This is a genomic window from Flavobacterium erciyesense (assembly GCF_018069925.1).
Lineage (GTDB): Bacteria > Bacteroidota > Bacteroidia > Flavobacteriales > Flavobacteriaceae > Flavobacterium > Flavobacterium erciyesense.
Genome location: NZ_JAGPXB010000002.1, coordinates 230,686 through 288,356, shown reverse-complemented (window position 1 = coordinate 288,356; position 57,671 = coordinate 230,686). Strand labels below are relative to the sequence as shown.

The window sequence follows — 57,671 nt, the reverse complement described above, 5'->3', positions numbered from 1 at the left end:
ATCACTCTTTTTCCGTTTATCATTTTTAACGATAAAAGTGAGAAACATGATTTTGTGTTGGTACAGCATGAAAAAATACATCTGCGACAGCAATTAGAGCTTTTAATTATTCCTTTTTTTTTGTGGTACGCTATTGAATTTTGTTGGCATTTAATCAAACTGAAAAAATGGCAACTCGCTTACCGCGCTATTAGTTTTGAGCGTGAGGCGTATTCACACGAGCGCGACTTCTTGTTTTTAGAAAAGCGACCTCTTTTTAATTTCTTCCGTTTTTTAAGTTAGTGTAGTTCTATTTATTGGTAAAATCAACTTAAATAAAAGTCTTTTTAAGAAAAATGAAATAATTGTTTTCAATAGCAAATTCGATTGTTTCAAGTTTTTTCTTTTTTAAATTGTAATTTATAAGAAAAAGAATATATTTTAATATAAACAATGTATTTAATCGATTTTTTATACTTTTTATCGGTTTTTTTAATCTTTTCTAACTGTTTTTTTTTGTAGCTTTGTCACGTTGCAGAACAGAAAGATTTAATTCAAATCAATGCAACTAATTTAAGAGGAACTAGAGTCATAAATTAATTGTAGCAATTATGAAAGCAAAATTACTCAAGAGAGCGGCCGTTTTAGTGATGGTTCTTTTTCAATTTCAAGTTTATGCGCAAATGTATGTGAGTCCAAATAGTTTTGTGTTTGCCAAAAATCAAGTGGTTTTTGTAAAACAACAAGTCGAGCTTAACGCAGCAACAAGTAATCTGTACTTACGAGATAATGCGCATTTGGTGCAAGGAAGTACTGCCGGAAGTGCTAATAAAGGCTTGGGTAGTTTATCTGTTTTTCAAGAAGGGACAACAAATAACTTTCAATTCAATTATTGGTGTTCACCAGTTGGAGGAGCAAGTGCAACTGCTGGAAATTCACCTTTTGGTATTTCACAATTAAAAGATGTGACGGGTTTGATTAGTTCTACTGATGCTGTCATTTTACCTATGAATAATTACAATGGCCAAGCAAATCCGTTATCAATTGCTCCCTATTGGATTTACAAATTAGCTGGGACATCCAATTATGCAAATTGGGTTTCAGTTGGTGCAGCATCAAACATCAATGCAGGTGAAGGCTTTACGATGAAGGGAACTGCGGGAACCAATACAACAACTGTATATGGAGTTCCTAACAATTCAGGAAGCAAACAGCGATATGATTTTAGAGGAAAGCCAAATGATGGAACTATTCAAATTCCAGTAGCAGCTTTGCAATTTACCTTAACAGGAAATCCTTATCCTTCTGCGATTGATTTGTCAGCTTTTTTGACACAACAACTAAATACTACTGGTATTGCCTATTTTTGGGAGCATGATAAAACAGTATCTTCTCATTACATTGCTGATTACAAAGGCGGTTACGGAGCTTTTTCGCCTGCAGGTGGTGTTGGTGCAGGAGTTTATGTGCCAGCTACTTTTTATTCGTATGATGGCTCAGGTAACCCAAGCACAGTTGGTACTACAGGTGGATTGTTTGAAAGACGATTTTCGCCAGTTGGGCAAGGTTTTATGATCAGAGGTGCGGCAAGTGGTACGGTTGAAATGAAAAATAGTTATCGAGTTTATGTAAAAGAAGGTGCGGCAAACAACTCTCAATTTGAAAGAGTTCAATCTAAAAAAGATAAATCTGTTGATCCAAATATTGCATTTTTATCACGAGTACAGTCTGTTTCTGGTTTTGATTATAAGACAGTAAGTGTAGCAGTAACACCTCAAATTAGAATCAACGCTTTGTTAAATAATCAAGGAATCCGCCAACTGGCATTGGCTTTTATGCCTGAAGCTACAGACGGTGTTGATCGCGCTATGGATGCCTTGTCTTCCAGTGATAGCGCAGCTGCCGATATGTTTATCGCACTTAATAATGCAGAATATATTATAAATGTTACCAATTTTGACATTGATAAAAAAATTGCTGTTGGTTTTAAAAATGATAAGCCCGCGAATTACAAAATTACCGTAAAAGATATTATGAATTTAGATGCAGTTAACGCTGTTTACTTACACGATAAGGTAAGTGATGTTTATTACGATATCAAAAATAACTTTCATGAGTTAGATCTACCGGCAGGAAAAAACACAACGCAATTTGAAATTACGTTCCGTAAAAATACCACATTAGGAATTGATGAATTGAAGGCTGAAAACTTTATTGTTTATCACAATAACAACTCAAAAAGCGTGGTAATCGAAAATCCAGAATCACTAGATTTGAGCTATTGCGGCATTTATGATATAGCTGGAAAATTATTGTTTTCTAAAAAAGATATTGGTTCAAATGTAAAATATGAGTTCCCTACAAATGGTTTGGCAGATGGGATATATATCGTTAAGTTGAACTCAGCAGATAACAAAACAGTTGGAAAAAAAATTATTGTAAAAAATTAAGTTAGTGGATTTGGTTACTTAAAAGGTGCAACTCGCGAGGGTTGCACTTTTTATTGTTTAATAGTTTTACCTTTGTCGTAAATTTAGAACATTGAATCAAATCTTGCCGCAGCTTTTTTCTAATAATTGTACTATTGCCATTAAGCGAGAGGACTTATTGCATCCTTTTGTTTCAGGCAATAAATTCAGGAAACTAAAATACAATTTGCAGCAAGCTAAAAAAGAGCAGCACCATACATTACTCACTTTTGGAGGTGCTTTTTCAAATCATATTGCCGCAATAGCGTATGCAGGTAAAGCGAATGGATTTAAGACTATTGGTGTGATTCGTGGTGAAGAACTCATTGATAAAATATCCGATAATCCTACCTTGCTTTTTGCACAAGAGTGTGGCATGCAATTTCACTTTGTGACTCGTTCACAATATCGAGAAAAGGAAAATCCTGCATTTTTAGAGGATTTACAATCGCAATTTGGTTGGTTTTATACCATACCAGAAGGAGGAACAAATGCACTAGCAATTAAAGGATGTCAAGAAGTTTTAACCCAAGATGATGTCGAGTACGATTTTATATGCTGTGCTGTAGGTACTGGTGGTACAATATCTGGAATCATTGCTAGTACGAAACCTTCTCAAAAAGTTTTAGGATTTCCTGCTTTAAAAGGTGATTTTTTAAGCAATGAAATTCGTAATTTTGTAAATCAAGACAATTGGGAGTTGATTACAGAGTACCATTTTGGGGGCTATGGTAAAGTGAATTTAGAGCTTGTGAAATTCATCAATGAGTTTTATTCAAAATTTAAAATTCCGCTAGATCCAATTTACACAGGAAAAACCGTGTATGGGGTTTTTGACTTGATTGAAAAGAATTACTTTCCTGAAAATTCTAAAATATTGATTGTGCACAGTGGCGGTTTACAAGGTATTGCAGGCATGAATTTAAAATTAAAAAACAAACAGTTACCAACGATAGATGTCCATGTTTAAAAAAATAATACTTCTTTTTGTCTTAATATTATTGGGTTCTTGTAACAGTACAAAGCCCATTATTACGACAAAAAAACCGGTTTCAAATACAAAAGCAACTCCTACTAGGATGATTAAAAAAAATCCTGTTTCGACCGTTGCCAAAACGAAGCCAATTCCGAAAAAAGTAACCTCTACAAGTACTAAAAAAACCCAAACAGAAACAATTGTTTCTACCTCAAAAACGGTGGTTACCTCTGATGTGATTGTACTGTACGTGGCAAAATTTAAGGATATCGCCATGAATAACATGAAATCTTATGGTATTCCTGCCAGCATTATTTTGGCGCAAGGAATACTAGAATCAGGCGCCGGAAAAGGAGATTTGGCCTTCAATGCCAATAATCATTTTGGTATAAAATGCCATGTAGGATGGACCGGTGACAGTGTTAAACACGATGATGATGCTTCGCAAGAATGTTTTCGCAAATACGAAAGCCCATCAGAATCGTTTCGAGATCATGCTTTATTTTTAACAACTAGAAATCGGTATGCCAAGTTGTTCTTATTGCCAAAAGGCGATTACAAAGCGTGGGCACATGGATTGCGGGCTGCGGGTTATGCCACTGATCCTAAATACCCAGACAAACTTATTTCGTATATAGACCGATACCAATTGCATCAATACGACAATCAAGTATTAGATATTAATTACATACCATCAAAAGAAACGGTGGTGCTAGCGCAAAATAATGAGCTAAATGAGGCCGAATATGTGGTGCAAAAAGGAGATACTTTGTATTCGATTTCTAAAAAATTTGCATTAAAAGTAGAAGAATTGAAAGAAAAAAATAAGTTATCAGACAATAGCCTTTCTATAGGACAACGTCTGGTTGTGAAATAAATCACTAATACTAATTCTCAAAATAATACAATGTTATATCAAAGAAGTAGTCAGCTTTTTGCTGAAGCAGAAAAAGTAATTCCTGGAGGAGTAAACTCGCCAGTTCGTGCCTTTAGGGCAGTAGGAGGAACTCCTATTTTTGTAAAAAGTGCCAAGGGAGCCTATTTGTATGATGAAGATGGTAATCGTTTAATTGATTACATCAATTCTTGGGGTCCGATGATTTTGGGTCATGCCTATGAACCAGTTGTACAAGCAGTAATTGAAAAAGCAAAGTTGGGTACCTCATTCGGAATGCCCACTGCTTTAGAGACTGAGATTGCAGCATTAGCCGTTAAAATGGTGCCTAATATTGATAAAATTCGATTTGTCAATTCAGGTACTGAGGCGTGTATGAGTGCAATTCGTTTAGCTCGAGGATTTACTAAAAAAGACAAAATAGTAAAATTTGCAGGTTGTTATCACGGTCATTCTGACTCGTTTTTAATTCAAGCGGGTAGTGGAGCAATTACTTTTGGTTCGCCAAATAGTCCAGGTGTTACCGCGGGTACTGCGAAAGATACCTTACTAGCCAAATACAATGATTTAGAGAATGTAAAAGCATTAATCGAGGCAAATAAGGGCGAAATTGCCGCTATTATTGTAGAGCCTGTAGCAGGAAACATGGGATGTATCCCGCCTCAAAAAGGATTTCTTGAAGGTTTGCGTAGCCTTTGTACAGAAAACGGAATTCTATTAATTTTTGATGAGGTTATGACCGGTTTTCGTTTGGCAGCAGGCGGTGTTCAAGAATTAGTGCAAGTAAATGCAGACATTGTTTGTTTTGGGAAAGTAATTGGTGGAGGTTTACCAGTAGGTGCTTTTGCAGCACGTGAGGAAATCATGAATTATTTAGCACCACTTGGTCCTGTTTATCAAGCAGGAACCTTGTCTGGAAATCCTTTGGCAATGGCAGCAGGATTGGCTATGTTGCAAGCATTAGATCAAGATAGAAGCATCTTTACCAGATTAGCAGAGAAAACGGCTTATTTGGCTGCTGGAATAGCACGTGTGCTCGAGGCGAACCAAGTAACGTTTACAATTAATACTATTGGTTCAATGATATCGGTTCATTTTGATGCTGAACCAGTTGTTGATTTTCAAACGGCTGCTAAAGGAGATAATGAAACGTTCAAGAAATTCTTTCACGGTTTGTTACAAGAAGGGATTTATATTGCGCCTTCAGCCTATGAAACGTGGTTTATCACTGATGCTTTAACGTATGAGGATTTAGATTTTACAATTGAAGCCATAGATAGAGTGTCTAAAACTTTTTAGTTCCTTATCATTTAAAAGTAAAAGCCCAAAATGAAATTTCATTTTGGGCTTTTTTATTTTTTAATACCAATTTTATTTATTGGTATTAGTTTTACTTGCTTTGCGTTTTTTGTGCATGGCAAGGCGGTCATGCATGCGATCGGTTTTATTTTCTTTCATAGTTTCCCACTTTTTAAACTGCTCATTAGAAAGTATTTTTTTCATTCGTGCTTTCATTGCAATTTGATCGTCTAGCATTTGATTTTTTATTGCAAAACGTTCATCAGCAGTTAGTTTTTTAGCATTTTCTGCTTGTTTTTCTTTTCGGTTAGCCAATGTAACCTCTCTTTTGTTGCTCTGCTCGTTTAGAACAGTTCGAATTTCTTTTTGTTGCGCTGTTGACAAATCAAGGTCTAAAGTCATTTTTTTTAAATGCAACTCTTGTCTTTGTTCTTTTGTTAATGGATTCTCTCTCAAATTTCTCCGGCCTTCCATTTTTTCTTGTGCATTACCCGCAATTCCTAATAGTAATACCACCGCAATTAGTACTTTTTTCATTGTGTTTTGTTTTTTGGATTAATACTATTAAGATGGCTTTGAAAGCTAATAGTTTAATCCTTAACATAAGTTTATCGTTTAGTACACAAGTTTTTGTGTTTTGCATCAAGTGTTTTTTGTACAATAATTTATGTTATAACAATTTGATTTACAAGAATAAAATACTTTATGTTTTAAAATTTACAGCTTGTTATTTATACAAGGGGCTAGTGATTTCAAGTCCCAAAAAAAGTATTTCAACATTTTTTTTGTAAATGAAATAGGAACGGGAAAAGCCAGCAAAATAGGGTCTTTTTGATTTTTAGAACTGAAAATCATCATGTTTTTTAATTTTTTTTCATAGGAATAGGAAACCGGATTTAAAAATCTTTCGTACATCCATGTATAACTAAATAAACAAACAATGAAAAACAATCAACAAAACTTAGGTTTAGCTTCCATATTTGGACTAGCTATTTTATCACTTTTTACGGTTTCATGTAATGATGATGACGTAAAGGAAATGGAAACTCCTGTTACACCACCTGTTGTGGTAGCACCGGATGTTAATTTTACTGCTTTGGCTAGTAACAATACTATCTTAACGTACAATGCACGTAATTTAAATACTGCAACGTCAACCACAGCTATTATTGGTCTGCCAATGTCAGAAAATATTGTGAGTATTGATTACAGACCAGCAACTGGTCAATTATACGGTTTAGGTTCTTCAAGCAGACTGTATGTGATTAATGAAAAAAGTGGACAAGCAACTGCGCTTGGAGCTGCAGCTTTCTCTCCGCTATTAGCAGGAGGAAACGCATCAATTGATTTTAACCCAACGGTTGATAGAATTCGTTTAGTAACTGATTCAGGTCAAAATTTAAGATTACACCCTGAATTGGGAACAGTTGCAGCAACTGATGGTACCATAAATGGTGGTGGTTCTGCTAAAATTGGGGCTGTTGGATATACAAATAGTATGGCAGGAGCATCTTCTACTTTATTGTATGATATTGACTTCGAACAAGATAAATTATATATTCAAAATCCACCAAATAACGGAGCTTTGCAATTAGTGGGTGACCTAGGCGTGAATTTTGAAGGAACTGGTGATATGGATATTTTGGCAGATAATTCTACTGCATTAGCGGTAACAAATAGTAACAATGTATCTACATTATTTACAGTTAGCCTTTTGACTGGTAAAGCAGAGAATGTTGGTAAATTTACTGCATCAGTAATTAGTATTGCATTCAAAACGAATCCAATAGCCTATGCGACAACAGCAGGAAATATGTTAGTTCGTTTCAATCCAACAAACGGTACTAACAATAACGTTGCACTTACAGGACTTGCTTCAGGCGAAAGTGTAGTAGGAATCGATTTTAGACCTGCAACAGGTGCATTGTTTGCTATTACAAACCAAAGTAGATTATTTACAATCAATACAGCAAGTGGTGCTATGACTGTCGTTGGTACAGGGTTAGCGACTCCATTGTCTGGTACTTCTTTTGGATTTGATTTTAATCCAACGGTAGATAGAATTCGTCTAGTGAGTAACACGGGTCAAAACTTGCGTTTACACCCAGACTTAGGAACCATAGTATTTACAGATGGTAACTTGAATCCAGGAACTCCATTTGTGAATGCTGCAGCATACACTAATAATTTTGCAGGCGCTACAACAACGGTATTATTTGTACTTGATTCTCAAACTGATACGATGTTCCGTCAAGATCCACCAAATAATGGAACATTAGTTTCTATTGGAAGTTTAGGTGTTAATATTGATGCGGATAGCGGATTTGATATTGGAGGAACAAGCGGAAGTGCTTTTGCTCTACTAAAAGTTAACGGTGTAACAGGTATTTACAGTTTGAACACTACTACAGGAGCTGCAACAAAAGTAGCAGATCTTAATATACAAGCTACTGCAATGGCCGTAGGTTTAGGGTTTTAATAGTTAGATTGTTTTTTGCTTTAGCAAGCCAATTCTGGGAAGGATTGGCTTGCTTGTTTTTGAAGATTGAAGCTAAAACGCAATTTTCTTACGTTTAAGTTAACAAAAAAATGCCCCAAATAGTTTTGCTATTCGGGGCATTTTGTTATTCAAAAACCAGATTTTTCTATTCTTCTCAAATCAGCTTATTCTTTCAATCGACAAGCTTTCACATCGCCATCAACTACAACTTCGGTCATTCCTAATGACGACAGGTTTTTCATGGCTTTATCCCATTTTTTACCGCTAAGTCCTGCATTGTTCTTTAATAAACCAAACTCCATTTGATTGTTATTTGCTTGCAAAAGTGTTACAATTAACTTTTCGTCTTCTTCAAGTTCAATTTTAACTTGTTTTTTCTCAGGACGCATTTGCGGAAACAACAGTACCTCTTGAATTGATGAATTATTAGTTAAAAACATCATCAAACGGTCCATTCCAATTCCCAATCCAGAGGTAGGTGGCATACCATATTCCAAAGCTCTCAAGAAATCTTCATCTATTGTACCGTTCGCTTCGTCATCACCTTTTTCTGCCAAACGCATTTGATCTTCAAAACGTTCTCTTTGATCAATTGGGTCATTCAATTCTGAGTAGGCATTGGCTACTTCTTTTCCGCAAACCATTAATTCAAAACGTTCTGTAAGTTCTGGATTGTCGCGATGTTGCTTGCAAAGTGGCGACATTTCCTTTGGGTAATCCGTAATAAAAGTTGGCTGAATGTAATTTCCTTCGCATTTAGCGCCAAAAATTTCATCAATAAGTTTCCCTTTCCCCATCGTTTTATCAACGTCAATTCCCATGCCTCTCGCTGCTTCAAACAATTCTGCTTCTGTTTTACCAGAAATATCAAAACCAGTAAAGTGTTTGATAGAATCCGTCATCGTAACGCGTGCATAAGGCGCTTTAAAATTGACTTTATGTTCTCCAAAAGTAGCTTCGCTAGTACCATTTACACTTACAGCGCAATGTTCTAGTAAGTTTTCGGTAAATTTCATCATCCAGTTGTAGTCTTTGTAGGCTACATATATTTCCATAGCGGTAAATTCTGGGTTGTGCGTGCGGTCCATTCCTTCATTTCTAAAGTTTTTAGAAAACTCATACACCCCATCAAATCCACCAACAATTAATCTTTTTAAGTACAATTCGTTCGCAATTCGCATGTATAACGGAATGTCTAATGAATTGTGATGCGTAATAAATGGCCTTGCAGCGGCTCCTCCAGGAATTGGTTGCAAAACTGGAGTTTCAACTTCAAGATATCCTGCATTATTAAAAAAAGAACGCATGGCGTTAAACAACTTGGTACGTTTGATAAACGTTTCTTTAACGTGATCGTTTACCGTTAAATCAACATAACGACGGCGGTATCTTTGCTCAGGATCGGCAAATGCATCGTAGGTTTTACCATCGGCATCTGTTTTTACAACAGGAAGTGGCTTCAACGCTTTAGCAAGCACCGTTAATCCGTAAACATGAACAGATATTTCACCAACTTGAGTCTTGAAAACCGTTCCGCGTACACCTATAAAATCACCAATGTCCAAGAGTTTTTTGAACACTACATTGTACATTGTTTTTTCCTCGTCGTTCGACACATCATCTCTCGAAATATATACTTGAATACGGCCTTCGGCGTCTTTCAATTCAGCAAATGAGGCCTTTCCCATGATACGTTTTCCCATCAAACGTCCTGCTAAAACCACTTCTTTTCCTTCATACTTTTCGAAATCGGCAAGGATTTCGCTAGAATATGCGGTGGTGATAAATTCGGCTGCTGGGTAAGGCTCAATGCCTAAATTACGTAATTCGGTTAGTGCTTCTCTGCGTAATATTTCTTGTTCGGATAATGCCATTTTATGCTGATTTTAAGAGCGCAAAGATACTATATAAGTTTTTAAATCTAAAGCTTAAAATACAAGGTTTTTTGAAGCACATTTTTTCGTTTTTTATAAACGTTTTTTCCCGCTTTCCACTATATCTTTTTTAATTGTTTAAAAAAAACAAGTAAAAAAGGATGCCGCTACAAACGAAGTTCACTGAACTCCGATTAAAATAAATGTATAGTGAAGTAATCGGGGCTATGGTAGTCGTTTTATTTTTTCAGTAGCTAATTTTTTAAATATAAAATTCGTACTTTTGAATTCTTGTTCTAAAATGAAATTATGAAGTATCCAATCTTGGCTTTATTGCTATGCTTTTGCTGTCTAAGTTGTCAGGTAAGCGAAACCTTAACTGTAGATGAAAAGGGTCAAGGTTCAATTACCGTCACCGAGCTTCGAGATGAGCAAAGTTACATGCAGCTTGTAGGCGAGGAGTATACAAAAGAAACTTTTTTTAAAGATGAAACTTATCTTTTTCAAGATGTGATTGTTAAACATCAAGAAACATTTGCGCGACTTCCTGATTTTGAAAAAGCAATTTTTCAAAAGTACGCAGCGGTTACAGTGCACGAATTTAAGAGTGCAATCGAGAAAATTTTTCGAACCACAATAAAACACTCTTTTAATGCAGTAGAAGAAATTCCTGATTTGTATAAAACAGAGGATTACGCAGATGATATTGTAAACAATTATGCATTAGTAGCCGAGGAGCATTATTACGTGGTTAGCTTTTGTTTAAGAGACAATGTTTTTTCTCGAAAAGTGAAAATTACGAATCCAACCGAATTAAAAAAGCAGCAAGATGAAATTAGCAATTTAAAAAAGCGATACGATGCATTTAACCTCAAACAAAATCTATTGCTAGACTATCATTTTGCTCGAAAAATTAAATCGGTTTCCAATCCATTAGCTCAAATTAGTGAAGATCGTAAATCATTGCAACTAAAATTGCTACTTTCTGATTGTTTATCTGATCCTGAGAGCACAAATTTAGAGGTGTTTTTTTAGTAAGGAACAAAACTTATAACAGCTTTTCTTCACTTTAAACTTTGTACCTTTGCATTCATTATATATATAGGTTGTGCACTATGTACTGCATAATCTCCAAAAATTGCATCTAGGCATGAACAAAACCATTCAATTACAGGATTTAGGATTACAAGATTATAAGCAAACTTGGGAGCTTCAAGAGGAACTATTTAAAGGAATTGTTGATTTAAAAATTCGAAATCGCAGAGAAGAGCTCGACTTGGCTACGCCCAATTTTTTTCTTTTTGTAGAGCATCCTCATGTGTATACACTTGGTAAAAGTGGTGACTTAGATAACTTGCTGTTATCCGAAAAACAATTGGAAGCAAAAGGCGCTACTTTTTATAAAATCAACCGAGGTGGTGATATTACTTATCACGGACCGGGACAAATTGTAGGTTACCCTATTTTAGACCTTGAAAATTTTTTTACAGATATTCATAAATATTTACGTTTTTTAGAAGAAGCCATCATTCTTACTCTTCAAGAATATGGTCTTAGCTGCGGCCGAAGCGAAGGCGAAACAGGTGTTTGGCTAGGTGTAGGAACACCATTTGCTCGAAAAATATGTGCCATGGGAGTGCGTGCCTCTCGTTGGGTTACTATGCATGGCTTTGCTTTAAATGTAAATGCTGATTTGGGATATTTTGATAATATCATTCCGTGTGGTATTCGTGGTAAAGCAGTTACTTCTTTACAGGTAGAGTTGGGAGTTGAAAAAGTAAATGAAGCCGAGGTGAAACATAAAATAATTAAACACCTTACAATTTTATTTGAAGCTCAATTCGAAGAGACGTTTATTAAAGAGTAAATTTTTATAACTCTAATTCATATTGTTCTGGTAAAAGTCGAAAGGACATGCGGTGGTATTTAGTAACTCCGTATTTACGTATAGCTTCACGATGTTCTTTAGTCGGGTAGCCTTTATTTTTTTTCCAGTTATACATTGGGAATTCTTCGTGTATTTTATCCATGTACGCATCGCGATAGGTTTTTGCCAAAATAGAGGCAGCGGCAATACTCCTATATATAGAGTCACCTTTGATAATACTCGTATTTTTAATGTTGTTTAGGGTTTCTATTTCATGTGTGGTGAATAATCTGCCGACTCTTTGTTTAATACCGCCTTTTGGTATAAAAGGGCTGTTACCATCAACTATTATAGATTTAGGTTGAACAGTAAGGCCAATAATACATTCTTGCATTGCTCTAATAGATGCGTTTAAAATGTTTAACTCATCTACAGCGGGAGCGTCTAAATGAACTACTGAAAAAGCTACTGCTGCGCTTTCTAGAATAGGTTGAAGTTTTAATCTAGTTTTCTCCGATAGTTGTTTGCTGTCGTTTAAAAGTTCATGTTTGAAATTTGGTGGTAAAATAATAGCTGCAGCTGTGACGGGGCCTGCCAAGCAACCGCGGCCTGCTTCGTCAGTACCCGCTTCTAATGCAGCTTCTAAAAAGTAAGATTTTAACATTTTGTATTTTTTGTGTAAAAGTAGATAAATTCTTTAAATTTTGAGTTATATCGAGGGGAAGTGCTGCTATTGTTGTGATGTTAGTTTTTTTTATGTAAATCTTTTAAGGATTATATTTTGTTAAAAAAAAACAAACGCTTGTTTATTTAAGATTTAATTGTGATTTTTGCGATATAACTAATTCAATTTATTAAATATGAGATCAAAGTACAAATGGATTATGACGCTACTTGTGGCGTTTTCAATGCACTTATCGTTTGCTCAGGAGAAAACGATAACTGGGGTGGTAACAGATGTTACTGGTCCTCTTCCTGGAGTTAATGTTGGAGTAAAGGGTTCTAAGACTGGTGTGCAAACAGATTTAGACGGTAAGTATTCTATTAAAGCTAAAACGGGTGATGTTTTAGTGTTTTCATTTGTAGGTATGACGGAAACAACTAAGACTGTTGGTGCCTCAAACACAGTTAATGTTAAAATGCAAGAAGGTGTTAGTTTGAATGAAGTAGTAGTACAGACCAATTTAGGATACTACTCTAGAGATTCAAGAAAATTGTCTTCTTCTGTGTCAACTGTTTCTGCTGATGAGATTGCAAAACAATCTCCGGTATTAACAGTGCAAAATGCATTACAAGGACAAGCTGCCGGTGTACAAGTTACACAACAAAACGGTAAACCAGGTGGTGCTGCATACGTAACAGTTCGTGGAGCTGTAAGTATTACTGGAGGTACTGCAGAAGCGGTTTATGTAGTAGACGGAGCTTTTGTAAGTGGTACTGAAGCTAGTGCATTAAGTGCAAATGATGTTGAATCTGTAAACATCTTAAAAGACGGAGCAGCTGCAGCTATTTATGGTGTTCGTGGTGGAAATGGAGTTGTAGTTATTACCACTAAGAAAGGTAAAAATGCAAAAGCTAAATTTTCATTCAACAACACTTTAGGTTTTTCTCAAAAAGTAAAAGACCCATTCAGAATGATGAATGCTGCTGAGAAAATCAGATACGAAGGTTTAATTGGAGCGGGTAGTACTGTTGCCGCAACTCCAGCTCAAAAGGCTTTATTACAATCGTATGACCACGATTGGCAAGATGACTTGTTAAGAAAAGGTTTTATTCAAAACAACAACTTCTCTTACTCTGGTGGTAACGAGCAGTTTACAAACTTCATGTCTTTGGGTTATTCTGAGGATACGGGAATCATTGACAAGTTGAAAGGTTTTACAAGAATTACAGGTAGATACAATAGTGAGTATACTGCTAACAAAAACGTGAAAATCGGTTTCAATATTGGTGGATCTTATGAGAAATTCAATGACTCTAGAGACCGTAACAATGCTCAAAGTCCAATTAGAGCAATGTATGACTACAATCCTTATGAGCCTTTCTTCGCGAGAGATGCAAATGGTAACATTGTAAAAGATGCTTTAGGAAATAATGTATTTAATACAAATCTTTTGGCAGGTTTCCCTATTCAAGAAGCAATCATTAACAATACGGAGCAACGTCGTTTCTTCAGATTGTATGGTCGTCCTTATATTGAATTAGGACTTATTAAAGATTTGAGCTTCAAAACTCAAATTAACATGAACTATGAAAGATACCAAAGAGAAACGTTTACAAAACCATTTTCATTTTTGGATTTAATTGTAGGAGATCCTGCAGCTAGAGGACAAAAAACGGATAACGGTTGGGACTCTTTAGAGTACCAATTAACAAACAGTTTGAACTACAAGTTCAGTATTAATGACAAACATAACTTTGCTGCAACGGCATTATACGAGTATTTCAAATCTAACTTTAGATCTTATACTTTAACAAGAAAAGGATATGTTAATGGTGATTTACCTACAGCAGGTACTGCAGTAGTAGGAGTTCCTGCTACAGGTAGAAGTGAAAACGCAACAATAAGTATCTTTGGAAGTGTAGATTACGATTTCAACAACAAATACCTTATCTCTTTGTATGGTAGACAAGATGGGAATTCAGTTTTGGGGATTAATGACAAATATTCTTTTGCAAAAGGTATTTCTTTAGGATGGAACGTTACTGAAGAGGATTTCATGAAAGATTTAACTTGGATTAATAACTTAAAAATCCGTGGTTCTTATGGAGAATTAAACTCTTCAAATGGTATTGGTAGTTATACTGCTCAAAACTTGTTCAGCACAACTCCTTATGGTGGAGGTATTGGTACAATATTGACCGGAAATACTATTGGAAACCCTAATTTACAATTTGAGGTTGCTGAAAAGACAGAGATTGGTTTAGAGGCTTCTTTATTTAAAAACTGGGTTTCTTTCTCGGGATCTGTGTTCAATGATAAAAGAAACGGATTTATTTATGGTGACAACACTACTAATGGTACTGCTTTCGGAACATTGATTAATGCAGGAGATTGGACATCTAAAGGGGTTGAATTAGAGTTGAAAGTTTTTGCTATTAAAAACGCTAACACTACCTTGTCATTCTATGTAAATGCAGCAACTTTTGATAGAAAAATCAATGAGTTAAACCGTCCTGGTGATCCAAATAACCAATTATTCCGTGGTTTGACTGTAAACAAAGTTGGTCAGCAACCAGATGATTTCTTCTTAGTACCTTACGCTGGTGTTAACGCTACAACTGGTCGTGCTATGTATAGAAAACTAGATGGATCTTTAACTGATGTATACAGTGCAGGTGATAGACAGTTTACAGGTAAAACTCCTTATGCTAAGCACGAAGGTGGATTTGGTATGCAGTTCACATACAAAGGATTTGACTTGTCTACTGACTTTGTTTTCAAATCAGGAAACTATACATATAATTACATGAGACAAAATATGGTTGCTGATGGTGCTGCACCAACTAGAAACCAAGCTGTTGATGCATTTGATTTCTGGACTCCAACCAATACAGACGCATCTTTACCAGCACCACAACAATTATCTGGTGTGAACTCAAATTTAGAATCTACTCGTTTCTTAGAAGACGCTAGTTATATTCGTTTAAGAAACTTAAATTTTGGATATAAATTCACTAAAAAAGCGTTTCCAGGTTTACCAATTGATGAATTTAGAGTGTTTACTCAAATGCAAAACTTGTTGACTTGGTCTAAGTTTAACGGAGATCCAGAAGTAGGTATCGGAAGTGCAGAAAGTCAAACAGGTTTATTAGTTCCTGGACAATTCGCTCTTTATTCTTATCCTACAGTTCAATCATTCCTTTTTGGAGTTTCAATTAATTTATAATTAAAATAATTATGAAAAAAATAGTTTATCTTTTTGCCTTATCTGTAGCACTTAATTCTTGTACAGAGGAAGACATTACCTTTGCGCCTTACAACTCAGTAAGTGAGGCGATTGTAATACGTAATTTAGGAGACCTTGAGAATGCCCTTACCGGTGCATACTCTTATATGATCAAAAATGGTGGAGCTGGAGGTTATGGAACTGAGTTCGTAATCGATACTGAAATCATGACTGATAACTTAATCTTGAAGGTAGAGGGTCGTCAATCTAATGCAAATGGTTTCAGATTACAGTCTGTTCCAAACAGTTCTCATTTTGATTACTACAGTAGTGCTTATCGTACTGCTGAGGCTGCAACTAGAGTGCTTGATAATTTAGATGCTGCTCCTCAAAGTCCAGCTAGAGACAATGTTGAAGGTCAAGCTCGTTTCTTAAGAGCTTTGAACAATTTTGACTTAGTACGTATATATGGGAAAATTCCAACGCAGTCGGCTGATGCTAATGCCTCTTTAGGTATGTATTATTTAGATGTTGTTGACCCTTTTTCAAAACCATCTAGACCTACTGTAGCGGATAGTTATAAAAAAATACTTGACGATTTATTGCTTGCCAAAGATTTAGTTGGTACTACTAACACGCTAGCTTCTGGTAAAGCTTCGAAAGCAGCTGTTTATGCACTTTTGTCTAGAGTTTACTTATATTTGGGTGATTATCCTAAAGTAATTGAATTTGGTAACTTAGCAGTTGCTGGTACTCCTGTTTGTCCAAGAGCTAGCTTTACAGGTCTTTGGGATGATGTAAACTCAGCTGGTGTTTTATTCAAATTAAGAATAGAGCAAGTAGATGGTGTTACGCCAGGGGTTGTTTACAATCAAACAGTAACAGCAGGTATTCGTTCAGAGTATGTTGTTCCTAAGAGTTTCGCTGATTTGTTTTCTGCAACTGATATCAGAAAGACAGCTTACATGAGAACTAGTCCTTACCAAGGTATCAATTACAATCACATTATTAAATTTGATGGTAGGTTAACTGGTAACCCTGCTATTGTTGATATTAAAGTATTGAGAGTTGAAGAAGTGTATTTAAACATGGCTGAAGCACAATACAGAATTAATGGTGGTGGTTTAGCTTTCCTTGATGCCGTTAGAGCTCAAAGATATTCAGCTTTTGTTAGCGGAAATGAGACAGGTACTGCTCTTTTGAATGCAATTATGCTTGAAAGAAGATTAGAGTTAGCATTTGAAATGGATCGTTTCTTCACATTAAAGCGTTTAGGTTTACCAATGGTAAGAAATGCTGTGGAAGGTGACCGTGCTGATGGAACAGGAACTAAAGTAGAAGCTGTTGCTTTGACTATTCCTGCTGGGGATTTTAAATGGCAATTGCCAATACCTCAATTCCAAAGAGATTTGAACAGTAATTTACAACAAAATCCTGGTTACTAGTATTGGTGATTTTGCAAATAGTAAAGGCCTCCCTAAATCATATTAGGGAGGTTTTTATTTTAGCAAGACATTTAGGGTTGTAATTTTAAATAACAATTTTAAAAATGAAAAAAATATTATTTTTTGCTTTCTTGTGCCAGTTTTCTTATGGTCAAAATGCTGCCGAACGCATTGCTATAAAGAGCACTTACGATCAGGCTAAGGTTTCAAATCTTTTCAAAGCAATTGGCGAAAGACAGTCAATTCAAGAGAATTTAATTGCAGGGTTTAAAAGCAAATTTAGAGTTAAAGAATCTGAAACCAATTCCCTTCAAAGAATTTATGATGGATTACCTATTTATTATACGATTTATAATGATGAATCTGTAACTACTATTAAAGGGAGTTCCTTGCAGCCAGGTGGTGATCTAGGTTTAAATCTTACTGGATTTGGAATTACAGCCGGTGTTTGGGATGGTGGTAAGGTTCGCGATACGCATCAAGAGTTAAATGGTTCGAAAATTACGTTTGGTGATGGATCAAATTCCTTCAGTGCGCATTCAACTCATGTTACAGGTACCATTGTAGGTAAAGGAACAGTGCCAAGAGCTCGTGGTTTTGCATATCAAGCCAATGCTAAAACGCATTTTTGGGATAACGATGTGTCGGAGATGGCTAGTTTTGGTTCAGAAGGTTTTTTAGTTTCTAATCATTCCTACGGTTATGGTATAAATGATTCTTTTCCTGTGTCAAGATTTGGGTACTATGATCAAACTTCTGCTGATTTTGATAAAATTGCTGAAGTTTTTCCATATTATCAAATAGTTGTGGCTGCTGGAAATTCTAGAAATAGCGCTCATCCACAAATTGTAGCTAAAGGTGGTTTTGATATGTTGACAGGTAGTGCAGTTTCTAAGAATATTATGGTGGTTGCCGCTGTTAATTCTGTTTTGGAATATACCGGACCAAGTAGTGTGCGTATGAGTTCTTTTAGTAATTATGGGCCAACTGATGATGGTCGCATCAAACCTGATATTAGTGCAAAAGGAGTTGGGGTGTATTCCTGTAATTTCTTAACTGATACAACTTATGAAACTTTGAGCGGAACATCTATGGCCGCTCCTGCAATATCTGGACTAATTGTCCTGTTGCAGCAACATTATAAAAATTTAAACACGCAGTTTATGAAAGCTGCTACTGTGAGAGGCTTAATTTGCCATTCTGCGGATGAAGCAGGTACTGGTGCTGGACCTGATTATGAATATGGTTGGGGATTAGCAAACGGTAAAACAGCAGCAAATCTTATTTCTGGTAATGGTAAAACTTCAATTGTAACTGAAAACACACTGAATAATAAAGTTGTATTTACCAAAGACGTTTATGTTTCTGCTTCACGTCCTTTAAGTGCGACTATTTGTTGGACAGATCCCGTTCCTTTTGGGGCTGTAGTGACACCGATTGTTGCAGATCAAAGGACTCCTGCAGTTGTTAACAATTTAGATATTAAAATCATTGATGAGAAAGGTACTATTTACTATCCTTGGAAATTAGATCCTAGCGCTTTGTTTAATTCGGCTACTCAAAATTCAGACAACGAGGTTGATAATGTAGAAAAAGTGTATATAGCGAATGCTCCAGTAGGAAAATATACAATTCAAGTGTCACACAAAGGTGATTTACTTGGAGGTTCACAAGAATTTTCACTTGTAGCTGAAGGATTTGATTCTTTAACTTTAGGTACTTCTGATGTTGATAAAGTTGAAGAGATTGCCCTTTATCCAAACCCAACACAGGATCAATTGTTATTTAACATAGATTCTTTCACTAATTTGGAGAAAATTTTAATTTTAGACAGCACAGGTAAGCTAGTTAAATCTATTGACAAAAATATTTCAAACAGTTTAAATGTAGGAGATTTATCTGCTGGTTTGTATTTTGTTAAATTCATTTTTAGCGATGGTCAAATATCAAAAAAGTTTATCAAAGAATAATTTTATAATGATTTAAAGGTCATTTTTTAAAAACTGCAAGCCATTAGCTTGCAGTTTTTTATTTTGTGAAAACTGTGCTTAATCATTCTTTAATGCGATCTGTAGCGCTTTTTATTTTCTTCATTTTGTGTTTGGCTAAGCGCCATTTTTTTTTTAAATCATAAATTCTAGTTAGTACGTGTTGAGTTTTTTTCTAATAGACTCTTGTTTTAAAGGATTAGATTTATCTTTACACTTTAATTTATGATATTTCGAATATGAGAATCGTTTTTCTACTTTCCTTTATTTTGTTTTCTGTGTTTGTAAGCGCACAGGATGAACAACAAAACGCAAACAAAGTCCAATATAATTCAAGCATGGTCAACGCGCAAAAGAAAAGTATAGACAAAGTTGCTACTTTAGATTTATACCGTTTCATTAGTTTAGATAACGACACTACCTATATAGATACTTCGCTTACCATTCAAAAAGAGTACAGCCATAATTACTTGCGTAAAGACATTTTTGGTCTTTTACCATTTGCAAATGATGGGCAAACTTATAATACCTTGCAATTTGGTTTAAATGGGTATTCTCCACTGCCGGAGATGGGGTTCAAAGCAAAACATTTTAATTTTCTTGAGGCCAATCAAATTCGTTATAATTCAGTAGCTACACCTATAACTGAACTTTATTTTAAAAGCACTATTGGTCGTGGACAGTCTGTTGATTCTTTCCTTAGTTTAAATACTTCAGAAAATTTGAATTTTAGTATCGCCTATAAAGGACTTCGTTCAGAGGGTAAGTATTTGAACCAACTGTCCAGTACCGGTAATTTTAGGTTTACGGTTAATTTTAATTCTAAAAACAAAAGGTATTTTGCCAAAGCACATTACACCTACCAAGACATTTTAAATGAGGAAAATGGTGGGATTACGACTATTGCTGATTTTGAAAGTGAAAACCCAAATTTTAATAACCGCCAGCGTTTTGAGGTTTTTCTAACTGATGCAAAGTCGTTTTTAAAAGGACGAAGAATTTTTTTAGACCAAAATTTCAGAATCAATCCAAAAAAAGGCAGTAATAATCTTTCGGTTGTACATCAAATTAATTACGAAAATAAATTTTTTGAATACAACCAACTAACAGTACCCTCAAATGTGGGCCGTACAGAGGTAAATCGTTTTGGAGCCTCATTTACAGATACTGGTATCAATGACCAAACCCGTTACAACCGCATGTATAACAAAGCGGGTCTTGTATACGAAAATACCGCGTTGGGTGTATTTGAATTTTTTGTTAATGATTTTCGTTCTAACTATTACTACAACCGTGTGTTGTTTTTTGATAATCAGGCACCTATTCCAAATACGTTTAATCAAAATATTAATTCAGCAGGTGGCCAATACACCTATAAAAAAGACAATGTTCAAGGTAAATTTTTGTATTCGCGAAGCATTACCAATCAGTCTTTGTCAAATCTTGATGCGCAAGTCGCTTATGACTTGAACGATGATTATCAGTTTACTTTTCAATATCAAAATTTGAATAAATTACCTAATAATAACTACAATTTATACCAAAGTAGTTACATAGAATATAATTGGTCTAATGATTTTAAAAACGAAAAAATCAATGTCATCAAAGGGACAGCTACAACTCCCTTCTTGAATGCAGAACTTCATTTATCAGTTCTCAACGATCATCTCTATTTTGCAGATGTATCAACCGCTGAGCAAAAAAGTGAGCGTACACAAATCATAGCACCTGCACAGTACAACGGAACAATTAAGTATCTTTCTTTAAAATTGGGTCGAGAATTTCAGTTTGGTAAATTCGCTCTTGACAACACGGTATTGTATCAAAAAACAGAACAAAATGATGCTATTTTAAATGTTCCAGAAATAGTAACTCGTAATACCATTTATTACTCTGATTACTTGTTCAAAAATGCGCTTTTCTTGCAAACGGGTATCTCTTTAAATTATTTTTCTAAGTATTTAGCAAATGAGTACAATCCTGTAATTGGTGAATTTTTTGTACAGAATGAAAAAGAAATTGGGAATCATCCTAATTTAGATTTCTTCATCAATGCCAAAATTCAGCGCACAAGAATTTATTTCAAGGCAGAACATTTCAACTCGCCTTTCACGGGTAATAATTTCTACGCTTCGCCCAACAATCCATCACGTGATTTCACCATTCGTTTTGGTCTTATCTGGAATTTTTTCAATTAATTTCGGGGCGTTTTTTCGCGCTATCCGCTTTATCTTTCCTTGCTTAAAAAAGCAAGCAAAGGATGCCGCTCCTATCACGAACGCAATCTGTCTTGAACATAATTAATTTGTAACAAAACACTATCTTTGCGATCGTTTTTGTAACAGATCTTAATTTTAAATACACTTTTTTATGCATTACGCAGAAAATATATTAGGTACTATTGGTAATACTCCACTAGTAAAACTAAACAAAGTTACCGCCGAAGTAGATGCCTTGGTACTAGCAAAAGTTGAAACCTTCAATCCGGGAAATTCTGTTAAGGATAGAATGGCCATGAAAATGATTCAGGATGCAGAGGCTGATGGCCGTTTACAACCTGGCGGAACTATTATTGAAGGCACTTCTGGTAACACCGGAATGGGATTGGCTTTGGTTGCCATCATAAAAGGATACAAGTTAATCTGTGTGATTTCGGATAAACAATCCAAAGAAAAAATGGATATTCTTCGCGCCGTAGGTGCTAAAGTTGTAGTTTGCCCAACTGATGTTGAGCCTACTGATCCACGTTCTTACTATTCTGTTTCTAAACGTTTGGCTGAGGAGACGCCTAATTCTTGGTACGTAAATCAATACGATAATCCTTCGAATGCAATTGCACATTACGAGCAAACAGGTCCGGAAATTTGGAAACAAACCGATGGTAAAATAACTCATTTTGTAGTAGGAGTAGGAACAGGCGGTACCATTTCTGGTACAGCGAAATATTTAAAAGAGCAAAATCCTAACATTAAAATTTGGGGAATTGATACCTATGGGTCGGTTTTTAAGAAATACCACGAAACCGGAATTTTTGATGAAAATGAAATTTATTCGTACATCACCGAAGGAATTGGAGAAGATATTTTACCTAAAAATGTTGACTTTTCTTTAATCGATGGTTTTACAAAAGTGACTGATAAAGATGCCGCAGTTTACACTAGAAAAATTGCTTTAGAAGAGGGTATATTTGTTGGAAATTCTGCCGGTGCAGCCATCAAAGGTTTGTTACAATTGAAAGAACATTTTACACCTGAGGATGTTGTTGTGGTACTTTTTCACGATTCAGGAAGTCGTTATGTGGGTAAAATGTTTAATGATGATTGGATGAGAGAAAGAGGCTTTCTTGAAGATGAGATTGCAAAAGCAGCTGATGTTATCAAAGATCATATTGATAAACCGCTTGTAGTTGTTCGTACCGAGGAATTGGTTTCGCATGCCATAGAGCGTATGCGTAAATACAAAATATCACAAATTCCAGTAATTGATATCAATGGTTTTGTTGGCTCAGTTGACGAAAGTGATTTGTTTCAAAGCTATGTCGCAAACAAAGACGTTGCTGATAAACCTATTAAAGATGTTATGGGCAAACCATTTCCAGTTGTAAGCGAGAGCACTCCAATTGATGAAGTGTCTCGTTTGTTTACCAAAGAAAATGCTGCTGTTTTAGTAGAATTGGCTAATGGAAAACACCATATTATTACGAAGTACGACATTATTGGTTCAATAAAATAATATAATAATTTCAACCGCAGTACAGCAAAATCTAACTAGATACGTTTTGATTTGCTGTACTGCGGTTTTTTTTATGTCCTTAACCCAACTTTACTATTAGTTTAAATTTTATAATTCACACGCAATGACCTTTACTGCTATTGATTTTGAAACTGCTATTTCTTTTCATCCTTGTTCAGTAGGTATCGTGACCGTTCAAGACGGAATAATTGTAGATGAATACGTAAGTTTAATTCAGCCGCCCAATAATAGTTACAGCCCTTACACTATCGCGGTACATGGAATCACACCAGCTGATACACGTTATGCTCCGACTTTTCTGGATGTTTTTCCTGAGATTAAAAAACGCTTGAAAGGACAAATTGTAGTCGCACACAATGAGAGTTTTGATCGGTCTGTATTTCAAAAATCGATGGCTTTACATGACATGAACTATCAAGATTTACAATTAGCGGAAAAGTGGGAATGTACGGTGAAATTGTACAGAGCAAAAGGTCTAAAGCCTACAACTCTTAAAGATTGTTGCCGTGTCATGAATATTAAATTGCAACATCATGAGGCATTGTCTGATGCGCGTGCTTGCGCTAAGCTGTATATAGCTCATCTTAAAGGTGTGTAATTGATTGATTATCTGTTAGTAGTTGCTTTTAAATCTTTATTTTCTTATTAAATTATAATCTTTTTTTGTACATTAGGTCTGTTTAAATTAAGATCTATGAAGGAAGATTTTTTACATTACATCTGGAAATTTAAAAAATTCAGTAGTTTCGAAATGACAACTACAAGCGGCGAGGCTGTAACGGTGATTGCTGCTGGACAATATTTAGAATTAGCAGGTCCAGACTTTTTTAATGCTCAAGTCACAATTGGGGATCAAAAATGGGCTGGAAATGTTGAAATTCATGTAAAATCATCTGATTGGTACCTTCATCATCATGAGCAAGACCCAGCTTATGAAAATGTGATCCTTCATGTTGTTTGGGAACATGACACCGAGATTTTTAGAAAAAACAACAGCACCATTCCTGTTTTAGAATTAAAAAATTACGTTGATGCACAAACAGTGCAAAATTATACTTCCTTGTTGCAACCTAAGTCTTGGATTTTTTGCGAAAAGCAACTTTCAAGCATCCCTCATTTTATCATTGATAATTGGAAAGAGCGTTTGTTTTTTGAAAGATTAGATCGTAAAGCAACGCCTATTTTTGCGTTTTTAGACCAATCACAAAACGACTGGGAGGCTACTTTGTTTTGGCTTTTGGCTAAGAATTTTGGGTTAAATACCAATGGAGATATTTTTTTAAGGATGGCGCAATCTATTCCTTTTTCAATTATTCGCAAAGAACGTTTAGAGCTTGCTAATTTAGAAGCTTTGTTTTTTGGTTTGTTAGGCTTGTTGGAGCCAGAGCATGAAGATGCGTACTTCAAGGATTTAAAATTTAGATTTTTGTATTTGGTCCACAAGTACAATTTGGACCCACGAGTTGAAGGTACAGTGCAGTTTTTTAAACACCGTCCTGATAATTTTCCAACTGTTAGATTGTCACAACTAGCACAATTATACCATCAAAATGCCAATTTATTCGAACTTTTGATGCAAGTACAAACTATTGAAAAATGGTATCAGTTGTTTGAAATTTCAGCATCTTCTTTTTGGGATTTGCACTATCAATTTGATAAAAACAGTATTAAAAGGACCAAAAAGTTATCTAAGTCTTTTATTGATTTGCTCCTGATTAATACCATAATCCCCATGCAATTTGCTTACGAAAAGAGTAGAGGAGGCGAAGCTTCAGATAATTTATTGACAATAATGGAAGGAATTGCTGCAGAAAAAAACGCTATAATTACTAAGTTTTCTAGTTTTAGGATTGATGCCTGTAATGCATTTGATTCGCAAGCTTTATTACAGCTCAAAAATGAATATTGTAATAAAAGTAAATGCTTAGAGTGTGCAATTGGAGTCGATTTAATAAAAGGCAGCCTTTAATTTTACTCGAGTTAATTCCACCTGTTTTTTTTTGTAGTTTTGTTTCAGCAATTAAAATAGTATGTCAGTAATAATAAAACTCAAGTTTTTTTTCGAAAAACACGGATTTCATGTGTCTTCACGATTGGCCGATACTTTAGGAATGCGTGCTAGTAGCGTACGACTGTTTTTTATTTACTTATCGTTTGTCACTGCTGGGTTGTGGTTTGCAGTGTATCTAACGTTGGCTTTTTGGATAAAGTTAAAAGATCTTATCCGTGCTAAACGTACTTCTGTTTTTGATTTATAGTATAAAAAAAGGCTCCTAAATTTTAGGAGCCTTTTTTGTTTTATTTATTCTTCTGGGTTATTCAGTTTAGAATTTCTTTTTCCGTAAAGGAAGTAAATCACCATACCAATTGCTAGCCATCCTAATGAGAATAATTGAGCATCTTTACTCAAGTTTACCATCAAGTAAGTATTGATAGCAATTCCGCAAACTGCAATTACTGGTAAAGCAGGAACTTTAAAACTACGTTCTAAAGTAGGTTGTTTTACTCTCAAAATCCAAACGGCGATACATACCATTGTAAAGGCAAATAAGGTACCAAAACTAGTCATTTCAGCAAGCTTACTAATTGGTGTGAATGCAGCAACGGTAGCGATAAAAGCACCTAAAATCATTAAGTTGGTTCTTGGAGTTCCAGACAGCGGGTTGATTTTAGAGAATACAGCTGGAATTAATCCATCTTTTGACATTCCCAAAAAGATACGTGATTGTCCCATGATCATTACCATCAATACAGAAATTAAACCTACCGTAGCAGCGATCGTGATGATGTATCCAGCCCAAGCTTGTCCAGCAATATCAAATGCATAAGCTACTGGTGCTTTGATTGCTTCAGGATATTTTCCTAGTGGGTTAAAATCTTGGTAACTAATCATTCCAGTTAATACTAATGAAACCAAAATGTACAATAATGTACAAACTAATAAAGAGGCAATAATAGCAAAAGGAACGTCTTTCTTAGGGTTAATTGCTTCTCCAGCTTGTGTTGACACTGCATCAAAACCTACATAAGCAAAGAAGATAGCAGCTGCTCCAGAAATAATTCCAGCTACGCCATAAGCTTCATGGGGTTTATCATCAACAATAATAGTTTGTGCTTCTGGGATAAAAGGAGACCAATTGTCTACATCAATGAAAAAAGCTCCAGCAATGATTACGAAAATTACAGCAGATACTTTTAAAATTACAATAAAGTTGTTCGCGCTTGCTGCTTTTTCTGTTCCTTTAATCAATAACGATATAACTAGTAATACAATTAAGAAAGCTGGCAGGTTCATACTAAACCCTTCTCCAGTGTAACTTCCTGGATCTGCGGTTAGGTATTCGGGTAAGGTTATGCCAAACATCTTGAGCATTTTGTTGAAATATCCTGACCACGATACGGCGACCGTCATCGAGCCCATTGCGTATTCTAAAATCAACCCCCAGCCAATAATCCAGGCAAATATTTCTCCGATAGTTCCGTAAGCGTAAGCGTATGCAGATCCTTCTACAGGTAAAATTGAGGCGAATTCAGAGTAGCATAATGCTGCAAATACACAGGCGATACCTGCAATTACGAAGGATAGAGCAAGAGCTGGACCCGCGTGATTATAAGCTCCAGTTCCTGTTAATACAAAAATTCCTCCTCCTATAATGGCTCCAATACCAATAGCGGTAAGGCTCCACTTACCTAAAACTCTTTTTAGTTGACTTTTTTTCATATCGGCCTCAAAAGCCGATACTGGTTTAACTCTCCAGATTGACATGGTTGTTTAATGTTTTAAGTTATTAAGCACCAAATGTATTCTTTTTTACAAAAAATAAAAACAATTATTGAATTTTAAGTTGTAAAAAATGTCTCAAACTCTTTTTTATTATTGATTTGTCATAATTACCGCAATATGATAAAAGTTGGTTGTGTGTTGAGAATCAATTTTTTTAAAGTAATTCGTAATGAGTTTCGTATTTATTTCTTATTTTTAAAACTAATCTAGTGTGGTGCGAATTTTTAAGCCTATGAGAGTATTAAAAACCATTGTTTCCTATTTTAATTATACCAAACAACAACGTGTGGGTGTTTTAATACTGCTAGTTTTTATCGTTGTATTACAAAGCTTGGTGTTTTTTTGTGATTGGTCTGTAATTGAAAAAAAAGATCCTAAGGAGCAAACGTGGTTGGCTCTACAAAGTACTATCGACACACTTAGTCATAATGCTAAAAAAGTATCGAACAAAACATATAAATTTAATCCTAATTTTATTTCTGACTACAAAGGATATAAATTAGGAATGTCAGTAGCAGAGATTGACCGCCTATTTGCTTTTCGAAAACAAAATAAATATGTCAATTCTGCAGCTGAGTTTCAAATGGTGACTCAAATTTCAGATTCTCTTTTAAAAGAAATTACTCCAATGTTTCAGTTTCCGACTTGGGTATCAACGAAACCAAAAGGTGACTACACTAAAAAATCGTATGATTATAAAAAGGCTGCAGGAGCTAAAGAAAAAATCATTGTCAAAGATATCAATCTCGCAAACCAAGATGATCTTATGAAAATTTATGGTGTTGGTGAGGCATTGTCTACCAGAATTATCAAGCAGCGTTCCATTCTTGGTGGATTTGTAAGTATGGAGCAATTGACTGAAGTTTGGGGCTTATCACCTGAGGTTGTTTTAGAATTGAATACACATTTTCATGTTAGTGCGTTGCCAGCTATTTTAAAGTTAGATATTAATAACGCCTCTCTCAGGGAATTAAGTCAGTTTTATTATTTTAAGGGCGGATTGTCTCGTGATATAATTACCTATCGTAGTATGAAAGGAGATTTTGCTAAAATTGAGGATTTAACAAAAATTAAAGGATTTCCTGTTGATAAAGCAAAAATAATTGCCTTATATTTGGACTTTCGTTAGAAGTTGCTGGTTTTGGGAGCATTGTAGGTTTTTTATCGCGTTTAGTTTGAGTGAACTATTAGAGTAAAGCGCCTTTCTTTAGATTAGTTGATGTATTGTTGCATTTAATAATTGTAAGCCTCAGTCCAACAATGACGACCTTAATTTACATTTTTAAAAGAAAAAAATAATAGAATATGAATTCAGTTTACTTCACAGAAGAGCATCAGGCCTTCAGAGAAAGTTTAAAAGATTTTTTACAAAAAGAAGTGGTTCCTCACATTGAAAAATGGGAAAAAACAGGTACGATAGAGCGTTTTATCTGGAAAAAATTTGGCGATATGGGTTACTTTGGGATTAATTACCCAGAGGCCTACGGCGGGATGAATCTTGATTTGTTTTACACAGTTGTTTTTTTAGAAGAACTACAAAAGATAAAATCATCAGGTTTTGCTGCAGCAATGTGGGCTCATGCGTATTTAGCTATGACGCATTTAAATGCAGAAGGCGATGATAGAATCAAGCAAGATTATCTTGCGCCGAGTATTGCAGGTGAAAAAATTGGAGCATTGTGTATATCAGAACCTTTTGGAGGAAGTGATGTTGCGGGAATGCGCACCACCGCAGTTAGAAAAGGCGACAAATATATCATAAACGGATCGAAAACCTTTATCACTAATGGTGTTTACGCTGATTATTATATTGTGGCGGCCAAAACAAATCCGGAGTTGGGTAACAAAGGAATTAGTATCTTTTTGATGGATACCGGTCTAAAAGGAATATCAGCATCTAAACTTGATAAATTGGGATGGAGAGCATCGGATACGGCAGAGATCGCATTTGATAATGTGGAGCTTCCTGCTGAAAATCTTATGGGTGAAGAAGGGAAAGGATTTCCATATATCATGCAGCATTTTGCATTTGAACGCTTAATAATGGCAATTAATGCACATGCTAGAGGGGAATATGCAATTGATTATACTATCGATTATATGTCTCAACGTGAAGCTTTTGGAAAAAAGATAAGTAAATTTCAAGCCTTGCGTCACACCCTTGTAGAGCACGCCACTGAAGTAGAGCACTGTAAAATTTTTAATTATGCTGCTGTTGCTCGATTAGATAAAGGAGAATATGTAGTAAAAGAGGCTACAATGGCTAAGTTGAAATCAACCAAAGTTGCTGATGAGGCTATTTACAGTTGTTTGCAGATGCTAGGTGGTTATGGTTACATGGAAGAGTATCCTTTGGCGCGTTTGTTTAGAGACAGTCGCTTAGGGCCAATTGGAGGTGGTACTTCAGAGATTTTAAAAGAAATTTTAGGAAAAATGATTATTGATGATCAAAGTTACGAACCAGCTGTGAAATAGTTTTGACTATTCATTATAAGTTGTAAGTAAATATCATTGTGAGGAATTCCAATGAATAAAATCAAGGAGTGAGCAGTTTGTTCGCTCCTTTTTTTGTGTGAAGGATAGTAGTGGAAATCCTTTTATGAAGCGTAGCGAAATAAAAGATTGCAATGAATAGCCTGACGGCACCGAAGCTTGATTGATAATGTAATGGATGCGCTTTGTGCCGGCACACCAAAATAAATTGAAGAACAGTAGGGATTAAACGAAAAATAATAACTACTTTTGCACACTTAAAGAAAGGGGGTGTCTATATTATGTTAATTATACCAATTAAAGACGGAGAAAATATCGATAGAGCGTTAAAACGTTACAAAAGAAAATTTGATAAAACAGGAACTGTTCGTCAACTAAGAGCACGTACTGCTTTTATTAAGCCTTCAGTAACAAACAGAATCAAAATTCAAAAAGCGGCTTATATCCAAAATATGAAAGATAACTTAGAAAGTTAGTCGATTCTACATTAATTATAAAAATAGCAATAGAGTTTTTTAACTTTATTGCTATTTTTTTTGTAAAAAATTTTGTTTTTTAAAATAAATCTTACATTTGTTTTGTTATCTGCTAAAAGGAAAATTATGAAAATTACGGTGCAGTGTATATTGATGGTGAATGGTCTGGGTCAAGACTTATTCAAAAAGAATAAAACATCTTATTAATTTGTAAAACACTATTAACCATGAAAAAAATCTTAATTTTTACAGCTATTTTAATCTTTTCAACGCTTGCCTATTCGCAAAAAGAAAGTGATTTATCGAGAAATTTATTTAAAGTCAATATTTTAGCACCAGGCTTGACCTATGAGCGGGTTTTAGGTGATAAGACAACTTTTAATGTTGATGTTAATTTGTCATTTGGAGGCACGAGTAAGGGAGGTGGGCAATTAAAACTGTTGGCATCTCCATTCGGCAGAGCTCAATATCGTTATTATTATAATTTAGAAAAACGCTTGGCTAAAAATAAATCAATTAGAGGTAATTCAGCTGCTTATATTGCTCCTTCTATTAGTTATTATATGAAGCCCATAAATGATGGTTCTTGTTTAAGTGATTATGACGGCCTTACAACAGGGGCTGTGTGGGGATTTCAAAAAACGTATAAATCAGGGATTAATCTTGGTGCGAATACAGGATTGGGATATAATTTTAGTAGTAATTTGGTTCATCAAGTTGTTACTATTTTAAATTTTACTGTTGCATGGGTTATTCTAAAATAAGTAAAGTTTTATTTGTAGCAATTTTCAATATTTTTTGTGTCAGTGCACAAAAAGTATTGCCTTTTTTGGGTGCGGGGCAAAATATCAATACATCTTTTGAAAATAATGGTTACCTAAATATTTCTACAGGAGTTCAATATAATCTACAGGATTTTATTAAGCCAGAGATTGAATTCCGATTCTTTTTCGGCGCTTTGCAAAACAATACTACTTATGACTCTGCAAATTCTTTTACGCGGATAAAAGATGTTTTTACAACTTTTCAGGCTTTAAATTGGAGTGTTACTCCCAATTTGTTTATTCCTTTGGATCAAAATAAACATTGGTACCTAGCAGTAAAGCCAAAATATAATTATGCCGAAATAAAAGCTTCAGATGCGATTTTTGTTTATCAAGAGACTAAAACAATTTATACAAAAGAAGCCCGTAAAGGAGTTAGTCGTTCTTTTGGTTTAAACATGGGGGTTTTGGGTAAATTGTGGTCAGAATCCTATGATGCGGTTTTGTTGTCTGTTTTTGTAGATAATATCAACTTTAACAAAGTGATTAAAAGAACGCCCAATACAGATTTAGATACCAATTATGACTTAGGTTTTGAAGTTGCTTACTACTTTAGTTTTAAAAAGAAAAAATAAAGAGAATTCGCAATCAAAGAGCACGTAGTGCTTTTGTTATGCCGTTAGTAACAAACAGAATCAAAATTCAAAAAATGGCTTATATCCAAAATATGAAAGTTAAATAGAAAGTTAGTCGATTCTACAGAAAATAGGAACTGTTAGTCATCAAAATTATTTAACTTTGATGCTAACGGTTTTTTTTATGGTTAAAAGTATAGAAGCATTCGGGCAATACCTCCGCTTGGAGAAAAAGTATTCCAATCACACCATTACGGCTTACAATAACGACTTAGTTTCTTTTAGAGACTTTGTATTTTTGAGATATCAGCAAGCTACAATTGATGATGTGCTGTATGTTCAAATAAGAGCTTGGATAGTAGAGTTAGTCGATCAGTCACTTTCAAACACTACAATAAATAGAAAAGTAGCGTCTCTTAAAGCTTTTTACAAATTTTTACTCCGAAGCAAGCAAATTAAAGCCAGTCCTTTGGCGACTCACAAGGCCTTAAAAACTCCCAAAATAATTCAGATTCCGTTTTCGGAACAAGAGATGGTGCAGGTTGCGGAGGTTTTTCCAAAAGGAACTGATTTTGAATCAGTACGTAATCAATTGATTGTAGAACTGTTTTATGCAACAGGGATGCGAAGGGCGGAGCTTATTGGGTTGGAGTTTAAAAATGTAGATTTAGCATCAGGTATTATTAAAGTATTAGGGAAGCGCCAAAAAGAGCGTTTGTTGCCGTTGTTGCCGTTTTTATTAGATTCAATCAAGAGATACCTTGCTGCTAGGGCTGATTTAGAGACACTTGAAGATTCAGATTATTTTTTTCTCACGAAAAAAGGAACAAAATTAAACGAAAGTCTTGTGTATCGGTTAATAAATTCATACTTTAGTAGAGTGTCGCACAAGCTAAAAAAAAGTCCTCACATTCTTCGTCACACTTTTGCTACTCATTTACTTAATAATGGTGCAGATTTAAATTCAGTCAAAGAATTATTGGGGCATGCTAGTCTAGCTTCTACGCAGGTGTATACACATAGTAGTCTATCGGTTCTTCAAGAAGTGCATAAAAAAGCACATCCAAGGGGCTGATGAAAAAAAAATATTTAATAATTTTTAATAACGATGATTATGAAGGTAAGTGTTCACGCAGTTAACTTTACTGTTGACAGAAAGTTGGTTGATTTTGTTCAAGAACGAATGGATAAACTTGAAAAGTACTACGATAAGGTCGTCTCGTCTGATGTGTATTTGAAAGTTGAAAAAACGAGTGAGAAAGAAAATAAAATTGTCGAAGTAAAAATTAATGTACCCGGTGATGAGTTATTGGTTAAAAAACAATGTAAATCATTTGAAGAAGCAACCGAGTTAGCCGCAGAATCTTTAGAGCGAATGCTGTTAAAACGAAAAGAAAAGATTAGTTCGCACATTTAATATAAAATTTTTTCAAAAAATGTTTTGATTGCTAGATAAAATCTATACATTTGCAGTCCGTTAGAAATAGCGGACTTTTTTTATCAATTTGCCAGCGTAGCTCAGTTGGCTAGAGCAGCTGATTTGTAATCATCAGGTCGTGGGTTCGAGTCCCTCCGCCGGCTCCAAGTTAACATATTGAAAGATAAAGAAAGTGAGGGGAGATACTCAAGCGGCCAACGAGGGCAGACTGTAAATCTGCTGTGTGAACTTCGCAGGTTCGAATCCTGCTCTCCCCACTAGAATGAAACTTAGTTGCTTTAGAAAAGTGTAGAACTTGTCTTTTAGAAACTAAGCTCTTTGATAAGAGGTTCTGCCGACTTAGCTCAGAGGTAGAGTGCTTCCTTGGTAAGGAAGAGGTCACGGGTTCAATTCCCGTAGTTGGCTCAAGTAAGTAGGAAATAAAAATTAATATATAACAAGATTAAAATTAAGTAAAATGGCAAAAGAAACCTTTAACCGTTCGAAACCACACTTAAATATTGGTACGATCGGACACGTAGATCACGGTAAAACTACTTTAACAGCAGCAATCACAAAAGTATTATCTGATGCTGGTTACTGTCAAGCAAAATCATTTGATCAAATTGATAATGCTCCTGAAGAAAAAGAAAGAGGTATTACTATCAATACATCACACGTTGAGTACGAAACTGCTAACCGTCACTACGCACACGTTGACTGTCCAGGTCACGCGGATTACGTAAAGAACATGGTTACTGGTGCTGCTCAAATGGATGGAGCTATCCTTGTTGTAGCTGCAACTGATGGACCAATGCCACAAACACGTGAGCACATCCTTTTAGGTCGCCAAGTAGGTATTCCTAGAATGGTTGTTTTCATGAACAAAGTTGACATGGTGGATGACGCTGAGTTGTTAGAGCTTGTTGAAATGGAAATTAGAGATTTATTATCTTTCTACGAATATGATGGTGACAACTGTCCAGTAATCCAAGGTTCTGCTTTAGGAGGATTGAACAATGACGCTGCATGGGTTCCTAAAATTTTAGAATTGATGGAAGCTGTTGATAACTGGATCGAAGAGCCATTACGTGATACTGACAAACCATTCTTGATGCCAGTTGAGGATGTATTTACAATTACTGGTCGTGGAACTGTTGCTACAGGTCGTATCGAAACAGGTATTGCAAACACTGGAGATCCAGTAGAAATTATTGGTATGGGAGCTGAGAAATTGACTTCTACTATCACTGGAGTTGAGATGTTCCGTAAAATCCTTGATAGAGGAGAAGCTGGAGATAACGTAGGTTTATTGTTGAGAGGTATTGATAAAGAATCTATCAAAAGAGGAATGGTTATCATTAAGCCAGGATCTGTTAAGCCACACGCAACTTTCAAAGCTGAGGTTTATATCTTGAAAAAAGAAGAAGGTGGACGTCACACTCCATTCCATAATAACTACCGTCCACAGTTCTACGTACGTACAACTGACGTAACAGGAGTTATTACTTTACCAGAAGGAGTAGAGATGGTAATGCCAGGTGATAACTTAACTATCAATGTATCTTTGTTAAGCCCAATCGCAATGAGCGTTGGTTTACGTTTCGCTATCCGTGAAGGTGGTAGAACAGTAGGTGCTGGACAAGTAACTGAAATCGTAGGTTAATCCACGAAATATACAATCAAAAAATAGTGTCGTTTAACGATGACACTATTTTTTATTCTACGGGCGTAGTTCAAGGGTAGAATAGCGGTCTCCAAAACCGTTGATGGGGGTTCGAATCCCTCCGCCCGTGCAAAAAAAATAAATCACAATGACAAAAGTTGTAAATTACATATCAGAGGCATTTGAGGAATTAAAATCAAATGTAACTTGGCCAGAATGGTCTGAAGTACAGCGTCTAACCATTGTTGTAGCTGTATTTTCTGTTTTATTTGCCTTGGGGACTTGGGGAGTAGATGAGATTTTTGCAAAAGCTTTAGCTGGATTTTTTAATTGGATAAAAGCTTAATTTTTGTTATGGCAGATAATAATGTGAAGAAGTGGTATGTCGTTAGAGCGGTTAGCGGGCAGGAAAACAAAGTAAAAGCATATATCGAAACCGAAATCGCAAGATTAGGAATGGAAGATTATGTTTCACAAGTTCTTGTTCCAACCGAAAAAGTCGTTACTGTTAAGGAAGGAAAAAAATTAGTTAAAGACAAAGTTTATTTTCCAGGTTATGTAATGATCGAAGCGAATCTTGTTGGTGAAATACCGCATATCATTAAGTCTATAACAAGTGTTATTGGTTTTCTAGGAGAAGTTAAAGGTGGAGAGCCTGTTCCGTTAAGAATGTCGGAAGTTAACAGGATGCTAGGAAAAGTTGATGAGTTGGCTGTTAATACAGATACACGTGCTATTCCATTCAATATGGGTGAAACTGTAAAAGTAATTGATGGGCCATTTAATGGATTCAACGGAACGGTTGAAAAAATTAATGAAGAAAAGCGTAAACTTGAAGTAATGGTGAAAATCTTCGGAAGAAAAACACCTTTAGAGTTGAGTTTTATGCAAGTTGAAAAAGTATAATTTTTGTTACATCTATAATAATCATTGTTTCCGCTTCCATTGGTAGCAATGTTAAATTTTTTAAAAATGGCTAAAGAAATTAGTAAGGTAGTTAAACTACAAGTTAAGGGAGGTGCTGCGAACCCGTCGCCACCGGTTGGACCTGCTTTAGGAGCTGCTGGGGTAAACATCATGGAATTCTGTAAGCAATTTAATGCTAGAACTCAAGATAAACCCGGCAAAATATGCCCAGTACAAATTACTGTGTATAAAGACAAATCATTTGATTTTGTTGTTAAGACTCCTCCAGCGGCTGTCCAATTATTGGAAGCTGCAAAGCTAAAGTCAGGATCTGGTGAACCAAATCGTAAAAAAGTAGCTAGCGTTACTTGGGATGTTATCAAAGCAATTGCTGAAGATAAAATGGTAGATTTAAATGCATTCACAATCGAATCTGCTATGAGCATGATTGCTGGAACTGCTAGATCTATGGGTATAACTATATCAGGAGATTCTCCTTTTTAATTAAGAGATAGACATGGCAAAATTGACAAAAAAGCAAAAAGAGGCTGCTTCAAAAATTGAAAAGAACAAATTATATTCTTTGAAAGATGCTGCGGCATTAATCAAAGTTATTGCTTCTGCAAAATTTGATGAGTCTGTTGATATCGCAGTTCGTTTGGGTGTAGATCCAAGAAAAGCGAATCAAATGGTAAGAGGTGTTGTTACATTACCGCATGGTACTGGTAAAGATGTTAAAGTATTAGCATTAGTGACTCCAGATAAAGAAGCGGAAGCTTTGGCAGCTGGTGCAGACTATGTTGGTCTTGATGATTACCTTCAAAAAATTAAAGATGGTTGGACAGATGTTGATGTTATCATCACTATGCCAGCTGTTATGGGTAAATTAGGTCCATTAGGTCGTATTTTAGGACCAAGAGGTTTAATGCCAAACCCAAAAACAGGTACTGTAACTATGGATGTTGCAAAAGCTGTTCAAGAGGTTAAAGCTGGTAAAATCGATTTTAAAGTTGATAAAACTGGTATTGTACATGCAGGAATTGGTAAAGTATCATTTGGTGCTGAGCAAATTTATGACAATGCACACGAAATTATTCAAACATTAATCAAACTTAAGCCAACTGCTGCTAAAGGTACCTACATTAAAGGTATTCACCTTACAAGCACAATGAGTCCAGCTATTGCATTGGATCCAAAAGCAGTATAATTGGTAGTTAATAATTTTTAGTATGACTAGAGAAGAAAAATCAATCGCGATTGAAGATTTAACTGCACAGTTAGCTGGTACAAATATCATTTACATATCTGATATTTCAGGACTTAATGCAGAGACTACTTCAAGCTTGAGAAGAGCTTGCTTTAAAGCAGGTATAAAATTAGAGGTTGTAAAAAACACTTTGCTTGCAAAAGCAATGGAAGCATCTGATAATGATTATGGAGATTTGCCATCAGTTTTAACTGGTAACAGTGCAATCTTTATTTCAGATGTTGCAAATGCACCTGGTAAAATTATCAAAGATTTCAGAAAAAAATCAGCAAAGCCTGTATTAAAAGGAGCTTACATTAATTCTGAAGTTTACATCGGAGACGATCAATTAGATGCATTAGCAACTATCAAATCTAAAGAAGAGCTTATTGGCGAAATCATTGGATTATTACAATCTCCTGCACAAAGAGTTATCTCAGCTCTTCAAAACCAATTCGCTAATAGCGAAGAGGCAACTGAGGAAGCAGAGGCATAATAACTATATTTTAAACTATAGTTATTTAAATTAGCGCACAATAAATAAATTATATTTTTACAAATCATTTTAAAACGATAGAAAAAATGGCAGATTTGAAACAATTCGCAGAACAATTAGTTAACCTTACTGTAAAAGAAGTTAACGAATTAGCAACAATATTAAAAGATGAGTACGGAATCGAACCAGCTGCTGCAGCTGTAGTAGTTTCAGGTGGTGGTGAAGCTGCTGCTGAAGAAGTTCAAACTGAGTTTACAGTTGTATTGAAAGAGGCTGGTGCTTCTAAATTAGCAGTTGTGAAATTGGTTAAAGAACTTACAGGTTTAGGTTTGAAAGAAGCTAAAGATGTAGTTGATAGTGCTCCAAGTACTGTTAAAGAAGGTGTAACTAAAGAAGAGGCTGAAGGTCTTAAAAAATCTTTAGAAGAAGCTGGAGCTGTAGTTGAGCTTAAATAGTTAAACTAAGTTTATAAAATAAGGTTTAGGTCTTGAGTTTAGTCACTCAATGACCTAAACCATTTTTCGTATAACAAAAGTCTAGCTTGTATTACAACAAACTAGCACGTTGAATACCCTATTTATTCCCAGTACGAGGAAAAAAAATTAATAGATAATAAGAAAGTAGTTATCCCAATAATTAATTTTTAAAGATGTACCGGTTATAAAATGTGTTTTTAGAACTCTAAAATTCACAAAACAAATTACTTTTTTAATCAAAATTTTGTCCATTGATGCTAACAAATCAGACTGAAAGATTGAATTTTGCCTCAACAAAAAATATCCCTGACTATCCAGATTTTCTAGATGTTCAGGTTAAGTCGTTTAAAGATTTTTTTCAATTAGAAACTAAATCAGACGAAAGAGGTGACGAAGGGCTTTACAATACCTTCATGGAAAATTTTCCAATAACTGATACAAGAAACAACTTCGTATTAGAGTTCCTTGATTATTTTGTAGATCCTCCACGTTATACAATTCAAGAATGTATAGAAAGAGGTCTTACATACAGCGTGCCATTAAAGGCTAGACTTAAACTGTATTGTACTGACCCAGAACACGAAGATTTTGAAACTATTGTTCAAGATGTTTATCTTGGTACAATTCCTTATATGACGCCTAGTGGTACCTTTGTTATCAATGGTGCTGAGCGTGTAGTTGTATCTCAATTGCACCGCTCTCCGGGTGTTTTCTTTGGTCAATCATTCCATGCAAATGGTACAAAATTGTATTCGGCGAGAGTAATTCCGTTTAAAGGTTCTTGGATTGAATTTTCTACTGATATCAATAGTGTAATGTATGCTTACATTGATAGAAAGAAAAAGTTACCAGTAACCACTCTTTTCAGAGCTATCGGTTTTGAAAGAGATAAAGATATTCTTGAAATTTTTGACCTTGCTGAAGAAATTAAGGTTTCTAAAACTGGTCTTAAAAAATATATTGGTAGAAAACTTGCTGCACGTGTATTGAACACTTGGCACGAGGATTTCGTAGACGAAGATACTGGTGAAGTTGTATCTATCGAACGTAACGAAATAATCCTTGATAGAGATACTATTATCGACAAAGATAATGTGGAAGAAATTATTGATTCTAACGTTAAGTCTATCTTATTGCATAAAGAGGATGCTAATCAAGGTGATTATGCTATCATTCACAATACGTTACAAAAGGATCCAACAAACTCTGAGAAAGAGGCTGTTGAGCACATCTATAGACAATTGCGTAACGCAGAACCGCCTGATGAAGAAACAGCACGTGGTATCATTGATAAATTATTCTTCTCTGATCAACGTTATAACTTAGGTGAAGTAGGTCGTTACAGAATTAATAAAAAGTTAGGTTTAGATACGCCAATGGAAAAGCAAGTCTTGACCAAAGAGGATATCATAACCATCGTAAAATATTTGATTGAATTAATCAACTCTAAAGCGGAGATTGATGATATTGATCACTTATCTAACCGAAGAGTTAGAACTGTTGGTGAACAACTTTCTCAACAATTTGGTGTTGGTCTTGCTCGTATGGCAAGAACTATTCGCGAAAGAATGAACGTAAGAGATAATGAGGTGTTTACACCTATTGATTTGATCAATGCTAAAACATTATCTTCTGTAATTAACTCATTCTTTGGTACCAACCAATTGTCTCAATTTATGGACCAAACCAATCCATTGGCTGAAATCACGCACAAGCGAAGATTATCTGCACTTGGACCAGGTGGACTATCTAGAGAAAGAGCAGGATTTGAGGTTCGTGACGTTCACTATACGCACTACGGGCGTTTATGTCCAATCGAAACTCCTGAGGGACCAAACATTGGATTGATCTCTTCACTTGGTGTTTATGCTAAAGTGAATGGAATGGGATTCATCGAAACTCCTTACCGCAAAGTAACTAATGGTGTTGTAGATTTAGAATCTACTCCAGTATACCTTAGTGCCGAGGAAGAGGAAGGAATGTTAATTGCACAAGCCAACATTCAAATGGACAATTCTGGTAAAATTACTGCCGAAGACGTAATTGCGCGTCAAGAAGGTGATTTCCCTGTTATTGATCCTTCAAATGTTGATTATACTGACGTTGCTCCAAACCAAATTGCCTCTATTTCTGCATCGTTGATTCCTTTCTTGGAACATGATGATGCGAACAGAGCTTTGATGGGATCGAACATGATGCGTCAGGCCGTACCATTGATACGCCCTGAAGCTCCAATTGTAGGTACCGGTTTAGAGCGTCAAGTAGCTTCTGATTCTAGAGTATTGATTAATGCTGAAGGTCATGGAGTTATTGAGTATGTTGACGCAAACATCATCACTATCAAATACGATCGTTCTGAAGAAGAAAGAATGGTAAGTTTTGAGCCTGATGAAAAAACATACAACTTAATTAAGTTTAGAAAAACTAACCAAGGAACAAGTATTAACTTGAAACCTATCGTAAGAAAAGGGGATAGAGTTGTTCCAGGTCAAGTTTTATCTGAAGGATATGCTACTCAAAATGGAGAATTAGCATTGGGTCGTAACTTGAAAGTGGCGTTTATGCCATGGAAAGGTTATAACTTTGAGGATGCGATTGTAATTTCTGAGAAAGTAGTTCGTGATGACATCTTTACTTCAATCCACGTAGATGATTACTCATTAGAAGTAAGAGATACGAAATTGGGTAACGAAGAATTAACGAATGATATTCCTAACGTTTCTGAAGAGGCTACAAAAGACTTGGATGAAAACGGTATGATTAGAATTGGAGCCGAGGTGAAGCCTGGTGACATTCTTATCGGAAAGATTACTCCAAAAGGGGAATCAGATCCAACTCCAGAGGAGAAATTATTGCGTGCCATCTTTGGTGATAAAGCAGGTGATGTAAAAGATGCTTCTTTGAAAGCTTCTCCTTCTTTACATGGTGTTGTTTTAGATAAAAAATTGTTCGCAAGAGCGGTAAAAGATAAGCGTAAACGTACCCAAGACAAGGATGCATTAGGTGCACTTGAAATGGAGTTTGAAGTGAAGTTTGTTGAGTTAAAAGACAAACTAGTTGAAAAACTTTTCTTGATCGTTAACGGAAAAACATCTCAAGGGGTAATGAATGATTTGGGTGAAGAGGTTTTACCAAAAGGTAAAAAATACACTCAAAAAATGCTTTATGCAGTAGAGGATTTTGCTCACTTAAGTAAAGGTCAATGGGTAGCTGATGATGCTACGAATACTATGGTTAATGATTTAATTCATAACTATAAAATTAAATTGAACGACTTACAAGGTGCATTACGTAGAGAGAAATTCACGATTACTGTCGGAGATGAATTGCCAGCAGGAATTTTGAAATTAGCTAAAGTATACATCGCTAAAAAACGTAAGTTAAAAGTGGGTGATAAGATGGCGGGTCGTCACGGTAACAAAGGTATTGTTGCTCGTATCGTACGTCATGAAGATATGCCTTTCCTTGAAGATGGAACACCAGTTGATATCGTATTGAACCCACTTGGGGTACCTTCTCGTATGAACATTGGTCAGATTTATGAAACAGTATTAGGATGGGCTGGTATGAACTTGGGCAGAAAATTTGCTACACCAATTTTTGACGGAGCATCTTTAGACGAAATCAATGCTTTAACGGATGAAGCTGGAGTACCTCGTTTTGGTCATACGCATTTGTATGATGGTGGTACTGGAGAGCGTTTCCACCAAGCTGCAACTGTAGGTGTAATTTACATGTTGAAATTAGGTCACATGGTTGATGACAAGATGCACGCACGTTCTATCGGACCGTACTCTTTAATCACTCAGCAGCCACTTGGAGGTAAAGCACAATTTGGAGGTCAGCGTTTTGGAGAGATGGAAGTTTGGGCATTAGAGGCTTATGGAGCTTCTAGTACACTTCGTGAAATCTTGACAGTGAAATCGGATGACGTAATTGGTAGAGCTAAAACGTACGAGGCAATCGTTAAAGGAGAATCTATGCCAGAGCCAGGATTACCTGAATCATTCAATGTATTGATGCATGAATTGAAAGGTCTTGGTTTAGATATCAGATTAGAAGAATAATATTCAGTAAAAAGTGGTCAGTGTTCAATGTATGTTGAATACTGAACACTGATTACTTTTTAAATTAGTTTTCAAGATTTATACCCGTAAACCGTTCCGATTTTTTATTGAGTTTTAGAGTTCAATAACTAGCACTTCAAGCAAGGGCTTGAGGTTTAGAGAAGTAATTCGTGGTAGTGTTATTGTTGACGTTTGAACTAAATGTTTAAGACCGAGACCAACACAAAAATCAATTTTTTAATTGCAGATAAATCAATAGTAGAAACTATGATGAATAACAGAAATAATAACAATAAAGATAAAAACCAAGTTAAAAGGTTTAATAAAATTTCTATTGGATTAGCATCACCAGAATCAATCTTAAAAGAGTCAAGAGGTGAAGTATTAAAGCCAGAAACGATCAACTATAGAACGCACAAACCTGAGCGTGATGGTCTTTTTTGCGAACGTATTTTCGGACCTGTAAAGGATTTCGAATGTGCGTGTGGAAAATACAAAAGAATTCGTTACAAGGGTATCATTTGCGACCGCTGTGGTGTTGAAGTTACAGAGAAAAAAGTACGTAGAGATAGAGTAGGTCACATTAATCTTGTAGTGCCAATTGCTCATATTTGGTATTTCCGTTCTTTGCCAAACAAAATTGGTTATATCCTTGGTCTTCCTTCTAAGAAATTAGATATGATTATTTACTACGAAAGATACGTAGTAATCCAAGCTGGTATTGCTAAAAATGCTGATGGCGAATCATTACAAAGATTAGATTTCTTGACTGAAGAGGAGTATTTGAATATTTTAGATACCCTTCCTGCAGACAACCAATATTTAGATGATTTTGATCCTAATAAATTTGTTGCCAAAATGGGAGCAGAGTGTATTATGGATTTGTTAGCAAGAATTGATCTTGATGCATTATCATATTCATTAAGACACAGCGCTAACAATGAAACGTCTAAACAACGTAAAACAGAAGCTTTAAAAAGATTACAAGTAGTTGAATCTTTCCGTGAGTCTAACTTAAACCGCGAAAACCGTCCTGAGTGGATGATTATGAAAGTGGTACCAGTTATTCCACCAGAATTGCGTCCGCTTGTGCCACTTGATGGAGGTCGTTTTGCAACTTCAGATTTGAATGATTTATACCGTCGTGTAATCATCCGTAACAACCGTTTGAAAAGATTAATGGAGATCAAAGCTCCAGAAGTTATCTTGAGAAACGAGAAACGTATGTTGCAAGAATCTGTAGATTCATTATTTGACAACACGCGTAAAGCATCTGCTGTTAAAACAGAATCAAACAGACCGTTGAAATCACTTTCTGACTCGTTAAAAGGTAAGCAAGGTCGTTTCCGTCAAAACTTATTGGGTAAACGTGTGGATTATTCTGCTCGTTCGGTAATTGTTGTTGGACCAGAATTAAAATTGTCAGAGTGCGGTATTCCTAAGGATATGGCAGCTGAGTTGTACAAACCTTTTGTGATTCGTAAATTGATCGAAAGAGGAATTGTAAAAACAGTTAAATCTGCTAAAAAAATAATTGATAAAAAAGAGCCTGTTGTTTGGGATATCCTTGAAAATGTAATCAAAGGTCACCCAATCTTATTAAACCGTGCTCCTACTTTGCACAGACTAGGTATTCAAGCATTCCAACCAAAATTAATTGAAGGAAAAGCAATCCAATTGCACCCTTTAGTTTGTACGGCATTTAATGCGGATTTTGATGGGGATCAAATGGCGGTACACTTACCATTAGGACCAGAGGCTATCCTAGAGGCTCAGTTGTTAATGTTAGGTTCGCACAACATTTTGAACCCTGCAAATGGTGCTCCAATTACTGTACCATCTCAGGATATGGTCTTGGGTCTATATTATATGACCAAAGAACGTTTGTCAACTCCTGAATTGAAAATTTTAGGTGAAGGAATTACATTCTATTCTGCTGAAGAGGTGAATATCGCTTTGAATGAAGGAAGAGTAGAATTGAATGCTCGTGTTAAAATTAGAGCAAAAGATTTCAATGAGGCTGGTGAATTAGTTTACCAAATCATTCAAACTACTGCTGGACGTGTATTGTTTAACGAAGTTGTTCCTGAAGCAGCTGGTTATATCAATGACGTATTGACAAAGAAAAACTTAAGAGATATTATTGGTCACGTACTTAGCTGTACAGATGTACCTACTACTGCTGCTTTCTTGGATAACATGAAAGATATGGGGTACAAATTTGCCTTCAAAGGTGGATTGTCATTCTCATTAGGTGATATTAGAATTCCAGACCAAAAACCTAAGTTAATTGCTGATGCAAGAGAGCAAGTTCAAGGTATCTCTGCTAACTATAACATGGGTCTTATTACTAATAACGAGCGTTACAACCAAGTTATTGATGTTTGGACTTCTGCTAATGCACAGTTAACAGAGTTAGCAATGAAAAACATTAGAGAAGATCAACAAGGATTTAACTCTGTGTACATGATGCTTGACTCTGGAGCGAGGGGTTCTAAGGAACAAATTCGTCAGTTAACTGGTATGCGTGGTTTGATGGCTAAGCCTAAAAAATCTACTGCTGGTGGTGGTGAAATTATTGAAAACCCAATTCTTTCTAACTTTAAAGAAGGTCTTTCGATTCTTGAGTACTTTATCTCTACTCACGGTGCTCGTAAAGGTCTTGCGGATACCGCTCTTAAAACAGCCGATGCTGGTTACTTGACTCGTAGGTTACATGACGTTTCACAAGACGTAATTGTAAACATCGATGATTGTGGTACTTTAAGAGGTGTTGAAGTTTCAGCATTGAAAAAGAACGAAGAAATCGTAGAATCATTAGGAGAGAGAATCTTAGGACGTGTAGTGTTACAAGATTTAATCAATCCTTTGACAAGCGAAGTACTAGTTCGTTCAGGTGAGCAAATTACTGAAGTAATTATGAAAGCGATCGACGCTTCTCCAATAGAGAAAGTTGAAGTTCGTTCTCCATTAACATGTGAGGCTCTAAAAGGAATTTGTGCTAAGTGCTACGGTCGTAACCTAGCAACTGGTAAAATGACTCAAAGAGGTGAAGCTGTTGGTGTAATTGCAGCACAGTCTATTGGTGAGCCAGGTACACAGTTAACATTACGTACTTTCCACGTTGGAGGGGTTGCGGGTGGTATTTCTGAAGAATCAAGCATTGTAACTAAGTTTGCAGGTAAGCTTGAAATTGAAGATCTTAAAACTGTTAAAGGAGAAGATAGCGAAGGAAACTCAGTTGATATTGTTGTTTCTCGTTCTACTGAATTGAAATTAATTGACGAAAGAACAGGTATTTTATTAAGTACTAACAACATTCCTTACGGTTCTAGTATTTTTGTTGCAGATGGTCAATCTGTTGCAAAAGGAGAAGTTATCTGTAAATGGGATCCATATAACGGGGTTATTGTTTCTGAGTTTACTGGTAAAATTGCTTACGAAGATTTAGAGCAAGGACAATCGTTCATGGTTGAAATCGATGAGCAAACTGGTTTCCAAGAAAAAGTAATTTCTGAATCAAGAGCTAAAAAATTAATCCCAACTTTATTGGTTTACGGTAAAGATGGTGAATTGATTCGTTCATACAACTTACCAGTTGGAGCCCACTTGATGGTTGAAAACGGTGAGAAAATTAAAGCAGGTAAAGTCTTGGTGAAAATCCCTCGTCGTTCTTCTAAATCGGGAGATATTACCGGAGGTTTACCAAGAATTACAGAGTTGTTAGAAGCTCGTAATCCATCTAACCCAGCTGTAGTTTCTGAAATTGATGGTGTTGTTTCTTTTGGAAAAATCAAAAGAGGTAACCGCGAAATTGTTATCGAATCTAAATTTGGAGATGTTCGTAAATACCTAGTTAAATTATCAAGCCAAATTCTTGTTCAAGAGAATGACTTCGTAAGAGCAGGTGTACCATTGTCTGACGGAGCAATTACTCCAGATGATATTTTAAGAATTCAAGGTCCAGCTGCTGTTCAACAGTACTTGGTGAATGAAATTCAAGAAGTATACCGTTTACAAGGTGTAAAAATTAACGACAAACACTTCGAGGTTGTTATTCGTCAAATGATGCGTAAAGTAAGAGTACAAGATCCAGGTGATACTTTATTCTTAGAAGATCAATTGATTCATACTAAAGATTTCATCGTTCAAAACGATAAGTTATACGGTATGAAAGTGGTAGAGGATGCTGGAGATTCGGCTGTATTAAAAGAAGGACAAATCATTACGCCTCGTGAGTTGCGTGACGAAAACTCTTTATTGAAACGTACAGATAAAAATCTAGTAGTAGCTCGTGATGTGGTAACTGCAACAGCAACTCCAGTATTACAGGGTATTACAAGAGCATCGTTACAAACCAAATCATTCATCTCTGCGGCATCGTTCCAGGAAACTACTAAAGTATTAAATGAAGCTGCAGTTGCAGGTAAAATTGATTACTTAGAAGGATTGAAAGAAAATGTAATTGTAGGTCACAGAATCCCAGCCGGTACAGGTATGAGAGAGTACGATCACACAATTGTAGGTTCAAAAGACGATTACAATGATATGATGGCTAACAAAGAGGAGTACATCTATTAAGGTTTTAGTGCCTAGTCCTTAGTGATTTTTCATAAAGTTTAATCACTGAGGACTATTTAACTAACCACTAAATACTAAAAATATGAAAGATCAACCACAAGATCAAATTAATATCGAATTGGATGAAATTACGGCTGAAGGAATTTATTCTAACTTAGCAATAATCAATCACTCTTCGTCTGAGTTTGTTCTAGACTTTGTAAGCATCATGCCAGGTATACCTAAAGCAAAGGTAAAGTCAAGAATTGTTTTGACACCTCAGCATGCTAAAAGATTATTAAAAGCAATTGGAGAAAATATTCATAGATTTGAAATCGCTCATGGTGAGATCAAAGATACAGATCAAGCCCCAATTCCTTTAAATTTTGGTCCGGCTGGCCAAGCATAAAGAATAGTTCAAAAGGCTCCAGTTTTTCTGGAGCCTTTTTTTATGCACTATTTTGAATGCCTGAAATGGTTTTTTATTTGGTAGATATAAAATTTCAATTGATTTTCTATTGTGGAGTTTTCCAGTTGTACTCACCCTTGATTTCTGTTAAGATGCAGTTTAACAGTGCTTCATGTGCTCAATTTGTGCTTTGAACGAGTTTTAAAGCGCTTTGTCGAGAATATTTTTTGACAATATACTAATGTTGTACTTTCGTTCTCGAGATATAGGAAAAGCAAATATCCCAATAAAATTAGAAAGTAATATGAAGCATTTTTCTCTTAAAGTAAGCAATAAATTTATATTAAACACCGTAATGGTGCTTGCTTTTACTTTAGTGTCTTCTATTTCATCCGCTCAGACTACAAACACGGTTGTAGAAATGAATCAGACAGAAGTTGCTTCTACTAAAACAGAAAATGTTTCCACAACTAATACTTCAAATTCAATGAACTTCGTTTTATGGTTTATGGGTTCAAAACAAGATCCTAACAAAACAATAAATCCAGAAGGGACAACAACAAAAAAACAAATTATTACATCTGGTACTGCTCCAAATAGATTGCTTATAAAAGCATTCTTAAAAAAAGCTTCAAGTCTAGAAAGTATGATTGCCTAATAATTGATTTTAGAATATATAAAAAAACGCTACTTGAAAAAGTAGCGTTTTTTTTGTTCATGGGACTGACATAACATAAGTCAGTACATTTTTATTACTCAAATTCAGAGGTAAAAAACAATTTGACATTAGGGTATTTGCTCTGAGTCATTTGAATTGTAAAATCAGAGTCAGCCAAAAATACTAATTGTCCGTATTTATCGTGAGCCAAGAATTTCTGTTTGATACGTCGGAATTCTTTAAACTCATCACTTTTAGAGTCGTTAGGTTTTACCCAGCAAGCCTTGTGAACTGGAAAGTTTTCGTAAGTACATTTTGCACCATATTCATGCTCTAATCGGTATTGAATTACTTCGTATTGTAGCGCACCAACGGTTCCAATGATTTTTCTGTTATTCATTTCAAGCGTAAAAAGCTGTGCAACTCCTTCGTCCATCAACTGATCAACTCCTTTATCCAGCTGCTTTGCTTTCATAGGATCCGCATTATTAATGTATCTAAAATGTTCTGGAGAAAAGCTCGGAATTCCTTTAAAACTCATTATTTCACCTTCTGTAAGTGTATCTCCAATTTTAAAGTTTCCAGTGTCATGCAAACCCACAATATCACCAGGATAGGATATGTCAACAATTTCTTTTTTCTCTGCAAAGAAAGCGTTCGGACTTGAGAACTTTAAATTCTTCTTTTGACGTACATGGTAATACGGTTTATTTCTTTCAAACGTACCAGATACAATTTTGATAAAAGCCAAACGGTCGCGGTGTTTAGGATCCATATTGGCATGGATTTTAAAAACAAAACCAGTCATTTTTTGTTCAGCAGGGTCTACTAATCTCGTTTCGGAGTCTTTTGGTCTAGGCGATGGTGCTATTTGAACAAAACAATCCAATAATTCACGAACTCCGAAATTATTTAACGCTGAACCAAAAAACACAGGCTGCAATTTACCATCTAAATAGTCTTGTCTGTCAAATTTTGGATATACTTCATCAATTAACTCTAGTTCTTCACGAAGTTTATCTGCAGGTTTTTGTCCAATAATTTTTTCTAGCTCAGGACTTTGTACATCAGAAAAAGCGATGGTCTCCTCAATATTCTTGCGACTGTCACCACTAAATAAGTTGATGTTTTGTTCCCATAGATTATAAATGCCTTGAAAATCATACCCCATTCCTATTGGGAAACTCAATGGAGTGACAGCGAGTCCTAATTTTTGTTCTACTTCGTCCATTAAGTCAAAAGCATCTTGTCCTTCGCGGTCTAATTTATTGATGAAAACAATAATAGGAATTTTTCGCATTCTACAAACAGCAACTAATTTTTCTGTTTGTTCTTCGACACCTTTGGCAACGTCAATCACTACAATTACGCTGTCAACGGCTGTTAATGTTCTAAAAGTATCTTCGGCAAAATCCTTGTGACCAGGCGTATCAAGGATGTTGATTTTTTTATCTTGGTAATTAAAAGCTAAAACGGATGTAGAAACTGAGATACCTCTTTGGCGTTCAATTTCCATAAAGTCACTCGTAGCTCCTTTTTTAATTTTATTGTTTTTTACAGCACCTGCTTCTTGAATAGCGCCACCAAAAAGGAGGAGTTTTTCTGTAAGTGTTGTTTTTCCCGCATCGGGATGCGATATAATTCCAAAAGTTCTTCTGCGTTGTATTTCTTCTAAAAAAGCCATGTGTATATATAAATAGGTTGCAAAAGTACTATTTATAAATGCCAATTAAAAAAAATGTACTCTCTAAAAGCAAGATTGTCAAAGTGGTTTCAGCATCGTATTTCGGTTTGAATTAGTGTTTATTAGTAATGTTGTATTAAAAAAGGCCACCGTATTTGGTAGCCTTTGATTTTACATATTGATAGACCATATGGAATAGCCATTTGGTGGACATTGTATTTTAACCCATTTGTCTGCTTGTGTGGTAGGATACCAGCCAGAATTGCCAGTAAAATCTTTTATTTGAGCATTGGTCCAATTGGTTTGAATCCATCGTTCTTGCCAAGTATTAGAGTTGTTTATGTACACAACCAGTCCTGGATTGCCATTGTATCCGTTTCTGCGCGCAATGTATTCATCTGTATCGGTATATAAAATGGAGGTGTTTCCAGTTGCTTTATTATTGTGAATCCAAATTAGATTGTTCATTTTAGTTTTATTCAACCATTCCTCATAATCTCTATAGAATATCGTTGGATAGCCTTCATGAGTTAAAATGTAGGCGTAAGCCAATTCTTTTTTCCAAATTTCGTCAGTGTCATGATTGGCAACAAAGGTAACCGCTTTGTAAGGATTTCTTTTCCACATCATATCGTCATTCAAGACATTAAGATTGTTTCCGTCAAATGCATCATTCATTTTGTAGTAACAAGCAAAGTCAAACACAGAGCTGTTGGCGTTATTAGCCCAGTCGTTAAGTAAATTTACATTAGCATCCCAAAGTTCACCCACGGAGAATCCGCCTACATTGGCATTCCAATCTTTAACAACCCAAGCACCAAAACCTTTTACATAATCAAATCTCCAGCCGTCAAATTTCATAGTGTTTTTATAAAATTTACCTACGCCGTCTGATCTTTTCCAAAGCCAATCTTGTACGTTAGGAGCCACGTGCGCCAGATCAGGAAAACCACCAAAAATGCCTTCGTCATTATTTCTGAGAGCGTTTTTGTGAAAATCAGCGCTTGTTCTTTTAAATTTACCTGAGGCTACTCCTGTGAAGTTAGTATAGGTTTGAGTTCCTGTAAACGGATTACTCTCTAATTGCCCGCCACTGTTATGATTAAGTACAATATCAGCATATACTTGCATGTTTTCGCCGTGAACTTTTGTAATTAAACTTTCAAGTTCGGTTTTAGAACCAAAACGAGTTTCAACGGTTCCATTTTGATTGAAATTACCAAAATCGAAGTAGTCTGTAGGGTCATATCCCATTGAGAATGGTCCGTTTTGTGCTTTCGATACAGGAGGTAGCCAGATTGAGCCAATACCGGCGTTTGACCATGCAGTAATTTTTGAATTCACCACATTCCACCATGTACCTCCTGCAGGGACATCCCAATAAAATGCTTGCATCATGACTCCTCCGCCAGGATTCGCTACATATCGACCGTTAGAAAGATTAGTTTTTTTACCCGTATCAAATGGACGACCGTCATGTGTTGTTACATTGATCGTTTTGAATTCTTTTGCTGTTTCAAGGGTGTTTGCCGAATCGTCATTGCTACAAGAATACATAGCCATTAAAGCGGTAGTTAGCGCTAAGAGTTTAAAAATTGGTTTTTTCATGGTTTGATAGTTTGGTTAATGTATTAAGGAAAAATTGCTACTATTTAGCTAGTTAGATTTCTTTTGACTTAAGATATGTTTATTTTAATGTGTTTAATTTTGTGAAAAATTTATTTTTTTACTAATATATTTTAATTATTCGAAATACTGTTCTTTATTTTTTTTCAGCGGATTACGAAAACGTTATAGTGTTTACAACTTTATTTCTTACGAAAGATTACGTAGGTAATAATTTATTTTTTTTAAAGCAGTTCTGGTATTGTTGCTGCTAATTATACGGTGCTTCTTAGGTTTTAATTTGGATTTTTGATTGTAGCTTTTTTAGGAAATTTTGCTGAAAATTGTACTAATTTTTTTGCCTATAATTTTTTGTTAATAGTACCAATGAAACTTGTTTTGTGTCAATGAATTGCTATTTTTGTTCGCTTGAATTGTTCAAGGATCTGTTTCCAATTTTGACTTTATATTTGAAGTTGTTTTTGAAAGTGTATATTTGCCAGCCGTTCAATTTATTTAGTATTGCAATAGCGGAACTAAAAGCTTAATTATAAAATTATTACATCAATTAATACTACCATTAAAATGAAATTTATCACTAGCAAAAGTGTCTTATTGCTTACTTTAGTTTGTCTCTTTTTTGTAAGTACTCAGGCCAATGCACAAGAGATTATTGTCGATTCTGTTGCTGCTCCAGTTAAAAAAGCGCCTTCAAAAGGAAAGCTAAAAGTAGACGGAGTTATTGCTACCGTTGGCGATTACATCATTTTAGATTCGGATATTGATAAGTCATATCTGGAAATTGCTGCTAACGGTGGTTCTGTAAAGGATATAACCAGATGTCAAATGTTAGGTAAATTGCTTGAAGATAAATTATATGCACACCAAGCTGTTCAAGATAGTATTATTGTCTCAGATGCAGAGGTAAAAGGGATGTTAGAGGAAAGATTGGCTTACCTTGTTGGTCAAATTGGCTCTATGGAAAAGGTAGTGCAGTACTACAAAAAAGATTCTGAAGAAGATTTTAGAACGTATTTTGCAGATATTTTAAAAGAGGGTAAGTTAACTTCTGAAATGACAAAAAAGATTGTTGATGCTGTAGAAATAACACCTGAAGAAGTACGTAATTATTTTAAAAATATCCCAAAGGATGACTTACCTACTTTTGGAGTAGAATTGGAAGTAGCGCAAATTGTGGTGGAGCCAAAGGTGTCCCAGGAAGACAAGCAAAAAGTTATTGATAAGTTAAATGAGTTCAAAAAGGAAATTCAAGAGGGTTCTAGTTTTTCTACAAAAGCGGTTTTATACTCGCAAGATCCTGGTTCAAGAGCAAATGGTGGTTATTACAAAATGAATCGTAAAACGCCTTTTGTAAAAGAATTTAAAGAAGTTGCTTTTAGTTTATCCGAAGGAGAAATATCTGCTCCTTTTGAAACTGAATTTGGTTTTCACATTATTTATGTAGAGAAAATAAAAGGGCAAGAGGTTGAATTAAGACATATTCTATTAGCACCAACTGTGACTGAAACTTCTTTGAAAGAAGCCAAAGAAAAAATTGCACTTATCAAAAAAAGAATCGAAGCTAAAGAAATTACATTTGCAGAGGCAGCAAGAAGTTTGTCTGATGAAAAACAGACTAGAGCAAATGGTGGAGCGCTAATAAATCCTCAAACTCAGGATACTCGCTTTGAGTTGACCAAAATGGATCCATCTTTTTATAGCCAGGTTTCCAATTTAAAAACTAATGAAATTTCAGCACCAATTTTAGATCAAGATGATCAAGGTAAAAAGAAATTTAAAATCATAACAGTTACCAATCGTATTGATGAGCATGCTGCTGATTATGCCAAAGATTATACAAAAATTAAAGAATTAGCATTAAACAAAAAACGTATTACCGCTATTGGTAAGTGGTTTGATGAGAAAATTAAAGAAACTTACATAAAAATTGTTGGGGAATACAGAGATTGTGCTTTCACTAATAATTGGTTGAAAAAATAAGCGCTCGTTTTCTGATTCAGAAGTTTCATATTTTTTTCGATAAATTAATAAAAAGAGTTAGTTTTATGTTTTCATAAAAACTAACTCTTTTTCATTTAAAAATACTTTATACATGTCAGACGTAGCTGCAGTTCAAAATTTAGTTCAAAAAAGAAATGATTTAAAAAAAGAAATCGCCAAAATTATCGTTGGGCAAGATGCCGTTGTAGAACAAATTTTATTGTGCGTCTTTAGTGGCGGTCACGCTTTGCTTGTAGGTGTTCCGGGTTTAGCGAAAACTTTGTTGGTAAATACATTAGCGCAAGCCTTGGGGTTAGATTTTAAACGCATTCAATTTACGCCAGATTTAATGCCGTCGGATATTTTGGGAAGCGAAATTTTAGACGAAAACCGTCAGTTCAAATTCATCAAAGGACCTATTTTTTCAAACATAATCCTCGCTGACGAGATTAATAGAACACCGCCTAAAACTCAGGCAGCTTTGCTCGAAGCCATGCAAGAGCGCTCGGTAACTATTGCAGGAGCCAATTATAAACTTGCTTTGCCATATTTTGTGTTGGCAACTCAAAACCCAATTGAGCAAGAAGGTACTTATCCTTTGCCAGAAGCGCAACTAGATCGTTTTATGTTTTCTATCAAACTAGAATATCCTAGTTTTCAAGAGGAAGTACAAGTTGTAAAACAAACCACAGCAGATTTAAAAGCAGTAGTCGATCCTTTGTTTACTGCTCAAGAAATAATTGATTTCCAACAATTAATTCGCCGTATTCCGGTTGCTGACAATGTGATTGAATATGCTGTAACTTTGGTGAGTAAAACCCGTCCTGATAATAATTTGGCAACTGAATTTGTGAAAAATTATTTGGATTGGGGAGCAGGACCACGTGCATCCCAAAATTTGATTTTAGCAGCGAAAACTCATGCCGTTTTTCATGGTAAATTTTCTCCAGATATCGAAGATGTAAAAGCGGTAGCTATTGGAATTTTACGTCACAGAATTATTAAAAATTACAAAGCCGATGCGGAAGGAATTACCGAGGAAATGATCATTACAAAGTTGTTTTAAAGACAAGAAATTCTATTTTTAAATACCAATTTTAAGACGAACTACAACGTTTTCTTGAAATTGGTATTTTTTGTTTTTACGAAATAATTAAAAAGCGTTTTGTTTCTTGAGGATATAGCACTTATATGTTAATATTTTGTTTTATTCTTATTTTAAAGCATTTGATTTCAGTATTTACTAATAGTATTTTTTCAAATGGTCACTTTCATTATATTTTTTTAAATTTCATCTTAATCTACTAAATTTGCTAGATAAATAAATAGTTTCTGCTTTTGTCTCTGATTTGCTCAAAGTAAAAGTTGTAAACATAGAAAAACATTCCAATTATGAGTTTATATAACGATTATCTACAAGAAATCGAAGACAGAAAAGGGCAGGGACTTCATCCAAAGCCAATTGATGGTGCAGACTTAATTAGCGAAATCATCTCTCAAATTAAAGACACAGCAAATGCACATCGTGAAGCGTCTCTTCAATTCTTTATTTACAATGTAGTGCCAGGTACAACACCTGCAGCTGCTCAAAAAGCAGCTTTCTTAAAAGAAATTATTTTAGGTACTGAAGTAGTTGCTGAAATTACCCCAGCATTTGCGTTAGAATTATTGTCGCACATGAAAGGTGGTCCTTCAATCAAAGTTTTATTAGATATTGCTTTGGGTGAGGATGCCGAAAAAGCTTTGGCTGCAGCCGAAGTTTTAAAAACACAAGTGTATTTGTATGAAGCAGATACAGATCGTTTAGATGCAGCTTATAAAGGAGGCAACGCAATTGCGACTTCTATTTTAGAAAGTTATGCTAAAGCGGAATTTTTTACTAAACTTCCTGAAGTTGCCGAAGAAATTCAAGTAGTTACATTTATTGCTGGCGAAGGTGATATTTCAACTGATTTATTGTCGCCAGGAAATCAAGCGCACTCGCGTTCTGATCGTGAATTACACGGAAAATGTTTCATTTCGCCAGAAGCACAACAAGGAATTGAAGCTTTAAAAGCGCAACACCCAGATAAAAGTGTGATGCTTATTGCTGAAAAAGGTACTATGGGTGTAGGTTCTTCTAGAATGTCTGGTGTGAACAACGTAGCACTTTGGGCAGGAAAACAAGCTAGTCCATACGTACCATTCATCAACATTGCTCCAATTGTGGCGGGAACAAATGGTATTTCTCCAATCTTCTTAACAACAGTTGATGTAACTGGTGGAATCGGTTTGGATTTGAAAAACTGGGTTAAAAAAACAGATGCAAACGGTGAAGTACTTCGTAATGAAAGTGGCGATCCAATTCTTGAAGAAGCATATTCTGTAGCAACTGGAACGGTTTTGACTATCAATACCAAAACCAAAAAATTATACAAAGACGGTGAAGAATTGATCGATATTTCGAAAGCTTTCACACCTCAAAAAATGGAATTTATCAAAGCAGGTGGTTCTTACGCCATTGTTTTTGGTAAAAAATTGCAAACTTTTGCTTCTAAAACTTTAGGAATTGCAACGATACCAGTTTTTGCACCTTCGAAAGAAGTTTCTGTAGAAGGACAAGGTTTAACAGCAGTAGAAAAAATATTCAATAAAAACGCAGTAGGAGCTACTCCTGGTAAAATATTACATGCTGGTTCAGATGTTCGTGTGACTGTTAACATCGTAGGATCTCAGGACACAACTGGTTTGATGACCGCTCAAGAATTAGAGTCGATGGCAGCTACAGTAATTTCTCCAATTGTAGACGGTGCTTACCAATCAGGATGTCATACGGCTTCGGTTTGGGATAATAAATCGAAGGCGAACATTCCAAGATTGATGAAATTCATGAATGATTTTGGTTTAATTACAGCTCGTGATCCAAAAGGAGAATACCACGCCATGACCGACGTAATTCATAAAGTTTTAAATGACATTACTGTTGATGAATGGGCTATCATTATTGGTGGAGATTCACATACTAGAATGTCAAAAGGTGTTGCTTTTGGTGCCGATTCAGGAACTGTAGCATTAGCATTAGCAACAGGTGAGGCATCTATGCCAATTCCAGAATCTGTAAAAGTGACTTTCAAAGGAAACATGAAAAACTACATGGATTTCCGTGATGTGGTACATGCTACACAATCGCAAATGTTACAACAGTTTGGTGGCGAAAATGTTTTCCAAGGTCGTATCATCGAAGTACACATTGGAACATTAACAGCAGATCAAGCCTTTACGTTCACCGATTGGACTGCCGAAATGAAAGCCAAAGCTTCTATCTGTATTTCTGAAGATGCTACTTTAATTGAATCTTTAGAAATTGCAAAAGGTAGAATTCAAATTATGATTGATAAAGGTATGGACAACCAAAAGCAAGTGCTTAAAGGTTTGATCGATATCGCAAACAAAAGAATTGCTGAAATTCAGTCGGGTGAAAAACCAGCTTTAACTCCTGACGCTAATGCTAAATATTATGCTGAGGTAGTTATTGATTTGGATATTGTTGCTGAGCCAATGATTGCTGATCCAGATGTAAATAATGCTGATGTTTCTAAGCGTTATACGCACGATACAATCAGACCACTTTCGTTTTATGGCGGAACCAAACAAGTTGATCTTGGTTTTGTAGGATCTTGTATGGTGCACAAAGGCGATATGAAAATATTGGCACAAATGCTTAAAAATGTAGAAGCACAAAACGGTAAAGTAGAGTTCAAAGCTCCATTAGTTGTTGCGCCTCCTACATACAATATTGTGGATGAATTAAAAGCAGAAGGTGATTGGGAAGTGTTACAAAAATACTCTGGTTTTGAGTTTGATGACAACGCACCCAAAGCTGCAGCGCGTACCGAGTATGAAAACATGTTGTACTTAGAGCGTCCTGGTTGTAACTTGTGTATGGGTAACCAAGAAAAAGCTTCAAAAGGAGATACGGTTATGGCAACATCAACTCGTTTGTTCCAAGGTCGTGTAGTTGAAGATACCGAAGGTAAAAAAGGAGAATCTTTACTTTCTTCTACGCCAGTGGTTGTTTTATCTACCATTTTAGGAAGAACACCTACAATCGAAGAGTACAAAACAGCTGTTGACGGAATCAACTTAACGCAATTTGCACCGTCTCATAGATTATTAGTAAAATAAGGTAAATTTTTGTTAATTTCCTTTCAAAAGCCTGAGTGTTATCGCTCAGGCTTTTTTTTGCTCTGATTTTTTCGTAACTTGTAGGTTCAATAAATGAAACAATAATCACTAAATACAAATTCTATGGCATTTGATATCGAAATGATCAAAAAAGTGTATGCTTCAATGCCTGCACGAGTAGATCAAGCACGTGAATTAGTGGGGCGTCCGCTTACTTTGACAGAGAAAATTTTATACAATCATCTTTGGGATAAAATGCCCGAAAAGCCATTCAGGCGAGGAGAGGATTATGTTGACTTTGCACCAGACCGCGTAGCCTGCCAAGACGCTACTGCTCAAATGGCTTTATTGCAATTTATGCACGCCGGAAAAAAAACAGTTGCTGTTCCAACTACAGTGCATTGTGATCACTTGATTCAAGCTAAAGTAGATGCCGCCACCGATTTGGCAAGAGCCAAAACGCAAAGTAACGAGGTTTTTGATTTTTTATCATCAGTTTCAAATAAATATGGTATTGGTTTCTGGAAACCGGGAGCAGGAATTATCCATCAAGTAGTGTTGGAGAATTATGCTTTTCCTGGCGGCTTAATGATTGGTACCGACTCGCACACCGTAAATGCCGGTGGTTTAGGAATGGTAGCCATTGGAGTAGGTGGTGCCGATGCTGTCGATGTGATGTCAGGAATGGCATGGGAACTAAAATTTCCTAAATTAATTGGTGTGAAATTAACTGGTAAATTATCAGGTTGGACCGCACCAAAAGATGTGATTTTAAAAGTAGCAGGTATTCTTACCGTAAAAGGAGGAACCGGAGCCATTGTTGAGTATTTTGGCGAAGGCGCCTTGGCGATGTCTTGCACTGGGAAAGGAACGATATGTAACATGGGTGCCGAAATTGGTGCAACCACGTCTACCTTTGGTTATGACGAATCAATGGCCAAATACTTGCGCGCCACTGATCGAGCCGATGTAGCCGCTGCCGCAGACGCTATTGCGCCCTACTTAACAGGAGATCCAGAAGTTTACGCAGAACCTGAAAAATATTTTGACCAAGTAATCGAAATTAATTTAGACGAATTAGAGCCACATCTTAACGGACCTTTTACGCCTGATTTGGCTACTCCTATTTCTAAAATGAAAGAAGAGGCTATCAAAAACAATTGGCCGCTCAAAATTGAAGTTGGTTTAATTGGTTCTTGCACCAATTCGTCTTACGAAGATATTGCACGC

At 35.6% G+C, this 57,671-nt stretch carries 44 protein-coding genes and 4 tRNA genes (2 of these 48 only partly in view); 42 read left to right on the top strand and 6 right to left on the bottom strand.

All coding sequences use genetic code 11. From position 1 onward, the window contains the following. The 5 genes from KBJ98_RS04265 to hemL all read left to right on the top strand — a co-directional run. Positions 1 to 282, top strand: partial view of a hypothetical protein gene (locus KBJ98_RS04265; RefSeq protein WP_210788416.1) — the 3' portion only. The gene continues 48 nt to the left of window position 1, outside the view; 282 of the gene's 330 nt are visible here — the last part of the coding sequence; the start codon falls outside the window, past its left edge; its stop codon occupies positions 280 to 282. 308 nt (positions 283 to 590) lie between these two features. Further along, the gene (locus tag KBJ98_RS04260; RefSeq protein ID WP_210788415.1) at positions 591 to 2,429 is read left to right on the top strand and encodes a T9SS sorting signal type C domain-containing protein; all 1,839 of its coding nucleotides are present in this window, start codon (positions 591 to 593) and stop codon (positions 2,427 to 2,429) included. Between the two features lie 91 nt (positions 2,430 to 2,520). Beyond that, positions 2,521 to 3,417, top strand: coding sequence for a 1-aminocyclopropane-1-carboxylate deaminase/D-cysteine desulfhydrase (locus KBJ98_RS04255; protein ID WP_210788414.1), 897 nt, complete (start codon positions 2,521 to 2,523; stop codon positions 3,415 to 3,417). Continuing rightward, on the top strand, positions 3,410 to 4,300 hold the full coding sequence (locus KBJ98_RS04250; protein ID WP_210788413.1) for a glucosaminidase domain-containing protein: 891 nt from the start codon (positions 3,410 to 3,412) through the stop codon (positions 4,298 to 4,300). Before KBJ98_RS04255 ends, KBJ98_RS04250 begins: the two co-directional genes overlap by 8 nt. A 30-nt stretch (positions 4,301 to 4,330) precedes the next feature. Beyond that, complete coding sequence (gene hemL / locus KBJ98_RS04245; protein WP_210788412.1) at positions 4,331 to 5,617, top strand: glutamate-1-semialdehyde 2,1-aminomutase; 1,287 nt, start codon at positions 4,331 to 4,333, stop codon at positions 5,615 to 5,617. A gap of 72 nt (positions 5,618 to 5,689) precedes the next feature. Here hemL and KBJ98_RS04240 read toward each other — a convergent pair whose 3' ends face one another. Further along, positions 5,690 to 6,154, bottom strand: a complete 465-nt coding sequence (locus KBJ98_RS04240) for a hypothetical protein (RefSeq protein ID WP_210788411.1) — start codon at positions 6,152 to 6,154, stop codon at positions 5,690 to 5,692. Between the two features lie 403 nt (positions 6,155 to 6,557). Here KBJ98_RS04240 and KBJ98_RS04235 point away from each other — a divergent pair, with 403 nt between their 5' ends. Beyond that, on the top strand, positions 6,558 to 8,096 hold the full coding sequence (locus tag KBJ98_RS04235; RefSeq protein ID WP_225899057.1) for a DUF4394 domain-containing protein: 1,539 nt from the start codon (positions 6,558 to 6,560) through the stop codon (positions 8,094 to 8,096). Positions 8,097 to 8,281: 185 nt separating this feature from the next. Here the strand turns inward: KBJ98_RS04235 and lysS are convergent, their stop codons facing one another. Further along, a complete protein-coding gene (gene lysS, locus KBJ98_RS04230; protein ID WP_166133475.1) occupies positions 8,282 to 9,991 on the bottom strand; it encodes a lysine--tRNA ligase in 1,710 nt (569 codons plus the stop codon). A gap of 309 nt (positions 9,992 to 10,300) precedes the next feature. Between lysS and KBJ98_RS04225 the strand changes: the two genes are divergently transcribed. Together KBJ98_RS04225 and lipB are read left to right on the top strand one after the other, a co-directional pair. After that, complete coding sequence (locus KBJ98_RS04225) at positions 10,301 to 11,026, top strand: hypothetical protein (protein ID WP_210788410.1); 726 nt, start codon at positions 10,301 to 10,303, stop codon at positions 11,024 to 11,026. A 115-nt stretch (positions 11,027 to 11,141) separates the two neighbouring features. Continuing rightward, the gene (gene lipB / locus KBJ98_RS04220; protein WP_210788409.1) at positions 11,142 to 11,858 is read left to right on the top strand and encodes a lipoyl(octanoyl) transferase LipB; all 717 of its coding nucleotides are present in this window, start codon (positions 11,142 to 11,144) and stop codon (positions 11,856 to 11,858) included. 4 nt (positions 11,859 to 11,862) lie between these two features. Here the strand turns inward: lipB and KBJ98_RS04215 are convergent, their stop codons facing one another. Continuing rightward, positions 11,863 to 12,522 carry a ribonuclease HII gene (locus KBJ98_RS04215; protein ID WP_210788408.1) on the bottom strand — a complete coding sequence of 220 codons (660 nt, stop codon included), beginning with the start codon at positions 12,520 to 12,522 and terminating at the stop codon, positions 11,863 to 11,865. Between the two features lie 196 nt (positions 12,523 to 12,718). Between KBJ98_RS04215 and KBJ98_RS04210 the strand changes: the two genes are divergently transcribed. From KBJ98_RS04210 to KBJ98_RS04175, 8 genes are all read left to right on the top strand, one after another. Beyond that, a complete protein-coding gene (locus KBJ98_RS04210) occupies positions 12,719 to 15,748 on the top strand; it encodes a SusC/RagA family TonB-linked outer membrane protein (protein ID WP_210788407.1) in 3,030 nt (1,009 codons plus the stop codon). Between the two features lie 11 nt (positions 15,749 to 15,759). Then, a complete protein-coding gene (locus KBJ98_RS04205; protein ID WP_210788406.1) occupies positions 15,760 to 17,193 on the top strand; it encodes a RagB/SusD family nutrient uptake outer membrane protein in 1,434 nt (477 codons plus the stop codon). Positions 17,194 to 17,297: 104 nt separating this feature from the next. Continuing rightward, positions 17,298 to 19,163, top strand: a complete 1,866-nt coding sequence (locus tag KBJ98_RS04200) for a S8 family serine peptidase (RefSeq protein WP_210788405.1) — start codon at positions 17,298 to 17,300, stop codon at positions 19,161 to 19,163. A gap of 356 nt (positions 19,164 to 19,519) precedes the next feature. Continuing rightward, on the top strand, positions 19,520 to 21,379 hold the full coding sequence (locus tag KBJ98_RS04195; RefSeq protein WP_225899056.1) for a putative porin: 1,860 nt from the start codon (positions 19,520 to 19,522) through the stop codon (positions 21,377 to 21,379). 172 nt (positions 21,380 to 21,551) lie between these two features. Then, on the top strand, positions 21,552 to 22,913 hold the full coding sequence (locus tag KBJ98_RS04190; RefSeq protein ID WP_210788403.1) for a pyridoxal-phosphate dependent enzyme: 1,362 nt from the start codon (positions 21,552 to 21,554) through the stop codon (positions 22,911 to 22,913). A 124-nt stretch (positions 22,914 to 23,037) separates the two neighbouring features. Next, positions 23,038 to 23,532, top strand: a complete 495-nt coding sequence (locus KBJ98_RS04185) for a 3'-5' exonuclease (protein WP_210788402.1) — start codon at positions 23,038 to 23,040, stop codon at positions 23,530 to 23,532. A 96-nt stretch (positions 23,533 to 23,628) separates the two neighbouring features. Beyond that, positions 23,629 to 24,903 carry a DUF2851 family protein gene (locus KBJ98_RS04180; protein WP_210788401.1) on the top strand — a complete coding sequence of 425 codons (1,275 nt, stop codon included), beginning with the start codon at positions 23,629 to 23,631 and terminating at the stop codon, positions 24,901 to 24,903. Positions 24,904 to 24,964: 61 nt separating this feature from the next. Then, on the top strand, positions 24,965 to 25,192 hold the full coding sequence (locus tag KBJ98_RS04175; protein WP_166133493.1) for a PspC domain-containing protein: 228 nt from the start codon (positions 24,965 to 24,967) through the stop codon (positions 25,190 to 25,192). A gap of 44 nt (positions 25,193 to 25,236) precedes the next feature. On the opposite strand, the gene KBJ98_RS04170 is transcribed toward KBJ98_RS04175, so the two are convergent. Further along, positions 25,237 to 26,700, bottom strand: coding sequence for an APC family permease (locus KBJ98_RS04170; protein ID WP_210788400.1), 1,464 nt, complete (start codon positions 26,698 to 26,700; stop codon positions 25,237 to 25,239). A 250-nt stretch (positions 26,701 to 26,950) separates the two neighbouring features. Between KBJ98_RS04170 and KBJ98_RS04165 the strand changes: the two genes are divergently transcribed. The 22 genes from KBJ98_RS04165 to KBJ98_RS04060 all read left to right on the top strand — a co-directional run bounded on the left by KBJ98_RS04165 (position 26,951) and on the right by KBJ98_RS04060 (position 46,987). After that, a complete protein-coding gene (locus KBJ98_RS04165) occupies positions 26,951 to 27,847 on the top strand; it encodes a ComEA family DNA-binding protein (RefSeq protein WP_210788399.1) in 897 nt (298 codons plus the stop codon). A 176-nt stretch (positions 27,848 to 28,023) separates the two neighbouring features. Continuing rightward, positions 28,024 to 29,193 carry an acyl-CoA dehydrogenase family protein gene (locus KBJ98_RS04160; RefSeq protein ID WP_210788398.1) on the top strand — a complete coding sequence of 390 codons (1,170 nt, stop codon included), beginning with the start codon at positions 28,024 to 28,026 and terminating at the stop codon, positions 29,191 to 29,193. Positions 29,194 to 29,492: 299 nt separating this feature from the next. Then, positions 29,493 to 29,687: a 30S ribosomal protein S21 gene (gene rpsU, locus KBJ98_RS04155; protein ID WP_072993116.1), complete on the top strand. Its 195-nt coding sequence runs from the start codon at positions 29,493 to 29,495 to the stop codon at positions 29,685 to 29,687. 227 nt (positions 29,688 to 29,914) lie between these two features. Next, complete coding sequence (locus KBJ98_RS04150) at positions 29,915 to 30,451, top strand: DUF3575 domain-containing protein (RefSeq protein ID WP_210788397.1); 537 nt, start codon at positions 29,915 to 29,917, stop codon at positions 30,449 to 30,451. Continuing rightward, on the top strand, positions 30,433 to 31,086 hold the full coding sequence (locus tag KBJ98_RS04145) for a hypothetical protein (protein WP_210788396.1): 654 nt from the start codon (positions 30,433 to 30,435) through the stop codon (positions 31,084 to 31,086). The genes KBJ98_RS04150 and KBJ98_RS04145 overlap by 19 nt, the downstream gene beginning before the upstream one ends. Positions 31,087 to 31,270: 184 nt before the next feature. Continuing rightward, positions 31,271 to 32,161, top strand: a complete 891-nt coding sequence (locus KBJ98_RS04140; protein WP_210788395.1) for a tyrosine-type recombinase/integrase — start codon at positions 31,271 to 31,273, stop codon at positions 32,159 to 32,161. A gap of 39 nt (positions 32,162 to 32,200) precedes the next feature. Further along, on the top strand, positions 32,201 to 32,503 hold the full coding sequence (hpf, locus tag KBJ98_RS04135; RefSeq protein ID WP_210788394.1) for a ribosome hibernation-promoting factor, HPF/YfiA family: 303 nt from the start codon (positions 32,201 to 32,203) through the stop codon (positions 32,501 to 32,503). Positions 32,504 to 32,593: 90 nt separating this feature from the next. Next, positions 32,594 to 32,670: transfer RNA gene (locus KBJ98_RS04130), tRNA-Thr, on the top strand. A 30-nt stretch (positions 32,671 to 32,700) separates the two neighbouring features. Beyond that, positions 32,701 to 32,781, top strand: a tRNA-Tyr gene (locus KBJ98_RS04125). 76 nt (positions 32,782 to 32,857) lie between these two features. Then, positions 32,858 to 32,929, top strand: a tRNA-Thr gene (locus KBJ98_RS04120). Positions 32,930 to 32,981: 52 nt separating this feature from the next. Continuing rightward, complete coding sequence (gene tuf, locus KBJ98_RS04115) at positions 32,982 to 34,169, top strand: elongation factor Tu (protein WP_166138789.1); 1,188 nt, start codon at positions 32,982 to 32,984, stop codon at positions 34,167 to 34,169. Between the two features lie 59 nt (positions 34,170 to 34,228). After that, positions 34,229 to 34,299 (top strand) — tRNA-Trp (locus tag KBJ98_RS04110). 18 nt (positions 34,300 to 34,317) lie between these two features. Further along, positions 34,318 to 34,515: a preprotein translocase subunit SecE gene (gene secE, locus KBJ98_RS04105; protein ID WP_086455318.1), complete on the top strand. Its 198-nt coding sequence runs from the start codon at positions 34,318 to 34,320 to the stop codon at positions 34,513 to 34,515. An 8-nt stretch (positions 34,516 to 34,523) separates the two neighbouring features. Beyond that, a complete protein-coding gene (gene nusG, locus KBJ98_RS04100; RefSeq protein WP_166138786.1) occupies positions 34,524 to 35,075 on the top strand; it encodes a transcription termination/antitermination protein NusG in 552 nt (183 codons plus the stop codon). A 66-nt stretch (positions 35,076 to 35,141) separates the two neighbouring features. Next, entirely contained in the window at positions 35,142 to 35,579 is a 438-nt protein-coding gene (rplK, locus tag KBJ98_RS04095) for a 50S ribosomal protein L11 (RefSeq protein WP_166138783.1), read from the top strand. A gap of 13 nt (positions 35,580 to 35,592) precedes the next feature. After that, positions 35,593 to 36,282, top strand: a complete 690-nt coding sequence (gene rplA, locus KBJ98_RS04090) for a 50S ribosomal protein L1 (protein ID WP_039111376.1) — start codon at positions 35,593 to 35,595, stop codon at positions 36,280 to 36,282. A gap of 22 nt (positions 36,283 to 36,304) precedes the next feature. Continuing rightward, positions 36,305 to 36,817 (top strand): 50S ribosomal protein L10, encoded by a 513-nt coding sequence (rplJ, locus tag KBJ98_RS04085; protein ID WP_210788393.1) that lies wholly within the window; start codon positions 36,305 to 36,307, stop codon positions 36,815 to 36,817. An 86-nt stretch (positions 36,818 to 36,903) separates the two neighbouring features. Then, positions 36,904 to 37,272, top strand: a complete 369-nt coding sequence (gene rplL, locus KBJ98_RS04080) for a 50S ribosomal protein L7/L12 (protein ID WP_166138772.1) — start codon at positions 36,904 to 36,906, stop codon at positions 37,270 to 37,272. Positions 37,273 to 37,547: 275 nt separating this feature from the next. Then, positions 37,548 to 41,360 (top strand): DNA-directed RNA polymerase subunit beta, encoded by a 3,813-nt coding sequence (gene rpoB / locus KBJ98_RS04075; protein ID WP_166138767.1) that lies wholly within the window; start codon positions 37,548 to 37,550, stop codon positions 41,358 to 41,360. A gap of 267 nt (positions 41,361 to 41,627) precedes the next feature. After that, the gene (rpoC, locus tag KBJ98_RS04070) at positions 41,628 to 45,941 is read left to right on the top strand and encodes a DNA-directed RNA polymerase subunit beta' (protein ID WP_210788392.1); all 4,314 of its coding nucleotides are present in this window, start codon (positions 41,628 to 41,630) and stop codon (positions 45,939 to 45,941) included. 82 nt (positions 45,942 to 46,023) lie between these two features. Next, positions 46,024 to 46,329, top strand: a complete 306-nt coding sequence (locus KBJ98_RS04065) for a DUF3467 domain-containing protein (protein WP_210788391.1) — start codon at positions 46,024 to 46,026, stop codon at positions 46,327 to 46,329. A gap of 304 nt (positions 46,330 to 46,633) precedes the next feature. After that, complete coding sequence (locus KBJ98_RS04060; RefSeq protein ID WP_210788390.1) at positions 46,634 to 46,987, top strand: hypothetical protein; 354 nt, start codon at positions 46,634 to 46,636, stop codon at positions 46,985 to 46,987. Positions 46,988 to 47,081: 94 nt separating this feature from the next. On the opposite strand, the gene KBJ98_RS04055 is transcribed toward KBJ98_RS04060, so the two are convergent. After that, positions 47,082 to 48,671, bottom strand: coding sequence for a peptide chain release factor 3 (locus tag KBJ98_RS04055; RefSeq protein ID WP_210788389.1), 1,590 nt, complete (start codon positions 48,669 to 48,671; stop codon positions 47,082 to 47,084). A gap of 171 nt (positions 48,672 to 48,842) precedes the next feature. Continuing rightward, positions 48,843 to 50,279, bottom strand: a complete 1,437-nt coding sequence (locus KBJ98_RS04050; protein WP_210788388.1) for an alpha-amylase — start codon at positions 50,277 to 50,279, stop codon at positions 48,843 to 48,845. 582 nt (positions 50,280 to 50,861) lie between these two features. Between KBJ98_RS04050 and KBJ98_RS04045 the strand changes: the two genes are divergently transcribed. From KBJ98_RS04045 to KBJ98_RS04030, 4 genes are all read left to right on the top strand, one after another. Further along, entirely contained in the window at positions 50,862 to 52,277 is a 1,416-nt protein-coding gene (locus KBJ98_RS04045; protein ID WP_210788387.1) for a peptidylprolyl isomerase, read from the top strand. 112 nt (positions 52,278 to 52,389) lie between these two features. After that, on the top strand, positions 52,390 to 53,343 hold the full coding sequence (locus KBJ98_RS04040; protein ID WP_166138750.1) for an AAA family ATPase: 954 nt from the start codon (positions 52,390 to 52,392) through the stop codon (positions 53,341 to 53,343). Positions 53,344 to 53,669: 326 nt separating this feature from the next. Continuing rightward, the gene (locus KBJ98_RS04035; RefSeq protein WP_210788386.1) at positions 53,670 to 56,441 is read left to right on the top strand and encodes a bifunctional aconitate hydratase 2/2-methylisocitrate dehydratase; all 2,772 of its coding nucleotides are present in this window, start codon (positions 53,670 to 53,672) and stop codon (positions 56,439 to 56,441) included. 123 nt (positions 56,442 to 56,564) lie between these two features. Continuing rightward, on the top strand, positions 56,565 to 57,671 hold the 5' portion of the coding sequence (locus KBJ98_RS04030; protein WP_210788385.1) for an aconitate hydratase. Its footprint extends 1,161 nt past the window's final position; 1,107 of the gene's 2,268 nt are visible here — the first part of the coding sequence; its start codon is at positions 56,565 to 56,567; the stop codon falls past the right edge of the window.

Excerpts from the sequence above, each read along its gene's own strand:
- KBJ98_RS04260 (WP_210788415.1), top strand. The coding sequence starts at position 591 with ATGAAAGCAAAATTACTCAAGAGAGCGGCCGTTTTAGTGATGGTTCTT.
- KBJ98_RS04250 (WP_210788413.1), top strand. The coding sequence starts at position 3,410 with ATGTTTAAAAAAATAATACTTCTTTTTGTCTTAATATTATTGGGTTCT.
- hemL (WP_210788412.1), top strand. The coding sequence starts at position 4,331 with ATGTTATATCAAAGAAGTAGTCAGCTTTTTGCTGAAGCAGAAAAAGTA.
- KBJ98_RS04240 (WP_210788411.1), bottom strand. The coding sequence starts at position 6,154 with ATGAAAAAAGTACTAATTGCGGTGGTATTACTATTAGGAATTGCGGGT.
- KBJ98_RS04235 (WP_225899057.1), top strand. The coding sequence starts at position 6,558 with ATGAAAAACAATCAACAAAACTTAGGTTTAGCTTCCATATTTGGACTA.
- lysS (WP_166133475.1), bottom strand. The coding sequence starts at position 9,991 with ATGGCATTATCCGAACAAGAAATATTACGCAGAGAAGCACTAACCGAA.
- KBJ98_RS04225 (WP_210788410.1), top strand. The coding sequence starts at position 10,301 with ATGAAGTATCCAATCTTGGCTTTATTGCTATGCTTTTGCTGTCTAAGT.
- lipB (WP_210788409.1), top strand. The coding sequence starts at position 11,142 with ATGAACAAAACCATTCAATTACAGGATTTAGGATTACAAGATTATAAG.
- KBJ98_RS04215 (WP_210788408.1), bottom strand. The coding sequence starts at position 12,522 with ATGTTAAAATCTTACTTTTTAGAAGCTGCATTAGAAGCGGGTACTGAC.
- KBJ98_RS04210 (WP_210788407.1), top strand. The coding sequence starts at position 12,719 with ATGAGATCAAAGTACAAATGGATTATGACGCTACTTGTGGCGTTTTCA.
- KBJ98_RS04205 (WP_210788406.1), top strand. The coding sequence starts at position 15,760 with ATGAAAAAAATAGTTTATCTTTTTGCCTTATCTGTAGCACTTAATTCT.
- KBJ98_RS04200 (WP_210788405.1), top strand. The coding sequence starts at position 17,298 with ATGAAAAAAATATTATTTTTTGCTTTCTTGTGCCAGTTTTCTTATGGT.
- KBJ98_RS04195 (WP_225899056.1), top strand. The coding sequence starts at position 19,520 with ATGGTCAACGCGCAAAAGAAAAGTATAGACAAAGTTGCTACTTTAGAT.
- KBJ98_RS04190 (WP_210788403.1), top strand. The coding sequence starts at position 21,552 with ATGCATTACGCAGAAAATATATTAGGTACTATTGGTAATACTCCACTA.
- KBJ98_RS04185 (WP_210788402.1), top strand. The coding sequence starts at position 23,038 with ATGACCTTTACTGCTATTGATTTTGAAACTGCTATTTCTTTTCATCCT.
- KBJ98_RS04180 (WP_210788401.1), top strand. The coding sequence starts at position 23,629 with ATGAAGGAAGATTTTTTACATTACATCTGGAAATTTAAAAAATTCAGT.
- KBJ98_RS04175 (WP_166133493.1), top strand. The coding sequence starts at position 24,965 with ATGTCAGTAATAATAAAACTCAAGTTTTTTTTCGAAAAACACGGATTT.
- KBJ98_RS04170 (WP_210788400.1), bottom strand. The coding sequence starts at position 26,700 with ATGTCAATCTGGAGAGTTAAACCAGTATCGGCTTTTGAGGCCGATATG.
- KBJ98_RS04165 (WP_210788399.1), top strand. The coding sequence starts at position 26,951 with ATGAGAGTATTAAAAACCATTGTTTCCTATTTTAATTATACCAAACAA.
- KBJ98_RS04160 (WP_210788398.1), top strand. The coding sequence starts at position 28,024 with ATGAATTCAGTTTACTTCACAGAAGAGCATCAGGCCTTCAGAGAAAGT.
- rpsU (WP_072993116.1), top strand. The coding sequence starts at position 29,493 with ATGTTAATTATACCAATTAAAGACGGAGAAAATATCGATAGAGCGTTA.
- KBJ98_RS04150 (WP_210788397.1), top strand. The coding sequence starts at position 29,915 with ATGAAAAAAATCTTAATTTTTACAGCTATTTTAATCTTTTCAACGCTT.
- KBJ98_RS04145 (WP_210788396.1), top strand. The coding sequence starts at position 30,433 with ATGGGTTATTCTAAAATAAGTAAAGTTTTATTTGTAGCAATTTTCAAT.
- KBJ98_RS04140 (WP_210788395.1), top strand. The coding sequence starts at position 31,271 with ATGGTTAAAAGTATAGAAGCATTCGGGCAATACCTCCGCTTGGAGAAA.
- hpf (WP_210788394.1), top strand. The coding sequence starts at position 32,201 with ATGAAGGTAAGTGTTCACGCAGTTAACTTTACTGTTGACAGAAAGTTG.
- tuf (WP_166138789.1), top strand. The coding sequence starts at position 32,982 with ATGGCAAAAGAAACCTTTAACCGTTCGAAACCACACTTAAATATTGGT.
- secE (WP_086455318.1), top strand. The coding sequence starts at position 34,318 with ATGACAAAAGTTGTAAATTACATATCAGAGGCATTTGAGGAATTAAAA.
- nusG (WP_166138786.1), top strand. The coding sequence starts at position 34,524 with ATGGCAGATAATAATGTGAAGAAGTGGTATGTCGTTAGAGCGGTTAGC.
- rplK (WP_166138783.1), top strand. The coding sequence starts at position 35,142 with ATGGCTAAAGAAATTAGTAAGGTAGTTAAACTACAAGTTAAGGGAGGT.
- rplA (WP_039111376.1), top strand. The coding sequence starts at position 35,593 with ATGGCAAAATTGACAAAAAAGCAAAAAGAGGCTGCTTCAAAAATTGAA.
- rplJ (WP_210788393.1), top strand. The coding sequence starts at position 36,305 with ATGACTAGAGAAGAAAAATCAATCGCGATTGAAGATTTAACTGCACAG.
- rplL (WP_166138772.1), top strand. The coding sequence starts at position 36,904 with ATGGCAGATTTGAAACAATTCGCAGAACAATTAGTTAACCTTACTGTA.
- rpoB (WP_166138767.1), top strand. The coding sequence starts at position 37,548 with ATGCTAACAAATCAGACTGAAAGATTGAATTTTGCCTCAACAAAAAAT.
- rpoC (WP_210788392.1), top strand. The coding sequence starts at position 41,628 with ATGATGAATAACAGAAATAATAACAATAAAGATAAAAACCAAGTTAAA.
- KBJ98_RS04065 (WP_210788391.1), top strand. The coding sequence starts at position 46,024 with ATGAAAGATCAACCACAAGATCAAATTAATATCGAATTGGATGAAATT.
- KBJ98_RS04060 (WP_210788390.1), top strand. The coding sequence starts at position 46,634 with ATGAAGCATTTTTCTCTTAAAGTAAGCAATAAATTTATATTAAACACC.
- KBJ98_RS04055 (WP_210788389.1), bottom strand. The coding sequence starts at position 48,671 with ATGGCTTTTTTAGAAGAAATACAACGCAGAAGAACTTTTGGAATTATA.
- KBJ98_RS04050 (WP_210788388.1), bottom strand. The coding sequence starts at position 50,279 with ATGAAAAAACCAATTTTTAAACTCTTAGCGCTAACTACCGCTTTAATG.
- KBJ98_RS04045 (WP_210788387.1), top strand. The coding sequence starts at position 50,862 with ATGAAATTTATCACTAGCAAAAGTGTCTTATTGCTTACTTTAGTTTGT.
- KBJ98_RS04040 (WP_166138750.1), top strand. The coding sequence starts at position 52,390 with ATGTCAGACGTAGCTGCAGTTCAAAATTTAGTTCAAAAAAGAAATGAT.
- KBJ98_RS04035 (WP_210788386.1), top strand. The coding sequence starts at position 53,670 with ATGAGTTTATATAACGATTATCTACAAGAAATCGAAGACAGAAAAGGG.